This is a genomic window from Marinomonas sp. TW1 (assembly GCF_001625355.1).
Lineage (GTDB): Bacteria > Pseudomonadota > Gammaproteobacteria > Pseudomonadales > Marinomonadaceae > Marinomonas.
Genome location: NZ_JSEE01000006.1, coordinates 173,015 through 216,180, shown reverse-complemented (window position 1 = coordinate 216,180; position 43,166 = coordinate 173,015). Strand labels below are relative to the sequence as shown.

Annotated in this window: 39 protein-coding genes and 1 tRNA gene (1 of these 40 cut by a window edge); 20 read left to right on the top strand and 20 right to left on the bottom strand. The window is 45.6% G+C overall.

Features of this window, described 5'->3' with window-relative positions:
- Positions 1-167 precede the first annotated feature (167 nt).
- The gene (locus OA79_RS07475) at positions 168-3,296 is read right to left on the bottom strand and encodes an efflux RND transporter permease subunit (protein WP_063332599.1); all 3,129 of its coding nucleotides are present in this window, start codon (positions 3,294-3,296) and stop codon (positions 168-170) included.
- A gap of 3 nt (positions 3,297-3,299) precedes the next feature.
- A complete protein-coding gene (locus OA79_RS07470; RefSeq protein ID WP_063332598.1) occupies positions 3,300-4,490 on the bottom strand; it encodes an efflux RND transporter periplasmic adaptor subunit in 1,191 nt (396 codons plus the stop codon).
- Positions 4,491-4,583: 93 nt separating this feature from the next.
- Here OA79_RS07470 and OA79_RS07465 point away from each other — a divergent pair, with 93 nt between their 5' ends.
- Positions 4,584-5,156, top strand: coding sequence for a TetR/AcrR family transcriptional regulator (locus tag OA79_RS07465; RefSeq protein WP_063332597.1), 573 nt, complete (start codon positions 4,584-4,586; stop codon positions 5,154-5,156).
- Here the strand turns inward: OA79_RS07465 and OA79_RS07460 are convergent.
- The 3 genes from OA79_RS07460 to OA79_RS07450 all read right to left on the bottom strand — a co-directional run bounded on the left by OA79_RS07460 (position 5,153) and on the right by OA79_RS07450 (position 8,872).
- Positions 5,153-6,043, bottom strand: coding sequence for a DMT family transporter (locus tag OA79_RS07460; protein ID WP_063332596.1), 891 nt, complete (start codon positions 6,041-6,043; stop codon positions 5,153-5,155). The genes OA79_RS07465 and OA79_RS07460 overlap by 4 nt on opposite strands.
- Positions 6,044-6,193: 150 nt before the next feature.
- Entirely contained in the window at positions 6,194-7,507 is a 1,314-nt protein-coding gene (locus OA79_RS07455) for a Na+/H+ antiporter NhaC family protein (RefSeq protein ID WP_063332595.1), read from the bottom strand.
- Between the two features lie 180 nt (positions 7,508-7,687).
- On the bottom strand, positions 7,688-8,872 hold the full coding sequence (locus tag OA79_RS07450; protein ID WP_063332594.1) for an FAD-dependent monooxygenase: 1,185 nt from the start codon (positions 8,870-8,872) through the stop codon (positions 7,688-7,690).
- 185 nt (positions 8,873-9,057) lie between these two features.
- Here OA79_RS07450 and OA79_RS07445 point away from each other — a divergent pair, with 185 nt between their 5' ends.
- Positions 9,058-10,422: a DEAD/DEAH box helicase gene (locus OA79_RS07445; protein ID WP_063332593.1), complete on the top strand. Its 1,365-nt coding sequence runs from the start codon at positions 9,058-9,060 to the stop codon at positions 10,420-10,422.
- A gap of 109 nt (positions 10,423-10,531) precedes the next feature.
- Here the strand turns inward: OA79_RS07445 and OA79_RS07440 are convergent, their stop codons facing one another.
- A complete protein-coding gene (locus tag OA79_RS07440) occupies positions 10,532-11,923 on the bottom strand; it encodes an L-cystine transporter (protein ID WP_063332592.1) in 1,392 nt (463 codons plus the stop codon).
- A gap of 368 nt (positions 11,924-12,291) precedes the next feature.
- Between OA79_RS07440 and OA79_RS07435 the strand changes: the two genes are divergently transcribed.
- Entirely contained in the window at positions 12,292-12,993 is a 702-nt protein-coding gene (locus OA79_RS07435) for a lipoate--protein ligase family protein (protein ID WP_063332591.1), read from the top strand.
- A 176-nt stretch (positions 12,994-13,169) separates the two neighbouring features.
- Here OA79_RS07435 and OA79_RS07430 read toward each other — a convergent pair.
- Together OA79_RS07430 and OA79_RS07425 are read right to left on the bottom strand one after the other, a co-directional pair.
- Positions 13,170-13,246, bottom strand: a tRNA-Ile gene (locus OA79_RS07430).
- Positions 13,247-13,348: 102 nt separating this feature from the next.
- Positions 13,349-14,194 (bottom strand): helix-turn-helix domain-containing protein, encoded by an 846-nt coding sequence (locus tag OA79_RS07425; RefSeq protein ID WP_063332590.1) that lies wholly within the window; start codon positions 14,192-14,194, stop codon positions 13,349-13,351.
- A gap of 116 nt (positions 14,195-14,310) precedes the next feature.
- On the opposite strand from OA79_RS07425, the gene OA79_RS07420 reads away from it, so the two are divergent.
- Entirely contained in the window at positions 14,311-14,856 is a 546-nt protein-coding gene (locus tag OA79_RS07420; protein WP_063332589.1) for a peroxiredoxin-like family protein, read from the top strand.
- Between the two features lie 67 nt (positions 14,857-14,923).
- On the opposite strand, the gene OA79_RS07415 is transcribed toward OA79_RS07420, so the two are convergent.
- On the bottom strand, positions 14,924-15,382 hold the full coding sequence (locus tag OA79_RS07415; protein ID WP_063332588.1) for an HPP family protein: 459 nt from the start codon (positions 15,380-15,382) through the stop codon (positions 14,924-14,926).
- Between the two features lie 93 nt (positions 15,383-15,475).
- Here OA79_RS07415 and OA79_RS07410 point away from each other — a divergent pair, with 93 nt between their 5' ends.
- Complete coding sequence (locus OA79_RS07410) at positions 15,476-16,036, top strand: TetR/AcrR family transcriptional regulator (RefSeq protein WP_063332587.1); 561 nt, start codon at positions 15,476-15,478, stop codon at positions 16,034-16,036.
- Positions 16,037-16,074: 38 nt separating this feature from the next.
- On the opposite strand, the gene OA79_RS07405 is transcribed toward OA79_RS07410, so the two are convergent.
- Positions 16,075-16,542, bottom strand: a complete 468-nt coding sequence (locus tag OA79_RS07405; RefSeq protein WP_063332586.1) for a GNAT family N-acetyltransferase — start codon at positions 16,540-16,542, stop codon at positions 16,075-16,077.
- A gap of 132 nt (positions 16,543-16,674) precedes the next feature.
- A complete protein-coding gene (locus tag OA79_RS07400; protein ID WP_063332585.1) occupies positions 16,675-17,601 on the bottom strand; it encodes a LysR family transcriptional regulator in 927 nt (308 codons plus the stop codon).
- Between the two features lie 92 nt (positions 17,602-17,693).
- On the opposite strand from OA79_RS07400, the gene OA79_RS07395 reads away from it, so the two are divergent.
- The 3 genes from OA79_RS07395 (at position 17,694) to OA79_RS07385 (ending at position 19,643) form a co-directional block, all read left to right on the top strand.
- Positions 17,694-17,969 carry a DUF1330 domain-containing protein gene (locus OA79_RS07395; protein WP_063332584.1) on the top strand — a complete coding sequence of 92 codons (276 nt, stop codon included), beginning with the start codon at positions 17,694-17,696 and terminating at the stop codon, positions 17,967-17,969.
- Between the two features lie 88 nt (positions 17,970-18,057).
- Positions 18,058-18,432, top strand: coding sequence for a DUF2867 domain-containing protein (locus tag OA79_RS07390; RefSeq protein ID WP_231908827.1), 375 nt, complete (start codon positions 18,058-18,060; stop codon positions 18,430-18,432).
- A 272-nt stretch (positions 18,433-18,704) separates the two neighbouring features.
- A complete protein-coding gene (locus OA79_RS07385) occupies positions 18,705-19,643 on the top strand; it encodes a homocysteine S-methyltransferase family protein (protein ID WP_063332583.1) in 939 nt (312 codons plus the stop codon).
- A gap of 66 nt (positions 19,644-19,709) precedes the next feature.
- Here the strand turns inward: OA79_RS07385 and OA79_RS07380 are convergent, their stop codons facing one another.
- Positions 19,710-21,086, bottom strand: coding sequence for a glycine--tRNA ligase (locus OA79_RS07380; RefSeq protein WP_063332582.1), 1,377 nt, complete (start codon positions 21,084-21,086; stop codon positions 19,710-19,712).
- A 240-nt stretch (positions 21,087-21,326) separates the two neighbouring features.
- Here OA79_RS07380 and OA79_RS07375 point away from each other — a divergent pair, with 240 nt between their 5' ends.
- The 3 genes from OA79_RS07375 to OA79_RS07365 all read left to right on the top strand — a co-directional run bounded on the left by OA79_RS07375 (position 21,327) and on the right by OA79_RS07365 (position 22,977).
- The gene (locus OA79_RS07375; RefSeq protein WP_063332581.1) at positions 21,327-21,773 is read left to right on the top strand and encodes a DUF3429 domain-containing protein; all 447 of its coding nucleotides are present in this window, start codon (positions 21,327-21,329) and stop codon (positions 21,771-21,773) included.
- Between the two features lie 71 nt (positions 21,774-21,844).
- Positions 21,845-22,237 carry a thiol-disulfide oxidoreductase DCC family protein gene (locus tag OA79_RS07370; RefSeq protein ID WP_063332580.1) on the top strand — a complete coding sequence of 131 codons (393 nt, stop codon included), beginning with the start codon at positions 21,845-21,847 and terminating at the stop codon, positions 22,235-22,237.
- A 14-nt stretch (positions 22,238-22,251) separates the two neighbouring features.
- Positions 22,252-22,977: an SDR family NAD(P)-dependent oxidoreductase gene (locus tag OA79_RS07365; RefSeq protein WP_063332579.1), complete on the top strand. Its 726-nt coding sequence runs from the start codon at positions 22,252-22,254 to the stop codon at positions 22,975-22,977.
- Position 22,978: 1 nt separating this feature from the next.
- On the opposite strand, the gene OA79_RS07360 is transcribed toward OA79_RS07365, so the two are convergent.
- Positions 22,979-23,713, bottom strand: a complete 735-nt coding sequence (locus OA79_RS07360; RefSeq protein WP_082825407.1) for a DUF1826 domain-containing protein — start codon at positions 23,711-23,713, stop codon at positions 22,979-22,981.
- Between the two features lie 137 nt (positions 23,714-23,850).
- Positions 23,851-24,111 carry a DUF5062 family protein gene (locus OA79_RS07355; RefSeq protein WP_013797384.1) on the bottom strand — a complete coding sequence of 87 codons (261 nt, stop codon included), beginning with the start codon at positions 24,109-24,111 and terminating at the stop codon, positions 23,851-23,853.
- Between the two features lie 275 nt (positions 24,112-24,386).
- Between OA79_RS07355 and OA79_RS07350 the strand changes: the two genes are divergently transcribed.
- From OA79_RS07350 to OA79_RS07310, 9 genes are all read left to right on the top strand, one after another.
- On the top strand, positions 24,387-25,073 hold the full coding sequence (locus OA79_RS07350; RefSeq protein ID WP_063332578.1) for a GntR family transcriptional regulator: 687 nt from the start codon (positions 24,387-24,389) through the stop codon (positions 25,071-25,073).
- A 20-nt stretch (positions 25,074-25,093) separates the two neighbouring features.
- Positions 25,094-25,972 (top strand): methylisocitrate lyase, encoded by an 879-nt coding sequence (gene prpB / locus OA79_RS07345; protein WP_063332577.1) that lies wholly within the window; start codon positions 25,094-25,096, stop codon positions 25,970-25,972.
- Between the two features lie 121 nt (positions 25,973-26,093).
- The gene (prpC, locus tag OA79_RS07340) at positions 26,094-27,221 is read left to right on the top strand and encodes a bifunctional 2-methylcitrate synthase/citrate synthase (RefSeq protein ID WP_063332576.1); all 1,128 of its coding nucleotides are present in this window, start codon (positions 26,094-26,096) and stop codon (positions 27,219-27,221) included.
- 30 nt (positions 27,222-27,251) lie between these two features.
- A complete protein-coding gene (gene prpD, locus OA79_RS07335; protein WP_063332575.1) occupies positions 27,252-28,736 on the top strand; it encodes a 2-methylcitrate dehydratase in 1,485 nt (494 codons plus the stop codon).
- 467 nt (positions 28,737-29,203) lie between these two features.
- Complete coding sequence (locus OA79_RS07330; RefSeq protein ID WP_063332574.1) at positions 29,204-31,222, top strand: methyl-accepting chemotaxis protein; 2,019 nt, start codon at positions 29,204-29,206, stop codon at positions 31,220-31,222.
- Positions 31,223-31,275: 53 nt separating this feature from the next.
- Positions 31,276-33,348 carry a GNAT family N-acetyltransferase gene (locus OA79_RS07325; protein ID WP_063332573.1) on the top strand — a complete coding sequence of 691 codons (2,073 nt, stop codon included), beginning with the start codon at positions 31,276-31,278 and terminating at the stop codon, positions 33,346-33,348.
- A 238-nt stretch (positions 33,349-33,586) separates the two neighbouring features.
- Positions 33,587-34,579 (top strand): TRAP transporter substrate-binding protein, encoded by a 993-nt coding sequence (locus OA79_RS07320; protein WP_063332572.1) that lies wholly within the window; start codon positions 33,587-33,589, stop codon positions 34,577-34,579.
- Between the two features lie 150 nt (positions 34,580-34,729).
- Entirely contained in the window at positions 34,730-35,407 is a 678-nt protein-coding gene (locus OA79_RS07315) for a TRAP transporter small permease (RefSeq protein WP_063332571.1), read from the top strand.
- Between the two features lie 15 nt (positions 35,408-35,422).
- Positions 35,423-37,036 carry a TRAP transporter large permease gene (locus OA79_RS07310; RefSeq protein WP_063332570.1) on the top strand — a complete coding sequence of 538 codons (1,614 nt, stop codon included), beginning with the start codon at positions 35,423-35,425 and terminating at the stop codon, positions 37,034-37,036.
- A 108-nt stretch (positions 37,037-37,144) separates the two neighbouring features.
- Here OA79_RS07310 and kduD read toward each other — a convergent pair whose 3' ends face one another.
- The 6 genes from kduD to OA79_RS07280 form a co-directional block, all read right to left on the bottom strand.
- Positions 37,145-37,903: a 2-dehydro-3-deoxy-D-gluconate 5-dehydrogenase KduD gene (gene kduD / locus OA79_RS07305; protein WP_063332569.1), complete on the bottom strand. Its 759-nt coding sequence runs from the start codon at positions 37,901-37,903 to the stop codon at positions 37,145-37,147.
- Positions 37,904-38,163: 260 nt separating this feature from the next.
- Positions 38,164-39,450, bottom strand: coding sequence for an ABC transporter substrate-binding protein (locus OA79_RS07300; RefSeq protein ID WP_063332568.1), 1,287 nt, complete (start codon positions 39,448-39,450; stop codon positions 38,164-38,166).
- Between the two features lie 81 nt (positions 39,451-39,531).
- Positions 39,532-40,671, bottom strand: a complete 1,140-nt coding sequence (locus tag OA79_RS07295) for an ABC transporter ATP-binding protein (RefSeq protein ID WP_063332567.1) — start codon at positions 40,669-40,671, stop codon at positions 39,532-39,534.
- A gap of 9 nt (positions 40,672-40,680) precedes the next feature.
- Entirely contained in the window at positions 40,681-41,589 is a 909-nt protein-coding gene (locus tag OA79_RS07290; protein WP_063332566.1) for a carbohydrate ABC transporter permease, read from the bottom strand.
- Positions 41,590-41,591: 2 nt separating this feature from the next.
- A complete protein-coding gene (locus OA79_RS07285) occupies positions 41,592-42,593 on the bottom strand; it encodes a carbohydrate ABC transporter permease (RefSeq protein WP_231908826.1) in 1,002 nt (333 codons plus the stop codon).
- A gap of 156 nt (positions 42,594-42,749) precedes the next feature.
- Positions 42,750-43,166, bottom strand: partial view of an aldehyde dehydrogenase (NADP(+)) gene (locus OA79_RS07280; RefSeq protein ID WP_063332565.1) — the 3' portion only. The gene runs 1,164 nt beyond the window's last position; only the last 417 of its 1,581 coding nucleotides appear in the window; its start codon lies beyond the right edge, outside the window; its stop codon occupies positions 42,750-42,752.

Below are 43,166 nucleotides of genomic sequence, written 5' to 3'. Positions count from 1 at the left end.
TGGGGTGTGTAATTTGTTTTTAGAGCGAAAGAAAGCGAGGCCTAGTCGGCCTCGCATGGTAAAGCAATCAAAGACGAGATATCCGGTATCTCGTAATACTGTTCCGCTTAAGTGAACAGCGTTAGCCCATCGGCTCCTTTTTTATTGCGTCTTTAAATGACGATGTCTTAACCGTCATGCTCTGTTGAGGACAACCCATCAGGGCGTTTCGGGAAAATACGACGGACAATCACGAAGAATAGCGGTACGAAGAAGATCGCCAAAACGGTCGCCGTTAATGTACCACCCACAATGCCCGAACCAATCGAAATACGACTGTTGGCACCGGCACCACTGGACAAAGCCAAAGGCAAGGTACCCACGATGAACGCCATGGACGTCATAATGATTGGACGTAAACGAAGACGCGCGGCTTGTGCAGCAGCTTCCCACACATTTACCCCTCGTCGGTAAGCTGCTTCCGCAAACTCAACAATCAAGATCGCATTTTTGGAGGACAAACCAATGGTCGTCAACAAGGCCACCTGGAAATATACGTCGTTTTCCAGACCACGCAAATGGGCAGCGGCAGCGGCACCAATTACCCCTAACGGGATCACTAAAATCACCGATAATGGCACAGTCCAGCTTTCATAAAGTGCCGCCAAACATAGGAAGACGACCAAAATGGAGATGGAGTACAAGATGAGTGTTTGTCCACTAGACAAACGCTCTTGATAAGACAAACCACTCCAAGCACTGGTGGTACCAGCAGGCAAATTATCAGCCAAACGCTGTAACTCATCCATCGCCTCACCAGAACTCACCCCATTGGCACCAGAACCTTCGATTTGATATGACGCTGAACCGTTGAAACGACTCAAGGTTTTTGGTCCGTAAGTCCAATCACTTTCAGAAAACGCGGAGAAAGGTGTCATGGTGTTGTCATTACCACGTACATACCAATGCTGCAGATCCTCTGGAGAAGAGCGATATCCCGCTTCACCTTGTATGTAAACGGTTTTCACACGACCACGATCCACGAAGTCATTCACATAGCTGCCTGCCCAAGCACTGCTTAGAGTCGAACTAATGTCTGACATCGACAACCCCAAGGCTGACGCTTTTTCTTGGTCAATATCAATGTGTAACTGAGGCGCTTCCGACTGCGCACCCAAACGCACCCCTGTTAATAGAGGACTGGCATTAGCATCTTGCAACAAGGAGTCACGCATCGACATCAAAGTATCGCGGTCAGTATTACCTGACGCTAACAATTGAAAAGTAAAGCCGTTACTTTGTCCTAGACCTTGAATAGATGGCGGTATCAAAGAGAAAATCATTGCATCTTTGATACCAGCAAAGGCCCCATAAGAACGACCAACAATCGCCCCTGCACTGTTAGCAGGACCAACACGCTCACTCCAATCTTTAAGAGCAATAAAGGCCATACCTGCGTTTTGCCCTGTGCCCATAAAGTTAAAGCCAGAGATAGTGAAAATGGCTTTTACATTGTCTTTTTCAGCGCCCATAAAGTGCTGTTCCACCTGACGCATCACTTTATCCGTACGCGACATCGATGCCCCTTCAGGTAAAGACACCATCACCATCACTCGCCCTTGGTCTTCCGTCGGCAAGAAACCAGACGGCAAATTCATCATTAAACCGCTTAAACCGGCAACAATGGCACCATAAACAACCATCCAACGAATCGGACGCTTGATGATGCTACTCACACCACCAAAATATTTATCGGTTGCACGATCAAAGTTTCGGTTAAACCAACCACCTAAGCCTTTTTTAGGTGCATGATGATTAGGCTTAAGCATGGTGGCACACAAAGCGGGGGTGAGCGTCAGCGCGACGACTACAGACAGGGTCATCGCCGCCACAATGGTGACCGAGAACTGACGATAAATCACCCCAGTTGAACCGCTGAAAAACGCCATAGGTAAGAAAACCGCCGATAACACGACAGCAATACCGATCAAGGCACTGGTGATCTCTTTCATCGACTTGATTGTGGCTTCTTTCGGTGACAACTTCTCTTCTTCCATCACCCGCTCGACGTTTTCCACCACGACGATGGCGTCATCCACCAGCAGACCAATTGAAAGCACGATGCCAAACATGGTCAAGGTATTAATCGAGAAGCCAAATAACTCCAACACCCCAAACGTACCCAGCAAAACAACCGGTACGGCAATCGCAGGAATTAGGGTCGCACGCCAGTTCTGTAGAAACACAAACATCACGATTACCACCAGTGCAATCGCTTCGAATAGGGTTTTCACCACCTCTTCAATCGAAATTTTGATGAAACTAGTGTTGTCTACTGGGAAAGATAACTTGTAACCATCAGGCAGATTTTTTTCTACCCCTGCCAATAGCGTTTTAACCGCCTCGGAAGTCGATAAGGCATTCGCACCTGGCGCCAACATAACCGCCATACCGGACGCTGGGTGACCATTCAAACGAGGAATGAAAGCATAACTTTCACTGCCCAATTCGACTTTTGCCACATCGCTCAAACGCACTGTGGCCCCACTGTCATCGTAGGCCAAAATAATGTTTTCGAACTGTTCGACTGTTTGCAGTTTAGACTGCGCGGTGACTGTCACATTCAACTCTTGGCCGTCAACCACGGGATACGCCCCAAGGCTGCCCGCCGCGACTTGCGTATTTTGTGCGGTAATAGCAGACGAAATATCCGACGGCATTAACTTATAAGATGCCAACTTTAGAGGGTCAAGCCAGATACGCATCGCATATTCAGCACCAAAAACCTGAATACTACCGATGCCATCAACACGGGATACTGGATCTTGAATACTCGACACCAAATAGTCTGAAATATCGTTTGCTGTATCGGTATCCGTTTCATCATAGATCGCCGCCACTAACAAGAAATCCGTGTTGGATTTCTCAACAGTCACCCCATTCTGTTGCACCGAGTTAGGTAGACTGGAAGTCACTTGCTGAATTTTATTCTGTACTTGAACTTGTGCGATGTCCGCATCCGTTCCTTGCTCAAAGGTCACATTGATACTGGTTTTGCCTGAAGAGCTGCTTGATGAAGAAAAGTACAGTAAGCCATCCAGCCCAGTGAGCTGTTGCTCCAGAACTTGAGTCACACTGTTTTCTACAGTTTCCGCAGAGGCACCAGAATAGGTGGCCGAAATACTCACCGTTGGCGGCGCAACGTTAGGGTATTGTCCAACTGGCAAGGTATTAATGGATGCCAGACCGACCAACATGATCGCAATGGAAAGCACCCATGCGAACACCGGACGATTGATAAAAAATTGCGCTAACATAGATTAATTCCCTTGTGCTGCTGAAGCCTGTTTACTGTCAACGATCTCACCAGTCTTCTCATCAAGGACCATTGGTGAGGCGATGACTTCGCTGCCCGAACGAATTTTCAACGACCCTTCGACCACCACTTTGTCACCAGTATTAATTCCAGATAACACCAACCATTGATTATCAATCGCGCGTTCTACGGTCAAAATACGCTTCTCGATGATGTTCTGATCATTCACCACATAGGCAATTGGATTACCTTTCACATCACGAAACACACCTTGCTGTGGCACTAATAACGCTTGTGTGTGTGTGGCTTCATGAATTAAGCCTCGGACAAACATCCCTGGTAACAAAAGATCGTCTGGATTGGGAAACTCTGCACGTAACGTCACACTGCCAGTATTTTCATCCACACTGACTTCACGCGCTTTTAATTGCCCTTCATATTCGTATTGTGTGCCATCTTCAAGAATCAAAGACACTTTGTTCGAGCCTTTTTCAACGCCATCCTGCTTTAGCAAAGTACGTTGTTTTAACTGATCCAAGCTGGTTTGCGCTAAGTCAACGAAAATTGGATCCAAAGAACGTATGGTGGTCATGACCGTTGATTGGCTACCGGTTACCAGAGCACCAACCGTCACTTGCGAAATACCAATGCGTCCGTCGATCGGCGCACGAATTTTGGTATAACCTAAATTGATTTTAGTCGACTCTAGTGCCGCTTCAGAACCTTTTTGCTTAGCTTTCGCCTCTAAAAAAGCCACCTGAGCGTCGTCTAAATCTTGTTGCGAGACGTTATTTTGCTTACGCAACTCTTTGTAGCGGTTATATTTTAATTGCGCGGATTTTAGACTGGCGTTACTCGATTCTAAGTCCGCTTGCGCTTGTTTATAAGAGGAAACATAAGTGGAATCATCTAACTCATATAAGACATCGCCAGTTTTAACGTCTTGCCCTTCTTCAAAGAAGCGCTTCTCAACGATACCACCGACTTGTGGTCGAATTTCTGCCACCAAACTGGATGTGGTACGGCCCGGTAGCTCAGCAATTAACTCCGTTGATTGTGGTTCGATCGTGACCACACCGACTGGCACTTTTTGAGCCTTTGGTGCTGCAGATTCAGACTTAGAAGCCTCTTCCTGACAACCAGCAAGTAACAAAACAAGCAATAAACTTGAAGCATATTTAAATTTAGACAACATTGAGGAGACTTCCTTTCGAAACATTGAGAATGATCATTCACAAAACTATAATCTAAGCCAAATCCCAAATACATGACCTAAACGTGCAAATAAATGAGAAGTAGTAAAGAACCCAGTCTTAAAGACCAACGCATACAATGCATTATTGATGCCACGGAACAGCATGTGCTCACCAAAGGCTTTCACAAAGCCAGCATGAGCGAAATTGCCAAATCAGCTGGTTTAAGTGTTGGTCAAATCTATCGCTACTTTGCCCACAAAGATGACATTATTCGCGCCTTAGTTGAGCAGTCTACACAGAAAAAATTACAATTCATGTCATCTTTTCTAGATAAAGAAAAATGGTTAGATCGACATTTCTTAGACGACAGTGAAGAAATTCAAAATATCCGTGTGATGCACGCCGAGATCCAAGCAGAAGCGGCTCGCAATCCAGTGGTCTTTGAAATATGCCAAGACTCTCAACAACGTTTACAACAGCATGCTGTCGTCCTATTGCAAGACAAAGTCCCCAACATGAGCGAAGCCGAAGCAACCGCAAGAATCCAAATGCTGGTCACCCTAACCGAAGGGTTACTGGCTCGTTGGGAGTTTCAACAGCGTCCTCTCAGCCCAGAAATGGTGCGACTCTATAATCAGGTAATTGATCAGATATTGCCAGATTAAGCGGCTCTAGCACGACGTAATATCGAACGAATTTGCGGCCAGCGGCTGACCAACATAGCAACAAAAATCAACACACAACCAAACACTTGCCCAGCGCTCATGATCTCATTGAACCAAAATACTGCAAAAATGGCGGTCCATACTGGTTCAAGGTTCATAATTACAGCCGCGTGGCTTACCGGTGTAAGACTCATGCCGTAGGTTTGCAGTAAAAAACGTAAGCTACTGGCAATCAAAGTACTGGCTAAAAACCAGCCCGCCACACTGATACTAATACTGTGAGGCAAAGGTTCGAACAACAAAGACAGACCCAGCAACACAGCACCAGCGACAAACAACTGAATCGCGGTCAGCACCAAAACATGCATCCGAACGGAAAAACGCGACAAAAGATTTAACTGCAACGCTGACCCTAACGCCGCCCCTAAGAAATAAAAATGCGCGACTTCAAAGTTAAATCCATGGTTTAAGGCCAAAAAGCCTAACCCCACGATAGCAAAAGGCAGGGCGACCCAAATACTCATTGGCGGCCGTTCAGCAAACATAAAACGCGCGACCAGAGGCGCTAACACCACGCCTAAACTGGTGATAAAAGCACCGACCCCCAAGTTGGACCCCTGATCCAGTCCAGTGACCCAAAACATCATGGTCACACCAAACAATACGCCAACCAAACAGGCTTGACGAATTCCCTGCCAATTCAAGCCCCGAAAGAACTTTTGCCCGACAAGGAATAACACGAATCCGGCCACCAGAAAGCGCACCCCCATAAAAAATAAAGGCGGTAATCCAACCAAGGCTTCTTTCGAGAAAATCCAACCAAGAGCAGCAATAATGGTGACTAAGACTAAAATCAATTCAGCTTTGAGATGACTGGTGTGTTTCAAGTGATGTCCTTATTACCCGTTGATGTGCAATGACGCAAAAAGCCTGAATCCCTATCATCAGGCATTCAGGCTTTTCATAATCTGCTCTATCCACCAAGGAATGAACTCAGCCATTCCTTGGTGTCATAACATTAAGCTTGTCCCAAAAGACTAAGCTTTCGCTTTCGGCCAACCAAATAAGATCGACAACAAGGCCACCGCAGCAAGCAACCAAGAGTACTGCACATAGCCAACCAGTGCCAGTGGCGACACTTTAGCTAATGAGGAAGCTAAGAGGATTTGCGCGCCGTAAGGTAAAACACCTTGCGCCACACACGAGAAAATATCCAACAAACTCGCACTGCGTTTAGGGTCAACGTTGTAACGCTCTGCTATGTTTTTTGCAACCGAGCCGTTAATCAGAATAGAAACTGTGTTGTTGGCCGTACATAGGTTTGTCAAAGCGACTGAAGCACTGATGCTCAACTCGCCCGCACGGGTTGAACCTTGTTTGGCACCAAATACGCCACTGATGCGCTCAATGGCCCCAACCAACCAATCAAGACCGCCTTGCGATTTCATCAGCGCCGCTAGACCGCCAATCAACAGAGACAAGATCAAGATTTCCTGCATGCCAGTATAACCAGCATAAATGTCCTTAGACCAAGTTGCCACAGTGTAATCCGCCTGCATAAACAAGCCGATACCACCAGCTAAAACAATGCCGCTGAACAATACTAAGATCACATTCACACCGGCAACAGCTAACCCTAATACCGCGACATAAGGCAAAATACGAATCAACTCATAGTCGCCAATATCGGTAATTTGCGCATTAGAGCTTTGGAAAAACAGCCAAACCAAAGCGATGATGGCAGCGGGCAAAGCAATTTTGAAGTTCATGCGGAATTTATCGCGCATGTCACAACCTTGAGTTCGTGTCGCGGCAATCGTGGTATCGGAAATGATCGATAAATTATCACCGAACATAGCACCACCAATGACCGTACCGACGGTGAGTAACAGCGGTAGATCCGCCGCTTCTGCCACACCAATGGCAATGGGAGCAATGGCGGCAATGGTACCCATTGAGGTGCCCATAGAAGTCGCAACAAACGCCGTAATTACAAACAATCCGGGCAAAAGCAAAGAAGCCGGTATCACGCTCAGACCAAAGTTTACCGTCGCATCCACACCACCAACGCTTTTCGCCACACTCGCAAAGGCACCGGCCAGTAGGTAGATCAGAATCATGGTGATGATGGTGTTATCACCCACCCCATTGATGAAGGTTTCAATCCGTTGATTGAATTGCCCTTTCGCTAACAAAATGGCCAAGGCAATCGCCGGCAAAATCGCTACCGGTGCTGAAATTTGGTAGAAAGCGAAGTCAACGTCTTGGGATTGATACCACAAGCCACTGCCAACAAAAAGCACAAGAAAAAGAATGAGTGGCAGTAACGCCAAAGGAGATTTAGAAGTCATATCGTCTGTTGAGTTCCAGATTAATTAGGTCACAAGACTTTTGGTCTTTAAATAAGGTGGCACATAATAGTGAAAAGCAAATGGCTAAGCTAATAATAAATCGCCATGTTCTTGGCACGATTCGTTATAACAAAACGATTAAATTGAAACAGAAAATATTCGATTTGGCTATATAACCTCCTAGCCGATCACATCATGACCATAAACAAAGTCTAGTTTCGATTGCACAATCTTCGGCGCAATAGACGTAGCCAGTTGCATGGCTTTGAGTTTGGCTTTACCTAATACACCACCATGCATGTGATACAAACCAGCATTGGCCGCAGACATTTGTTGGATTTTAGTGGCTCGGGGTTTACGAATGGCCTCATAATTCATTAGAGCTGTAGACATATCACACCGACTTAACTGATCTGCTAATACATAAGCGTCTTCAATTGACATGGCCGCGCCTTGCGCCATAAAAGGCAACATTGGATGACAAGCGTCTCCCAACAGCACCACTCGCTTATCATGCCAAGTCGGCAGCTCAGCACGTCCGTTCAGTGACCACAAGAAACTACTTTTCGCGGCTTCCAACAATCCTGTTACCTGTGGATGCCAATCTGCAAAGGCTCGACGTAATTGCTGAATATCGCCCTCTTCTCGCCAGGACTCAGAGCGCCAATCAGACCGTTCCTCGACGGCAACAAAATTCACCTCCTGACCACCCCGTAAATAATAAGTCACCAAATGTTTACCAGGGCCTGCCCAAACACAAGCCTCAGGCTCAATCTTGATCGCCAAATCGTCTACTGAGATCACCCCGCGCCATGCTACTTGCCCCATAAAGCTTGGCTTTTCTGGCCCCAATAGCTGAGTCCGAACGGCAGAGCGAATGCCATCCGCACCAATTAACAGATCCCCAGTAACCGATTGCCCATCAGTAAGCAGCAACACCACTTTATCCTGCTCTTGCTGATAACCAGACACCTCAGCATTTAACTGAATTTGCACTCCCGCTGACCGACAAGCCTCGACCAACACCACATGCAAATCTGCGCGGTGCAAATGCCAATAAGGTGCGCGATAGCGAAACTCCGCTTCGTTTCCCAGCGGCGCTCGCAAATAATATTCCCCCGAACGATAGTCTCGAATGCTGGCATAAGCCGGCTCAAATACTTTCGACTTTAAAGCATCAGCCAAGCCCAATTTAATCAGCACCCTACTGGCGTTTGGACTAATTTGCAGTCCAGCACCCACCTCGCCCAGTTGTGAAGACTGCTCACACATCACCACCTGGATACCTTGCCTAGCCAAGGCTAAGGCCGCCGTTAGTCCGCCGATTCCGGCACCAGCAATCACTACTCGCTTTACTTGATTCAATCTCGTTGTCCCTTTAGCTCTCGACCAATGAGGTCACTTCTGTTCATCATGGTAGCGAATTTAAGGTTAAAAAAAAGCGACTTACATCATCTTTAATGGCGACATAGAAGAATATAGGGTAAGCTTCGCGCAAATCTTGTACAGTCAATCTGTACACCTGCCTTTGTCATTACACGAGTACATCTATGAGTTTCACCAAACTGGGTCTGTCCGCACCTATTCTTAAAGCCATTGAAGAACAAGGTTACACAGAGCCTTCACCGATTCAAGCACAAGCCATCCCAGCCGTTCTCGAAGGTCAGGATGTCATGGCAGCAGCACAAACGGGGACAGGTAAAACTGCTGGTTTCACCCTGCCATTGTTAGAAAAGCTCAGCGCGGGGCCATTAGCAAAAAGCAATCAAGTTCGCGCCTTAGTATTAACTCCGACTCGTGAACTGGCGGCTCAAGTGGCTGAAAGTGTGAAAAACTACGGTCAGCATCTACCGCTGAAATCGACCGTTGTCTTTGGTGGTGTCAAAATCAACCCACAGATGATGGCGCTGCGTCGCGGCGCGGATGTGCTTATCGCCACACCAGGTCGCTTATTAGATCTATACAACCAAAAGGCGCTGAAATTCGACCAACTGGAAGTGTTGATTCTCGACGAAGCCGACCGCATGCTCGACATGGGCTTTATTCACGACATTAAAAAAGTCTTGGCCATTTTGCCGAAGAAACGTCAGAACCTTTTATTTTCAGCGACCTTCTCGCCAGAGATTCGTGACCTAGCCAAAGGCCTAGTAAACAACCCAGTAGAAATCTCGGTCACACCACGTAACGCTACTGCCAAATCTGTTGAACAATGGCTGCACCCAGTCGATAAAAAACAGAAAATTGATTTACTGATTGATCTGATTGCTGACGGTCAATGGCAACAAGCTTTGGTGTTTTCACGTACCAAACACGGTGCCAATAAAATCACCAAACAGCTGGAAGCCGCGGGCATACGCGCCAGCGCCATTCATGGCAATAAAAGCCAAGGGGCTAGAACTCGTGCTCTTGCAGACTTTAAAGAAGGTCGCATTCGCATTCTCGTGGCAACCGACATTGCTGCACGCGGCATTGATATCGAAGAACTACCACACGTAGTGAACTTTGATTTACCTGACGTAGCAGAAGACTATGTGCACCGTATTGGCCGAACAGGTCGAGCCAATGCCACAGGACAAGCTATTTCCTTGGTATCAGCAGACGAGCTAGACCAACTCAAAGCCATCGAACGTTTGACTCAAAAGTTGATTGAGCGCCGTTATATGGATGATTTTTTCCCAACTCACATGCTGCCAGACACCACATTAGATACGCGTCCAATCAAGCCTAAGAAGCCAAAGAAACCTAAGGTCAATAGGGCGCCAGCCAAACAAGGCAACAGTAACAATAAAGCGAAAAAGCCAGCACCAAAAGCCGATGTCACTCAGGGACAAGGGCTACGCAGCAAACCTTTGGCACCAGCAAGACGCAACCGCAAACCGAACGGCGGTGCGCAAAAAACCAGTGGCGATCAATAAACGTCTGACGCGAATCTATATTTGATACGCAAACGCACCACCAATTGATCAAAAAACAAACACAAAAAAACCACCCTAAGGTGGTTTTTTTTGTGATTAACACACTCAATTAGCCGTTTTTGAACTCGCCACTGGCTTCATTATCACTGGCAAACGTCTCGCCATCAGTATGACCCAGCCACTTAGACGTGATCGTTCCCGATGTCATTGCGCCATTCACATTAACCGCCGTTCGGCCCATATCAATCAAAGGCTCAATCGAAATCAACAAACCCGCTAGCGCCACTGGCATATCTAACGCCGACAACACGATTAGAGCGGCAAAGGTCGCACCGCCACCAATACCTGCAATACCGAATGAGCTAATGGTGACAATGGCCACCAAAGACAAGATGAAAGAAGGATCCAATGGATTGATTCCAATCGTTGGCGCAATCATCACCGCCAACATAGCCGGATACAAACCAGCACAGCCATTTTGTCCCATGGTGGCACCAAAGGAAGCAGAGAAGTTCGCTTCACCGTCACCGTTACCTAAGCTCTTGGTTTGCGTTTCAATGTTCAGTGGAATCGTACCGGCACTAGAACGCGACGTGAAGGCAAACAGAAGCACAGGAGACACCTTCTTCAAATAACGAATCGGCGAAATGCCATTAAACGCCAACAGACACAAATGCATCACCAAGATCAAGGCCAAACCGACATAAGACGCCACAACGAAGTTCAACAAAGTCAAAATGTCAGACACATTAGAACCTGCCACGACCTTAGTCATCAGCGCCAAAATACCGTAAGGCGTTAGGCTCAACACCATGCGCACTAAAGTACGAACAATGGCTTGTGACACATCAACAAAGCGTTCGAAAATTTCACCAATTTCCGGCTGAGTATTTGCTACTTTTACACCAGCCACACCAATAAAGGCCGCAAAAATCACCACCGCAATGGTAGAAGTAGGACGACTACCGGCCAGATCAGCAAACGGATTACCAGGGAAGAAAGAGCGAATCATATCCGCAAAAGACACATTGGCTAAACCATCTAGACGTGTTTCTAAGACTTCACCGCGCGCCATCTCACGAGCGCCCTGTACAATGCCGTCAGCAGACAAACCGAAAAGATTGCTCACAAACACACCGATCAAAGCCGATACCGCCGTGGTGGCCAACAAAATACCAATGATGGAACCAGACATCTTACCCAAAGAGCCAGTGTCTTTTACCTTGACGATGGCACCAATAATTGACACCAGAATCAAAGGCATAATGATCATCTTCAGCAAGCTGACGTAACCAGAGCCAACAATGTTCACATACTCCAGCGTATCAGTAATTGGGCCACTACCCACGCCATAAATGAACTGCAAAGACGCACCGAACAAGACCCCTAAACCCAAACCGGTAAACACACGCACAGACAAGGATTTTTCTGATTTTTGTTGACGAAATAACACCACCAACAACACCACAAACACCGCCAAATTGAGAACGGAATACAACATAATGACACCTTAAACTTTCATCCTAGACATCGACATTAAATCCGCTTTACTCCATGCAAAACGGCACAGGTCGACCAAATCCGCGCCATGGTAACAAAATGTTAACCAAATAGATAAGATCGAATATCAGTAACTCTTATAAGAAAAAGTAATATAGAAAGCACAGAATTGTGTAAAAAGATGTCACTTTAAAGGATAGCAATTCAACACCATGAACATCGCTTAGTTCGTGTCTCAAAGCCTAAATATCACACGTAGAAATGACGTATCAGCCCCTCAGCCTGCTACCTTTTCAAACAATTCATAGTCAATCAAGATAGGCACTGTTAGATTATCCACCGACAAAGCAACAAAAGACATTAGGGTCTATGGATAAAAATAAACATCGTATTGTTCAACTCACCAACTCATCCGTCGAACAAGCATTTGAGAAAGAAGCCGAGTTAATCGGCAAAATTCAGTCGGGTGATTTAAGTGAATGCTTGCTCCTATGGCAAACATCCACTCAAACGGTTGTTTTTCCAGCCAGTAAGAAATGGCAAAACACACCGGAATTACTGACTCAACTTAAGTTGGATAATTGGCACATCGTTTCTCGACGCACAGGTGGTGCCCCTGTGCCTCAGGTAGCTGGGGTTATTAACTTATCCCATATATACCTCTGGACGTCAGAAGACCCTTACTCAATTCAAGATGGCTACCAAAAGCTGTGTAATAACCTACAAAAGTTTTTAAATCGATATGGTTTAACCGCGCAAATACACGCTACGCCCTATTCATATTGCGATGGTGATTACAATATGAATATTGAAGAACGAAAATTAGTAGGAACGGCACAACGAATCATCACTGCAAAAAGCACACATAAAGTCATCCTCGCGCAAGCTTGCATACTCGTTAACGCGTCCCTTGAACAACTGATTAAGCCCATCAATTTGAGTAATAAAATGAATCAGATCGATGATCCAATCAAAGCAGATGCCCATACCTGTTTAGCGGATCACCTTGATCCCCTACCAAGTATTCAAGAACTCTATCAAGGTCTCATTCAAGCATTTGTTTATAAATAGCCACGTTGGTGATAAGGCATGATCGATTGCTCAACTCATCACGAGAACATTTATACGGAAACTTATGCGATCAAAAGATCGATGAGATATCTAAGCAATCCGGTTAGGTGAAAGCACAGAATTCATATTGAAAAAAAAGCCCTAGCAAGTACTAACCTGCTAGGGCTTATTTTATATGGTGGGCCTGCCCCGACTTGAACGGGGGACCTGCCGATTATGAGTCGGATGCTCTAACCAACTGAGCTACAGGCCCGAAAAGCGAAACGAATTATAGCGACAAGCGATCTTGATGCCAAGCTGGTTATGACAATTTTGTAAGTTAATTCACACCATTAGACAAAAAGCCCCTTTCAACTCAATGAGGCGCTGACGATGCTCGGACTACGGCCCCTGGTGCGACGCCCATGATTCTTTTGAAAGTGCGACGAAAAGCCGCTTCGCTCTGATAACCCAGTTCATCACTTAAAATGGCGAGATTTTTATCACCGCTCTTCAGTCTTTGTGCTGCCACACGCATACGCCATAAGGTCAGATAAGCCATGGGGGTCATGGCCAAAGTTTCTCGAAACAATCGACTAAAACTGGATCGAGACATACCGGCCAATGCCGCCAATTCATGTACCTGCCAAGCCTGATGTGGTTGTTCATGCATCGCGACAATAGCACGAGCCAACTTAGTATCACTTAAACCTGCCAATAACCCTGATGGTATACGATTAGTTTGCATGAAGAGCCGTAACAATTGCACTAATAAGGCTTCGGCCAATCGCTCCAGCACGACTTGCGAACCACATCTGTCCTGAGTGAATTCTTGTATCAAAATGCAATGCAGAGGTTGGAGTTGCTGTCCTATGGTTTCGCTCTCAGTGACTTTTACCCAATGCAAACCATCATCCAACAAAGGGTTTAAAGCTTTGCTGGCAAAGTCATATTCGCAGATTAATAGTTGTGAAGCTTGCTTATTTAATGATGCCATTAGACTAAAGCTCATGCCTGATGCGAGCCAAACGCCCTCCCCCTGACAAAGCGCTAATCGCTTGCCATGCGGATCCGTTAAGCGAAGCTCCCCCGACAGACAATAAAGCCAGTAACAAGCCCCGCTTTTCAATGCCAATGGTTGTTCTGAAGGTTGAGCAAACACCCCTGTAACCGCGGTCGTTCTAGGCCGAAAAGCACTTAGTACGGAAGACAATCTGTCCATAATACACACTCATGATAAATACGATCTGCAACATTTATGATATTTTAAGACACCTATCGTATCATTCATTCTTCTATGATGTCTCCATTGTTAAATCATCAACAAGAGGATGAATTATGTCTACACTGACCACAAACGTATTGAAACCAAGACAAGCCACGCCAGAACTCAATCTCGACACGTTACAAGGTAAATGGAGCCTTACCGACCAAACACCAGACTATTTTACGATGGTGGTGGTTTATCGAGGTCTGCATTGCCCAATCTGCAAAACCTATTTGAAAGAACTCAGTCGTTTATTGGAAGACTTTCAAGCCAAAGGTGTGAACGTATTAGCACTCAGTTCAGATACGAAAGAACGTGCTCAACAAGCTTCAACAGAATGGGACATTGAAAACCTACCCTTAGCGTACGGCTTAACGGCAGAGCAGTCTCAGAATTGGGGATTACATCGCAGTGCAGGCCGAGGTCTCACCAGTATTGGTATTGAAGAACCTGCAGAGTTTACCGAACCTGGGTTATTCTTAGTGCGTCCAGATGGCACATTATATTGGAGTAACATCAGCACCATGCCGTTTGCTCGCCCACATTTTAGAGAAGTGCTTGGCGCAATCGATTTTGCCATTAATAAAGATTACCCAGCACGCGGTGAATTGGTGTAATTCTTGTAGAAAAATACAACAATAGCCAGACGCACAGCTGGCTATTGTTTGTTCCGTCACTCACCAACTAATTCAACTCAGCAGAGAGCCTAGTTTGAGCCTCTCGTACCACCTTCCCTAGTAAAACAATAATGATGCTACCAGCCAATACTGGCGTCAGCAGAAACAGCCAACTTTGTCCAGATAACATGATAAGTATCGGGTTGGCACCAGCTGGCGGATGAGTGGTTTTAGTAAACAGCATGCTTGTCACACCGAGACCACTTGCTAAGGCCAATTGCCAAACACCCACGCCAACGTATTGAACAAAAAAGACACCAATAAAGGCGGTTATCAAGTGCCCGAGAATCACATTTTTGGCTTGCGCCAGCGGGCTTTTAGGCAGACCAAACACCAACACGGCGGTTGCACCAAAGGGGGCCATCAAAAGTGTTGCATTCCAAACACTGTGATCAAAATACGCCAGACACAGGATGCCGGTAAAGGCACCGATACCCGCTAAAAGCGAGGCTAAAAAATGCTTCATTAAATTTCCCCTTAAAAGTAGACCGATCTGTCTACTCTTAAATGGTAGACAAATCGGTCTACCTTTGTCAATATGGCATTAAGGAGACAGATTATGAACACCAAACGTCAGTTACTGATCAATACTGCATTGGAGCTTTTTTACCAACAGGGCATTCATGTTATCGGCATTAATGAGGTTTTAAAGCAATCTGGTATCGCTAAGAAGACCCTTTATCATCATTTCGACAGCAAAGACGCCTTGATTTTAGCCGCACTGCAACAACGCCATGAGGTGTTTTACCAGTGGTTAGAAAGTAAGCTTAATCAAGCAGACTCGGATGAGAGTATGATAGAAGCACTCTTTTATGCTTTGGAGTCTTGGGTAAGCGGAAAAGAATCCGTTCTTGGGCATTTTCGTGGCTGTTTTTTTGTCAACAGTGCCGTGGAGTTCAGTGCGGCAGATAGCCAAATTGCGCAATACTGCCAGTATCATAAAGCGCAAGTGAAAAAATTAATTGGTCAAGGTTTGCAAAAGCAGTCGATTTATTTACTCGACATGGTTTGCTTATTAAAAGAGGGGTTTATCAGTCAGTCTCATGTAAACCAACAGGCGGCAGATGCGCAAGCTTGCATTAACACGGCAAAGCTTGCACTGAAGACTTTGTCAGAGTGAGATTGGCACCTTATCAGCAAAACAAAACACGCTTCAATTCAAAGAGACTTAACCATAATGTGCTGAGGGCCTGATGGACCACCTTCGTATAAGGTTTGAGTGTCTTTGAAGCCCGCCTTTTCATAACAAGCCTTAGCGGCTATGTTGAGGCAGTTCACGGTTAAAAAAATGCGTTTATATCTAGGGTATGCTTCTTCAAGATGATCATCTAGGGCTCGTAAAGCCTGACCTGCAAAGCCTTTACCTTGATAAGCTTGATCAATAAAGAATTTTCTCAACCCAAGATCATGACTGTCGGCAAAATCATGGGATTGGCTGAACACAGTATCGACTATGAAAAAGCCAACAATGTCTTCTTGATCACAGATGATGTAGGGGCGAACTTGCGCATTAGCCAGCGCCAAACTATCGGTCATTGGTCCCACAAACCGTTGTTGATCTGGCAACACATTGAGATCAATGACTCGACCCACATGTTTAGTGGTCATCTTTTCAATATGAATCAAAGAGCTATTCCTCTATTTTATATTCCCTTATGTCTTGTTTTATGAGCTCTATTTCTGTCTCTCACAGGTAAAAATATAACGCTATTTAAAGACATCGAAAAGTCAATTTTATGACGAACACTTTGTTATGGGTTAAATCGATGCGGAAGGCTCAAAAGAGGCAATGCCTTTGTTAAAAAAGTGTCGATAGAGCTGATAAAAACGCGTCACGTGAACCGGCTTTTCCCCTTTGTACTGATGCAAAAAATAAAAATGCCAGCTTCGGCCTCTTAGCTCAGGCAGCACCCTCACTAGATCATCTTTGTTTAGATGCGTTTGCACGAGAAACTCAGGCAGCAAAGCAACTCCCATGTCATTCAGTACCGCCTCTAAAGCGGTCGTTAGTGTATTGACCTTAGCACTGTGTTGCACAGCAACGCGCTGCTCATGACGATAGTCGTCAGAAAAAATCTGCAACTTCTCACGATGCCAAGCCGTGCCTATGTACTTGTGTTTTGACAAATTCTCGATGGACGTCACGGCACCGTATTGTTTCAGATAGCGTGGTGAGGCACAGAACACCTCGGAGACTGTGCCTATAGATAAGGCACGATAATCGCAATTTTTGATGTCGCCCCCGAAAATGGCGGCATCCAAATTGTGCTCTATCAAGTCTTGCCATTTCTCAGTCACCACCACTTCTGGGGTTAATTTGGGAAACTCCAAACACAGTTGCTTTAAGGCTGGTATGACAATGCCTTTTTCAAAAAAAGGCGGCACAGAGACTTTAAAATGCCCGCTAGGCTGGTCTTTTTCACTGTCCAGTTCCGTCAAAGTTAAACTGATTTGCTCGCTCAATAATTCGCTGCGTGCCAATAAGCTCTCGCCTGCCGACGTTAAGACAACCCCTCTGGTATTGCGGATTAACAACTGATGACCGATCGATTCTTCTAGACGCTTGATCTGCTGGCTAATGGCCGATTTGCTCATGCCTAGCTTTTTCGCCGCGGCGGTAAAAGAACGTTTGTTTGCCACTTCGACAAAAATTAACAGCAAGGGAGCCAATTTCACAGTGTTCATATATTTAAACAACACGTTAATTTAATGGGTATTGTCTACTATCTTTTACAAACCTAAGCTGTGTCAACACAATACAGTAAGGAGATAACACCATGCCAAATTATGTCATTGTTGACCTAACCCCATTAAATAAAGAAAAACTCGCAGAATACAGTGCTCTTGCCGCACAAACCTTTACGCCCTTCAACGGCCATTTCATAGCCAAAGGTGAAACGGAATTATTAGATGGTGAAAAACCACATCCGATGAAAGCCGTGATTGAGTTTCCGGATAAAGAAAGTGCGAGAAATTGGTATCACAGTGACGCTTACCAAGCCCTTATTCCGTTGCGGGAACAAGGCATGGAATGCCACTTTCATTTAATTTAACTCGGCGTTTTCTGTTAAGTGAACAAACAAAGCCTCTAGACGGCACCCGTCTAGAGGCTTTACATCAACATATAAAGAGGTAAGCAGAATGATGAAAGTCACCTCAACCGATCTTCCCTTACAAAGTTCACTCTATCAACGAATGGCCGTCACGGACTTCCTTGACTGCTACTCAGTTGAAGCCAATCTTTCACCTCGCCAAGCCGCGAACATCATTACAGATTTTCCTGGGTGGGCTCAATTTCTGGTGAGTATACGCAACCTAGTGACCATACCATTTGGATTGTTAAAAGAAGGTCCTGAAGCGGAAGATAAGGTTGGCTTTTTTCCGGTTGAATCAGACACACCAACGGAGCTGATCGCCGGCTTCAACGACAAGCATTTGGACTTTCGAGTCTCCGTTATGGCATTAGATGGCCGTATTTTCTTAGCGACGTGGGTTCACCCCAATAACCGCTTATGACAACTGTATTTAAAAACCATTTTGCCCTTTCATATACTGATCGTGCGCAATGCCTTGGCCCGCGTCAAAACAGCGAGCAAAATAACGCCCATTTAGACAACAAAGCAACGTACCGCTTTAGAAAACAATCACGATTACGCTCGATAACATAATATTGCCCCCTAGAACGCATGATGATCTGAATTATCCTGATCATGACCAAGTTTCATTACTTTTTCTCTGTCTTTATGGTTGAATGGCGCCAATAAAATTTAGACCGATGAAAAACAGTAATGAGCGATTTAACTAAACGAAAATTAACCCTACTCGATGGCGGCATCGGCCGCGAACTGAAGCGCATTGGCGCGCCCTTCTCACAACCACTGTGGAGCGCACAAGCATTATTAGAAGCGCCTCATTATGTTACCCAAGCACATGAGAACTTTATTCAAGCGGGTGCCGAGATCATCACAGTAAACAGCTATGCCTGTGTGCCGTTTCACCTTGGTGAATCAGGTTATCAACAGCAAGGGGGCGAGCTTGCGCGACAAGCGGCCATCATTGCCAGAGACGTCGCAAACAAAGCGTCTCATCCAGTCCAAGTGGCAGGTTCACTGCCACCACCTCTTGGTTCTTACCGACCAGACTTATTTGAACAACAGCAAGCCTTGGATATTTTAACAACGCTGTTTACGGCACAAGATGAGCATGTGGACTTATGGCTTGCCGAGACCATTGCCAGTATTGAAGAGGCCCATGCTGTTGCTGACGTGTTAAAAGATTCAACAAAACCTTGTTATTACGCCTTTACCTTGAGCGATGAGCTGGGAGAAACGGCAAGATTGCGTTCTGGGGAATCCGTCTCTGCTGCAATAGACGCTATGCTGACCCAAACAAACCAGACCAACGCACTGCACATAAAAGACAGTGACGGCATTTTCTTTAACTGTTCCGTACCGGAAGTCATGGAACAAGCCATACGCGTTACCACCAGCTTGCTAGAAAAACACCATAGACCACTCAACGTAGGCGCTTACGCTAACAGTTTTGTCCCTATAACACAGGGTCATGAGGCGAATTTAACAACACAAGGGTCTCGTCATCTGTCGCCAGAAGAATACCTTGTCTTCGCAAAAAAGTGGCAGGAACTCGGGGCGAATATCATCGGCGGTTGCTGCGGCATTGAACCCAGCCACATTCAGGCTCTGGCGGAATGGAAACAAACCCGTTAAAAACAAAAATGCCGTTACGATCCAAATCGTAACGGCATTGTATTTTCGTTTTATGAACCGACTAATTTAATCTTGGTTAATAAAGTAGTTGATCACATAAGCAGGCAATTCCGCTGCAGGCACGACGACTTGTTCCATCGTGTCACGGTCACGAACTGTTACAGGTGCGCCTTCTTTTTCGATTGAATCGAAATCCACTGTCACACAGATTGGTGTACCTACCTCGTCATGACGACGGTAGCCTTTACCCACGTTGCCTGTGTTTTCATAAAGGATACGACCCAAGCCTAATTTTTGCAGCTTGTTCTTCAGCTCTTTCGCCAACGCTACAATTTCAGGCTTGTTCTTCTTCAGCGGCAAAATAGCGACTTTGATCGGCGCTAGATGCGGCTTAAATTTAAGCACAGTACGAGTCGAACCGTTTTCTAACTCTTCTTCAGTGTAAGCTTCCGTCATCACCGCCAATAAACCACGATCTAGACCCGCAGAAGGCTCGATGCAGAATGGTACTTCCCACTTATTGGCTTCCAAATCACGAACCGCCAATTTCGCAGTAGAGTGTTCGTTCTTCTTCACTTTCGCAGAAAGACCGAACTCGTCTTGTGCTTTGGTGTGCGAACCTAGATCATAGTCCGTACGGTTTGCCACCCCTTCTAATTCTTCAAAACCATGTGGAAACTTGTACAAGATATCCACAGTCGATTTCGAATAGTGTGCCAAATCATCACCCGTTACGTATTCAAACTGGATGTTCTCTTCTGTTAGACCTTGATCCAACCACCACTGCTTACGAGTTTCTACCCAGAATTCGTGCCATTTTTCATCTTCACCTGGCTTACAGAAAAATTCCAATTCCATTTGTTCGAACTCGCGAACACGGAAGATGAAATTACGTGGTGTAATTTCGTTACGGAAGGATTTACCGATTTGCGCAATACCAAATGGCAACGCACGTGACGTCGAATCCACCACGTTTTTGAAGTTTGTGAAGATACCTTGTGCCGTTTCAGGGCGCAGGTAAGTGTAAGACTCTTCGTTCACCATAGGGCCGACATTGGTTTTAAACATCAAGTTAAAATCACGAGGCTCTGTGACATCAGAAGAACCACAGTTGTCACAAACTTTGATGTCTTTCATGTGGTCAGCACGCATGCGTGATTTACACTCATGACAATCCACCATAGGATCGGTGAACGTGTCTTCATGGCCCGAGTACTTGTAGACGTGTTTGTTTTGGATAATCGCCGCATCCAAACCTTCTACGTCATCGCGCTCGTAAACCATAGAACGCCACCAGGCCGCTTTTAGGTTGTTTTTCAATTCAATACCTAACGGACCGTAATCGTAAGCGCCCTGCATACCACCGTAGATTTCACTGCCTTGGAAAATAAATCCGCGACGTTTACAAAGGGAGACGAGTTCATCCATCGTTTTAGCTGGCATTTCTAAACACACCTTAAGCAATATTCGTTAAATAATAGACACTCAAGCATTAAGCGAGCGTCAAAGAAGAGTAATCGCCGCCCATTGTACTCTTTGACCGTAATTCGCTCAATGCCGATGTAAAGCCGATTAAAGGAATGTAAAATCTTGGTTGCATGAGTTATATAACTGGAAATTGAACGCACAATAGGATAGAAATACACTTTATTTGCACATTTATACCATAAGGCAGTCTTAACGATGCGAACTTCCGCTTCACCTTATACTTTTATCCTAGGCGCGATGGGGCTCATTCCCTTTTTGTGTGCGACTTATTTAAGCTGGACCAATCAAACCTTTTTCGATCGTTCGGGCTTATATTTGTTCATTACGTATGGCGCCATCATCTTAAGTTTTTTATCGGGTACCTTGTGGGGACAATTTGTTCATCGCGAGTCCAGCCCATTAAGCATCTATCTGCTTATCTCCAGTAATGTTGTTGCCGTCGCCGCTTGGTTCTCTTTACTGCTGGACATTCAAGTGTTGTCGATCGCCTTATTGTTCCTAGGGTTCATTAGCACCTTTTGGGGCGAAGCCAGATTTGCCAAACAAACCCATTCTGAAAATTCACCTTACCTGACCATGCGTTTTGTGCTGACGCTGATTGTCTGCGTGCTGCATCTATTGGTTTTTTACCCAAGTTACTAATCTGATTTTCGTTTTCCTGCGTAATAGGTTATAAGGTCGAAAACCACGGCCTCCCCCTGCAAGGAGACAAGATGTTAACCATATTCTATGATGGCAAATGCCCTTTGTGTGCCGCCGAAATGAAGAGCTTGGCCAAGTTCGACACAAACAGCCAGCTTATTCTAGAAGACTTACACGGCGATGACTTCCAACAACGCTTTCCTCATATTGATCCCATCGCGGCGGACCAAGTGCTACACGGCCAACTTGATGATGGCCGTATCATTAAAGGTTTAGATGTGACTTGTACCGCATGGAAACTGGTTAATAAGCACCCATGGTTGCAATTATTAAGATGGCCAGTGATTCGTTTTTTGGCCGATAAAGCCTATCTATTTTTTGCCCGTTATCGTCACCCTATTTCCGCTTTTGTAAGTGGTAAAAAGCGCTGTGAAAGCTGTCACACAGATCGTTGTGATCTTTAAAAAGGAACGTTTCCATGTCAGGTTTTCACGCTTTAGTAATCGGTGCCAGCAGTGCAATAGCTCAAGCCATCATCCAAACCTTAGAGCAAGACCCAACATGCAGCGGCATCACGGCAGTATCTCGATCAGACAATAGTCATCGAAACTCGGACAAAGTCCACTTTGTGGTATGCGATTACCAACAAGAAAGCATTGAGCAGGTGTGCCAAGAACTGATGCCTTGGCAAGGCAAAATTCATAAGGTCTTCATCTGTAATGGCATACTGCACGACAAAACGATGCAACCGGAAAGAAAAATAGAGAGTGTGAATGCCGCTCAAATGGCCGCCTGCTTTCAAGCCAACAGCATCACCCCCATGTTGTGGTTAAAATCACTGTTACCTGTGTTAAAAGGCACATCCGCGACGCAAGTGGCGGTTTTTAGTGCTCGTGTTGGCAGCATTTCTGACAACAAAATGGGCGGTTGGTACAGTTATCGCGCCTCCAAAGCGGCGCTGAACATGCTGATTCAAACATCCGCGGTTGAATACGCTAGACGTGCGAAAAACGTCAAATTAATTGCTTTTCACCCAGGCACGACAGACACACCTTTATCACAACCTTTCCAACGTTCCGTGCCAGAAGGCAAGTTGTTTACACCAAGCTTTGTGGCGCAACAGTTACTGCTCTTGATGAACAACATTGCGATGAACAATCAAGCGGCCTATAGGGATTGGAACCATCAAGAGATTGAGTGGTAACCTAGACCATGTCCAAACTCAGAAAAAGTCGCGGCGCCTCACTGCTGGCAGAAGGGGATCTGTGCACCATACCGCGGCCTAAAGAAGTCGGCCATTCTTCCCCCTTCATTAGTGCGACGTCCCCAATGTTTAAGTGGTTAACACGGCCTTCTCTAAGCAAACCAGAGTTGTGGTCTTTGACATCACCGCCACGCCCTAATCGTTTTCGTTGCACATGAGCTTCGTGTAACCATTCACTGCCTGCTCCGGCATAAGTGGTAATCAAGCGACAGGGAATTTTGTCCACATGAAAACGTGGACACATGGCTTTTGATAACACATCCAAACGCAACCCCACCTCTTGCAGGTCAAACAGACAAGCAAACATTTCCATCAATAAGGTCACATCTTCAATGAAAACCTGTTTGCCTTTCGCCTCTGGCAGAAGTCTCCCTAATAAATTGGCTGCCAGCTGTGGCGTCTGTTGCCCTTTAAAACAGAAATGCGGTGCCTTGGTCATTAGACTCTGTGCATATTCAAAGGCTTCATCCAAAGGTCGTTGCCATACCGCCATACCAATTTGCCGGTGATAAACATCCCCTAGCACTTCTCTGTGCACTGACTTCACCACACTCAAAGGCATTGGTTCAGATAAGATGGCGGTTGATTGCTCCTCTTGCCTTTCACCTTGGTCATGAGGAACGCTATTGTTCTCAATCGTCAACTCGGCTTCAGATATTGGAATACAGGCTTGCATGGATAGACTTCCTTTATGAATACATCACAAAAGAAATGTTATATCATAACAAAATAGAATTAAAGCACTATTAAACGGCCTAACACCGTATCAAGCAACACCGATCTCGGCGTCACTCAATACAATGTACCAAGTCTTTATTGCAATAATGGGTCGTCTTTAGGTAGGTTTTTCTGTATCCACAAAGCCAATTTATGCTTCATGTTTGGCAGGTCTTCTTTATCCGCAGGTAAGGCAACGACTAATTTATCCAACACAAGCAGTCGGTAAATTGCTTCTACTTTTTCATTAGCCGACATTGTTGCCGAGAAACCAGCATAACCACGCTTCAGAGCATATTTTTCTCCTACTTGAATGGCTTTTTTGCTCAGCGCGGCCTCATTTTTCATTTTTTTCATTTGGCGTATCCTCTTTTTCTGCTGGTAATAGTGTTACATCAGATTGTCGACACTTACTGAGTAAGCGGATGAAGTACAACTGTCGACATATAAACATAAAACCCAGTAAAACCAATAGAATATTGTGAAAAAACCAGCATTTCATCCCCAAACAAAGCCCTAACAGAAAGAACAAAAACACACTAAAAAACAAACATTGTCGACAATATAGCTTGATAAATGGCAAAAACACGACTATAAAGAAACACATTGTCAACAATTAAGACGTTTTACCTATGAGCCAAATCGTTCCGATAAAGTCTGCCACACTGTCTGAAGACATCGCCCAACAATTGATCAATGCAATTGTGACAGGTGACATTCCCCAGGGAAGCAAGATCTCAGAACCAGAGCTGGCGAAACGATATGGCATTTCGCGAGGACCATTACGTGAAGCCATCGTCAAGTTAGAAGGATTGGGCTTGGTTACGCGCACCGCCAACGTAGGCGCTCGGGTCATTGAACTCAATTTAGCAGACATGCTAGATACGTTTACCATACGCGAGGCATTAGAAGGGATGGCCGCTAGATTAGCCGCCAGTCATATGCCAACAACAGAAGTAGACAGCTTGTATGCACTGCTCGATAAACATCAAGCTTTCTTAGATGATAATCAAGATGAACATTACGCCCAACAGGGCGGCAATGATGACTTCCACTTACGCATTATACAGGCCAGTGGCAGCCAGAAACTTATCCGCTTATTAAGCCACGAATTGTATGCCGTGATCCGCATGTATCGTCATCACACGGCCGACCAACGTAGCGACCCGCGTCAAGCGTTACGAGAACACAAAGCCATTCTCGATGCGATTGCCAATCAAGAAGGTGATTTAGCCGAATTGCTAATGCGTCGGCATATCAGCCGAGCTTGCCGTTTATTACAACAAGCCATGGAGCAATCCACTCACTCAACCCAGTAAACAATAAAAAGGAAAACACCATGAGCCGACTCTCTGCTGGAGCCAAATTTCGACAGGCCGTGACAGACCATTCGCCATTACAAGTGGTGGGCACCGTCAACGCATATTGCGCCATGATGGCTGAACAAACTGGCCACCATGCCATTTACCTTTCTGGAGGCGGTGTCGCCAACGCTTCTTATGGTCTACCGGATTTAGGAATGACGGATTTGCACGACGTTTTGGAAGATGTTCGTCGAATTACTGCGGCCTCAGAGCTGCCATTACTGGTCGACATCGACACCGGATTTGGCGGTGCATTTAACATTGCTCGTACCATAGAACAAATGGAAAAAGCAGGTGCGGCGGCGGTTCACATTGAAGACCAAGTTCAACAAAAACGCTGTGGTCATCGTCCAAACAAAGCCATTGTGAGCCAAGCCGAAATGGTTGATCGCATCAAGGCCTGTGTCGACGCTCGCAGCGATGACAACTTTGTCGTAATGGCGAGAACTGACGCTTTGGCGGTCGAAGGCATGGAGTCTGCCATTGAACGCGCCATCGCTTGCGTCGAAGCAGGGGCTGACATGATCTTCCCGGAAGCCATGCTGACTTTAGAACAGTACCAAGAGTTTGTCGGTGCCGTTAACGTCCCAGTGCTCGCCAACATTACAGAATTTGGTGCTACACCGCTATTTAGCAAGGAACAACTGGCCAGCGCAGGCGTCGATCTGGTGTTGTACCCGCTAAGCGCCTTTCGAGCCATGAATAAAGCCGCGCTGAATGTGTATCAGCATTTATTACAAGATGGTCACCAACAAGCCGTGGTTGATCAAATGCAAACACGTAACGAACTGTATGAGTTCCTTAACTATCACGATTATGAGGACAAGTTGGACCAACTTTTCGCAGAAAAGTAATGACACTGTTATCAACATTAAAAACAAACCAATAAAAAAACAAAACGCTAGACACGATTCTCAGATAACACCGGCTCATTCCTGGAATGCAGCTTGGTCAAAATAAAAAAGGAGATAGGCAATGGCAAAGGTACTAACAGGCGCAGGATTAAGAGGTCAAAGCGCTGGTGAAACCGCACTCTGTACTGTCGGTAAAGCGGCGGCAGGGCTCACTTATCGTGGCTATGACATTGATGTATTAGCTGATAAAGCCAGCTTTGAAGAAGTGGCGTATTTATTACTCTATGGCAAGTTACCCAATGCTTCAGAGTTATACGCTTACCAGCAACAATTGATTGCTTTACGGCCCTTACCAGATGCCTTGAAAGCCGTACTTGAACTGGTCCCTAAAGACGCCCACCCCATGGATGTGATGCGCACAGGCTGCTCATTTCTGGGTAACCTTGAACCAGAACGGACATTAGAAGAACAACAAACAACGGCCGATCGATTAGTCGCTACCCTACCCGCGATGGTGTTGTACTGGTATCGTTTTTCACACGATGGTGTACGCATTGATACTCATAATGCCCATGAGCCCTCTTTGGCCGGGCATTTCTTAACCATGCTGCACGATGATACGCCGGACCCTCTGCATACTCAGGTGATGAATGCGTCACTGATTCTGTATGCGGAACACGAATTCAATGCCTCGACCTTTACCGCTCGAGTGTGTGCTTCTACCTTATCGGACATGCATTCTTGCATTACGGGTGGCATAGGCAGTTTACGAGGCCCCTTACATGGCGGTGCCAATGAAGCCGCCATGGACATGATCGAAGATTGGCAATCACCAGATGAAGCGGAAGCCGCTTTATTAAAGATGCTCGCTAATAAAGACAAGATCATGGGCTTTGGACACGCCATTTACAGCGAACGCGACCCCCGTAATGACATCATTAAAAAATGGTCAAAACAGTTAAGCGACGCCGTCGGCGACACATACCTTTATGCAGTATCGGAACGTTGTGAAGACGTCATGTGGCGCGAAAAGAAACTCTTTTGTAATGCGGATTTCTTCCACGCCAGCGCGTACCGTTTTATGGAAATCCCAACCAAACTGTTCACCCCGATTTTTGTCTGCTCTCGCGTCACAGGTTGGGCAGCACATGTCATGGAACAAAGAGCCAACAATCGTATTATTCGGCCAAGTGCCGACTACACAGGGCCAGATCACGCAGAGTGGATCAATCTAGAAGATCGCCCATAAAGAATACATTTTGAAAAATAAGGATAAGATATGAGTGCTAACGTCGATTTAAACAATCGCCCAGATTATGACAAAGTGATTCAAGACATCGCTGACTATGTGCTGAACTACCAAGTCAGCAGTCAAGAAGCCCTAGATACGGCTCGTAATTGTCTGATGGACACCTTGGGCTGTGGCTTATTAGCATTACGCTTCCCTGAATGTACTAAGCATCTGGGACCGATTGTACAAGGCACCATCGTCCCGAATGGTGCCCGTGTGCCAGGCACCTCATTACAACTTGACCCAGTCAAAGCGGCTTGGGACATAGGCTGCATCATTCGCTGGCTAGACTACAACGACACCTGGTTAGCCGCAGAATGGGGACACCCTTCAGACAATTTGGGGGGAATATTAGCGGTCGCAGACTTTATTTCTCAGCAAAAGGTTACGCAAGGAGAAGCCCCTCTCACCATGCGAGAAGTACTGGAAGCCATGGTGATGGCACACGAAATCCAAGGTGTTCTGGCATTAGAAAATTCCTTTAACCGAGTAGGCTTATGTCATGTATTGCTAGTTCGAGTAGCGTCCAGTGCCGTTGTCACAAAAATGATGGGCGGTAACCGTGAGCAAATCATGGCGGCCATTTCGCAGGCTTGGGTTGATGGTTCTGCGCTGCGCACTTATCGCCATGCACCAAATGCAGGTTCTCGCAAATCTTGGGCCGCTGGCGATGCCACTTCTCGAGCAGTGCGCTTGGCGGACATGTCAATGCGTGGCGAAATGGGCATTCCAAGCGTACTAACGGCCCCACAATGGGGGTTTTATGATGTGTCTTTTAGCAAAACAAACAAAGATCAAGCCATCAAGCCAGTTGAACAAAGACACTTTTCACTCTCACAAGACTATGATGCCTATGTGATGGAAAACATCCTGTTTAAAATCTCCTTTCCCGCCGAGTTCCACGCTCAAACGGCGGCCGAAGCGGCTGTGACCTTGCACCCTAAAGTAAAAGATCGACTAGCTGACATTGAGAAAATCGTCATTCGCACCCATGAATCAGCAATTCGTATCATTTCCAAGGTAGGGCCACTTGCTAATGCGGCGGATCGTGACCACTGCTTACAGTACATGACAGCAGTACCCTTGGCGTTTGGCAACTTGATCGCCGAACATTATGAAGACGACTTCCATCAGGCCAATCCCATTATTGATGAACTCCGAGATAAAATGGAGATTGTTGAAGACCCACGTTTCAGCGAGGAATACCTTGAAGCGGATAAACGCTCCATTGCGAATGCGATCCAAGTGTTTTTCAAGGACGGCTCACACACAGACGAGGTGGTTGTAGAATACCCTATTGGTCATCGCCGCCGCCGTGCCGAAGGCATTCCCTTACTTGAGCAAAAATTCCAAAACAATTTAGCAACACGCTTCCCTAGCGGTCGTTGCCAAACTATTTTCGCTCTTTGTAAGGATCAGCAATCCCTCGAAAGCACGCCAGTAAATCGCTTTATGGATTTATTTGTCATCTGATGTCACTGGCATCCTTTAGATAAATAAGTAAAAGAGAACAAATAGGATTTGTTCTCTTTTACTACATTTGCCCTTCTCCACCTTATTCATTGCCGCACAGTCATCGGCAAATAGGCCGTATTGTCAGTAAAAACTCGATTTAAATAACGACCTTTCCCTACCTTTCTATCGGCTTTCTAGAAGCCTTTTTTTCACACTAGATGACATCGAAAAAAGTTTACAAATATTTACGTAAACTTTTCTTAAAATAAAATACACACACAAATAATGAGTTTATTTTCTCAACCGGTTAATTTTTATGGATTTAATTCTATGTATAACAACATTTTAAATAGTTATATCAAAAAACTTAATATTACTTATATTAAGAAGCATTAAGTAAATATTTGTAAACTTTTTATGGATCTGTATATTTACTCCTTTCTTAGATTGCAATGCACTTTAAACACAATGAGGACGTAACCTGCATGATCTCAACCTTTAAAAGAGCGTCACTGCCTAAACAGCTAGGCATAGGAACATTACTGGCCGTATTAATCTGTTTCACCATTTTGGTGTTGGTCATAGGCCAACTGTTCAATCGTGAGATCAGCGGCATTGTGACTGAGCACCAGAAGAAAGAAGTCGAACTGGTCGTTGAACGCCTTAATAGCCGCTACGATAGCTTTGTTCGTATCGCAAGTTTCAACCACAATCTGATTAATATGAATCTACAAAACTTGCGCGTAACCTCTTCTAACAGTACGCAAGTTAAGGGCATGGCTCTTCCCCGCCTGCAATTAAACGATAAACAAATAAACGGCAACAGCCAGGTTATTCGGGATATTGCCAACGCCGCAGGAGCAGACATTAGCTTAGTGGTGGCGAAACAAGGTAAATTTTATCGTGCCGCCAGCTCGGATCTAAATTTACCGGTCGAGATCCAGTCCAATTCCAAAGCCACAATAGGCTTGCGCACTGCGAAACCCTACGTTGGCCGAACCATTATTGGTAACAAAGAATACTTTGCGTCTTACCAACCGATGCCATATCAAAACAACGTCTTCATTGAACAATTATACCCTTTTGACAGCATCGTCCAGCCACTGCGTAATTCTCTAAACAAAATGGTGTTTGGTAAAACGGGGTACATTTATGTGGTTGAGGCCAGCAAGGAAAAAGAAGGTTTGTTGGTCATTCACCCTACTGAAGAAGGCAAAACACTCTACCAACTGAGCAGTGAATTGACCGATACTTTCAAAAAGCTATTCCAATCTGAGAAAGGCTTGATTCACTACACCTTAAAAATAACGGACAAAGGAGAAACACCCCGTCCGTCCAAGGTGGTGTTCCAAGAAGCGTCTAAATGGGGCTGGGTCGTGGCGTTAAAGTCTTACGATGACGAATACGCAGAAGTGGTCAATCATGTGTTATTCATTGTTACTATTATTGCTTTCATTGCCGCCCTGATATTGACCCTAATTTTAATCCTATTTATCCGTAAAGCCTTGACTCCGCTAAAAGAAATGTCTTCTGCTATGTCTGAATTAGGCCAAGGAAATCTGACCTTCCGATTCCAGAAAAATGCCAGCAAAAACAGTCAAAATGAAATCGATGCTCTGCAAAATGACGCCATCAAAATGCGCGACAATTTAATTAAATTGGTATCGAACATTCAGACCTCAAGTGAAGCGCTATTGGCATCGACATCCGGTATTACTAAGGCCAACAGCGATTTAGTACAAAGCGCCGATTCTAGCCAAGACGCGAGTACGCAAGTCAGCTCCGCCATCACTCAAATAGCCTCTTCAATCGAAGAAGTGGCGCAAAGCTCTAACCAGGTATCGGAACAATCGGCCAAGGTGTCACACCTAACCACACAAGGTCACCATGCCGTTAAACAAGTAGAAGAAACGGTCAGCATGTTGTCGTCAGCCTTCACGCAAGCCTCCAACACCATCAAAACAGTCGAACATAGCTCGAAAGACATTGGTGAGGTGGTGACGGTCATCAACAACATTGCCGAACAAACCAACCTTTTGGCGCTAAATGCCGCCATTGAAGCCGCCCGAGCAGGGGAGCAAGGACGTGGTTTTGCCGTGGTTGCCGATGAGGTTCGCGTATTAGCACAGCGCACACAAAGCTCAACAGAAGAAATTCGCAATGTGGTTGATCGGCTTCAAAACAATAGTCAGTCGGCCGTGATAGACATGGAGCAAGGGTCTGAGCAAGTACTAAATAGTATTGAGCAAACTCGTGTGGCAGACCAACTTTTAGACGACATTCTAACGTCCATTCAAGAAGTGGAAATGGGCATAAGTAATGTCGCCGCCGCAACGGAAGAGCAAAGTGTCGCGTCCACTCAAATTCGCCAGAACGCGGAAGACTTGCAACAGGCAGCCATGCAAACCCAAGCGATGGCCAATACCTCACAAGGTCACAGTCAAAATATTGAACAGCTGGCCAACACCCTACAAAAAGACTTGTCTAGTTTTACGATAAAATAACGTTGGCGTGCTCCTATAGCCACAGTATCATACTGTGGCTATAGGAGACTTTTATGACCCATTCTGACCATCATCGACATTGCCTCATTTTAAGAGGGACTCGCCAGCAACTGTTGTCAGAATTCCTGTACCTAAGTCGAGCACTTAAAACGCCTCTCATTTGTAGCCAACATTTAGATCAATACGATCAACTCAATCAAGGCAGGTATAAGACCTGCAACTTCAAACAGGCTCGCCAGCTACTTGGTAGTACTCAAGAAGCCGTGTTAATTGACTTAACACAAGGTGTTTCTGCCAGCGCTCTAGCCATTCTTGCTGGCACTGTTCGTGGCGGCGGCCTATTCGCCTTGGGACTTCCCAACGGCAACTGGCACGATTATCTCGATCAAGATTTGTCTCGCTACTTACCTTGGCCACATCAACACGAACAAGTTCATTCCTATTTTAAAGACTATTTATGGTCACGTTTGCAGGACGCGTCTAGCCCATTTAACGAAAGTGTAGAACCGCAAGCACCACTCATAGCCTTACCAGTTTGGCCACCCAACATCACACTTACCTCGCAACAGCAGCAAGCCCAAAACCAGCTTTTTAAACTAGACGCAGACCATTACATCCTCACGGCCGCTCGGGGGCGAGGTAAGTCCACCATGCTGGGCGACACGTTGGCGAAACTGTCTCAATCGTCACTCAACCTTGCTTTAGTGGCGCCAAATCAAGACGCCATCGGAACCTTAAAAGCACAATTCGAACAAAGCTTAAAACAACAAGAAAGCTCGGCGAAATGGCCTTTTTATGCCGCTGATGCCTTACTTGCCGACCCACAACATTGGGATGTTTTAATCGTCGATGAAGCCGCTATGTTCCCTATCCCCATGCTCATTGAGCTGGCCAAACGAGCAAAACATTGCGTCTTTAGTACCACCAATTATGGTTATGAAGGGATAGGAAAAGGCTTTGGCATGCGTTTTACTAAGCATTTAAAACAGCTGAAAAGCCGATCTCAACAAGGCGTTGTCTACCTCACATTGGAGCAGCCCATTCGATGGGGGAAAAATGACCCACTGGAAGCTTGGCTAAACAATACCTTTTTCTTAGGCGGCGATATGGCCAACGAATCACCTTCTGAAACAGCGATTGAATCTCTTCAATATCAAACTTTGTCAGCAAAAGACTGGTTACAGCACCCAAGTCAGCTAAGCCAAGCTTTTCAATTGTTGGCCAATGCTCATTACCAAACCTCAGCAGATAATTTACGCTGGATGCTAGACGACCCTTCCCTTTCAATTCACACACTGAACCATGAATCAGGATTACTGTCTCTGGCCATTGTGTCCGCTGAAGGCGGCTTACCCGATAGCTTAAGTCAAGCGGTTATGGAAGGTAAACGCCGGCCCAGAGGCCACTTAATGCCACAGTCTTTACTCGCACACGAGGGCTTTGCGGAAGCGGGACAACTGAACTTTTGGCGCATTAGTCGGATTGCCACTCAACCCAGCCAGCATAACCTTGGCTACGGCAGTCAACTGCTTGAAAACGTCGAACAGTCAGCCCCGCCAGAGTGCGATTTTCTGTGCACCAGTTTTGCGGCAACACCAGACGTACTGCATTTTTGGCTAAAAAATGGCTATCGTATTGTACGTTTAGGCACATCTAAAGATCATGCTAGTGGTAGCTATTCCATCATGCTGGTGAAACCACTTAACCAGTCTGCGAATACCATAAGCACAAGCTGGCAAACACGTTTTATTGAAAAATTTACCGTGAATTTGATGTTGCAATACCATGACCTACCGAGTGACTTGGTACTGCAGATCCTTGCTGGTAATCATGGCGAGATTGGTTTGCCCAGCTTGGCTCTCCTCAACCCCCAAGAAAAAAGCGAATTAGCCTTATTTATCGATCATCACAAACCTTTCGACAGCATACGCCCAACGTTTTTAAAAGCATGCTATCAACTGGCCATTAGTCAGCAACTTGATGCCAAGAATCCGAGCCATCTACTCATGTTAGAAGCCGCATTAGGCCGAAACCTGTCCGACAATCAGAAAAAGGCTCAGTTGGATGGTAAAAAAGCCATTTACCAAACTTTCAAAAGCCTTTTAAAAGTTAAAATAGGCGGTTAACCACCCATTAACGAATGCGGCATGTGCCAAGTCTCCCCCACAAACAACAGCGTTCGATTTTTGATAACACACGCATAAAACTGAAAAATCATTTAATTTCAATCACTTAACAATAAACATAAAGATTTGGCACGAAATGTGTAAACAATTCTGCCTAGCAATCTTTTTTTGCGCAGCCCATTTTAGGGCTAAAAAATCCGGCAACAATAATAAATACGCTTTTTGGAGTTTTATAAAAATGAAAAAAATCAGTCTTGCTCTTACTTCTCTTGCTCTTGCGTTTTCTGCAAACACAGCCCTAGCAAACTGTGACGCTGGTGAACGTGTTGTGAAATTCAGCCACGTAACGGGCGGTACAACTCACCCTAAAGTGGTTGCTGCGAATAGTTTTGCAGATCGCGTTAACCAAGAGATGAATGGAAAACTATGTGTTGAAGTCTTCCCTAACTCAACGCTTTTCGGCGATTCAAAAGAGCTTGAAGCTCTGTTGTTAGGTGACGTTCAGCTATTGGCGCCTTCTTTATCTAAGTTCGGTTCTTACACTGACAAATACGGCGTGTTCGATCTACCCTTCATTTTTAAAGATATGGATCACGCGATTCGTTTTACAAAAACGCCAGAAGGCAAAAAACTTCTTCTTGAAATGGACGAGTACGCAGGCTTTGTTGGTCTAGGTTACTGGATGTCTGGTATGAAATACTTCTCTGCCAACAAACCACTAATCCAGCCAAGCGATGCGTCTGGTTTGAAATTCCGTGTCCAAACGTCTGACGTTGCTAAGCAAATGATTGCGGCAATGGACGCTTCGCCACAAGCAATGGCTTTCTCTGAAGTGTACGGCGCATTGCAAACAGGTGTTGTAGACGGTCAAGAAAACACTTGGTCTAACATCTACACGAAAAAATTCTACGAAGTTCAAGACAGCATCACAGAAACTAACCACCAGTTGTTGGCTTACTTGTTCATGACGTCTTCTGAATTCCTAGACAGCTTATCTTCTGAAGATCGCGCGCAATTCCTTCAAATTGCTGACGACGTGACTCAAGAGGCTAACTTGTCCGTTAAAGCCAAAGAAGCGGCAAACCGTGCCAACATTCTTAAGGCTGGCGGTAAAATCAATTCCTTAACACCAGAGCAATTGAATGTTTGGGTTGATACGATGAAGCCTGTTTGGAAACAATTTGAAAACTACATTGGTAAAGACTTAATTAACGCTGCCGCTGGCGCGTAAGTTAGCTCTATCCTGCAGTGAGCTGGCTCTCGGGCCAGCTCTTTGTGGTTTTAATGTGACCCCTGTCTCCTTCTGTTGACCCAATAGTTTCACAATCTTGCCACACACTGCTGTTTTATCGTTTTGCTCCACAAGCCCTAGGAGAACCCCATGGCATATTGGCCACATTTGTATTTACTCTTTTTTATCCTCGTTATTTGGGGATTAGAAAAGCGCTTTCCAAAGGTGATGGAAAGAGCAGAAGAAAATCTGCTAATCATTGTTATTTCGTCCATCATGGCCGTGTCTTTCGGTCAAGTCATCGCACGATATGGCTTTAACACTGGCTGGGATGCCGCTCTAGAATTCAACACGATTGCTTTCTCTTGGTTGATCTTGCTGGGCATGAGTTACGGTATCAAAACAGGCCTTCACCTAGGTGTCGACATTGTTCTTAACGCTGTGCCAAAACGAATTGCGAAAGGCTTATCCTTATTTGGTGCGGCTGCCGCCATGTTATACGGTTTAATATTATTGGATTCCACTTGGTTAGCCATGCTTGGTGTTGATGTGCGCGGTGGCGCGATTGAATACTGGTCTAAAATGTTCCGTATCGGCATTGGCTCTGAAGAACTTCGTTACCCTGAATTCATTCAAGAAATGTTTGGTGTACGTCCACGCATTCAGCGTTGGATCGTTTTGGTCATTCTTCCAATCAGTTTGGCACTTCTGTCTTATCGCTCTCTACAAGCCTTTATTAATATTGCCCGCGGCAAACGCGACATGTTAATCAGTGGCCATGAAGCACAAGACCTTGTCAAAGAAAACCAAAACATCTTGAAAGACTAGCTCAGGAGCTTAATTGTGGAATCTCTTATTCTATTTTCTATGGTACTAGTCTTGCTGTTTATCGGCTTGCCTGTTGGTATCTCCTTGGGCTTATCGTCCATTTTGTTTATTACTTTTTTCTCACACGACTCTTTGTCGTCTGTTGCCATTTCCTTATTTGGAGCGGGTCAGCACTATACCTTGCTGGCTATCCCATTTTTCATCATCGCGTCGTCTTACATGTCGACTGGTGGTGTGGCAAAACGTCTGATTAACTTCGCCATTGCCAGTGTGGGTCACTTCCGTGGTGGTTTGGCCATGGCGTCTGTTTTGGCATGTATGATGTTCGCGGCCTTGTCGGGCTCCTCGCCAGCCACAGTGGTGGCCATCGGTACGATTGCCATTGCAGGTATGACGCAAGTAGGTTACTCCAAAGAGTTTGCCGCTGGCATCATCGCCAACGCTGGTACTTTGGGTATCTTGATTCCACCTTCTATCGTAATGGTCGTGTACGCGGCATCGGTTGATGTTTCGGTTGGTCGTATGTTCTTGGCTGGGGTGATCCCAGGCTTGATGGCCGGCGGTATGTTAATGTTGGCGATCTATGTGGTAGCACGCATCAAAAAACTGCCTGCTGAAGAGTGGAAAGGGTTTGGCAATCTGATCCGTGGTGGTAAAGACGCAGGTTGGGGCTTGTTCCTCGTCGTCATCATCATGGGCGGCATTTACGGCGGTGTGTTCACGCCAACGGAAGCCGCTGTGGTCGCTGCTGTCTATTCTATGTTCATTGCCTTGTTTGTTTACCGTGATATGGGACCTTTGAAAGGCAAAACTTGGACCAATGACAATGATGCACCGCATGCTCGCGTGGGTTTCAATGGCCTAGTTTATGGCGTGTCTTTCTTCCTTGTGTGGGAAATCATGTCATTCTTCGCTTTATCAGACAGTGACACCATCACGGGTGGTGATCGTGCCCTTTGGGGATTGATCATGTCTGTGTTGTTGGCGGTTTTCTATGTGTATAAGCGCTCCGCCAAACTGGATGAATCCATCGGTGCTTGTTTAGCCGCTGGTTTGCCTATTTGGGGTCGCAACCTAAGCCTAATGTTGCGTGGCTTCTTCCCATCTTTGTTTGGCGATGAGTCTCGCAAAGTCATGTTGGAAGGCACCAAAACCACTGTTATGTTGATGTTCATCATCGCCAATGCCTTGTTGTTCGCCCACACCTTGTCGGCGGAACGTATTCCACAAGCGATTACAGAGTGGATGTTGGGCGTTGGTTTCAACTGGTTTACCTTCTTGATCGCAGTCAACATCCTACTGTTGATCGGTGGTCAGTTCATGGAACCGTCAGGTCTGCTGGTTATCGTTGCACCAGTGGTGTTCCCAATCGCTATGGAACTGGGTGTTGACCCAATTCACTTGGGTATCATCATGGTGGTTAACATGGAAATCGGTATGATTACGCCGCCGATAGGCTTAAACCTGTTCGTCACCTCGGGGATTACCGGCATGAGTTTGGCCCGCGTGGTAAAAGCTGCGATGCCATTCGTATTGGTATTGATGGTGTTCCTCGTATTGGTCACTTACATTCCAGCTCTGTCTACTGCGCTGCCTTACAGCATCATGGGACCAGAGATCGTTCAGTAATGACGTTCAGGAAAGGCTTTTTTCGGAAGCCTTTCCTTAATAAAAAAGAGCCGCTACCTCATAAAGGTGCGGCTCTTTTTTATGTCTATATAAAATACAGTTTCTGATTTAACGAGCCAACCATCCACCGTCCACGGCAATAGTGTAGCCATTCACGTAGCGAGAGGCATCAGAGGCTAAGAAAACAACCGGTCCCGCCATGTCTTCTGGTAAGCCCCATCGACCGGCAGGAATACGTCCTAAGATCTCACTTGAACGCGCTTCGTCAGCACGCAAGGCTTGCGTGTTATTGGTCGACATATAACCCGGTGCGATGGCATTCACATTGATGCCATGCTGTGCCCATTCATTGGCAAGTAAACGGGTAACGCCCATCACACCACTTTTCGATGCAGTATAAGACGGCACTCGAATACCACCTTGGAAAGACAACATAGAAGCAATATTAATGATGTTGCCAGCCGTACCTTGTTTGATCACTTGTCGAGCGAAGCCTTGCGACATAAAGAACACAGACTTGATATTCACATCCATGACGTCATCCCAGTCTTTTTCGCTGAAATCAATCGCATCATTACGACGGATGATTCCGGCATTGTTGACTAAAATGTCCACTTGACCAAAGGCTGAGACGGCCTCTTTGATCACTAAGTCGACAGAGTCCACTTTACTCATGTCTGCAATCACACTGTGAAACTTGCGACCCGTTGCCGCCATAAGCTCAATGGTTTCTGATGGCACATCACGATTAACACCAACAATATCGGCTCCCGCTTTCGCGAGCGCCAATGCCATACCTTGGCCTAAGCCTGTATTACAACCAGTAACGATGGCAACCTTGTTGCTGAGATCAAACATTTCTTTCATAAAATCACCTAATCAATTTTCACTGCGTAGATTAGTCAAACAGTGATAAAGCCGTTCGTGCGTCCCTTCAGAATAACATAATAAAATACATCTTTAAATTTAATGAAACATAATTTCAATTAATTAAATAACAAAAAAATTCACGACTATGGCTATGAATCAATCACCATAAGAATGAAAAGCAGCGCCCTAAAAATTCAAACAAGCGTCCAGGCTTGCTGAACAGCAGCGCGACCTATTTAAGCCGCACTGCCCTATGATTAGCGCATCGCTCGACGCAAGATACGATTACCTTGCTTGATGAAGTCCTCAGCCGCTTCTTCCACGGTAATTTGTCCTTGGTCCATTTTCTCAATGAGCTCTTGAAACAAACTGACAAATTGTGGGTTCTCGAAGTAAGCCGAGGTTTGCAATTGCTTCGGTAAGTCGTTGATTTGTGCCAAACCAGCAACAGAAAGATCTGACTCTTTAATGGTGCCATCTAACATCAAGGCACGACGAGCTGCCAAACTCAAAGGCACACCTCGTGCTAAGCCCATGGCTTTGTAACCAGCTGGCTCATTAAGGATGAAATTCAGTAATTTTGCCGCCACTTCTGGCTGGTCGCTGTTTTTACCAATAGAGAACATTTGCGCGGGTTTATAAAACAAACCCGCATCGGTCGCCCCTTTCATTTGTGGGTAGAAACCTAACTCAAGTGACATCGGCGGTTTAAGGTTATCGTTGTACTTGTTAATCGCCGAGTTCCACATGTACAAACCAGCCCATTCACCATTAATCCAAGGCTTATGTTCATAAAGGTTAGCGGCACCAAAACCGGCAATGTATTTGCTGCTCGGCGCGACATGGTTTTTCACCATGTCTTCATACAATTTGAAGAACTCCAACATTTGCTCATCTGAATAGGCAATCTTTTTCTTTTCTTCGTCGATCATTGGAATGCCATATTTTTGGACCATATAAGATCGATTCATGGCAATCACATCACGACCTTCAAGCACGAGTGGATAAAACTTTTCGCCGAGCTTTTGTTTGAAAACGGGACCGGCTTTCATAAAATCATCCCAAGTCACAGGGTAAGGCAAACCGGCTTTATCCCAAATGTCCTTGTTGAAATAGAAAATACGAGCCGCCATAGAGATTGGAATGCCATTTAACTTACCGTTATTGGTACCCGCCGCTAACGCAGCTTCATCAAACTGGCTCAGATCTAGAATGTCGCTGTAATCACGTAGATCTTTGAACCCATCACCACGACGGGAAAAAATAGGCATCCAGTTCCAGTTAGTCTGCATCAGATCTGGCTCAGTATTACCGGCGATTTGTGTCGTCAAACGCTCCAAGTGACCGCCCCAACCTGTGTATTCTGTTTTGACACTGATGTTGGGATTCACTTTTTCGAACTCTTTCACGGCGGCATTCGTCGCCGCATGTCGGGAATTCCCTCCCCACCACGACATACGCAGATCTTCTGCATTGGCATGGGTGCTGACCATTGAACCAGCAGACGCCAGTCCAACTAACATCGCTATTGTTTTTATTTTCATGCTTGCTTTCCTCGTTTTATAACATCATGTTAAAACTTTTTAGCACCGCTCAAGCCCAGCTATAACGGCACATAAAAGCCGTTAGAGAGAAATATTTTCCTCAGTTTGCTTATCAAAAATATGGGCATTACTCATTTCAAAATGAAACAATTGCGCCTTACCTTTTGAATTCCAAAGCTGTGCTTCTACGATGTCAGATGGAATGCGCGCGCACATTTCTTTCTTCTCACCGTCTACAGAGAAATGCACATAAAATTCTGCGCCCATGTTCTCCATACGAACCACTATCCCTTTAACCACCTCACCTTGTGGTGAGTTCTCATCGGCCAACTTAATAAACTCAGGACGAATACCAAACACCACATCAGAGGTGAATTTATTCGCCACTTCCTGTGCTTTTTCAGCGGGCAAAGTCAGCCCTTGTTCATTCAAAGACAGGTGATAATCATCCTGATCATTGCGTGACAAATCCGCGTCCACCATGTTCATTTCTGGCGCACCAATAAAACCAGCAACAAATAGATTTTGTGGGTATTTATACAAATTGGCAGGGGTATCTACTTGCATGATATGACCATCTTTCATGACACAAATACGATCCCCCATGGTCATGGCTTCGGTCTGATCATGAGTAACATACACACTCGTTGCAGAGCGGTTGGTTTTCTTGAGCGTGTTATGCAAATCCGAAATACGCACTCGCATGGAAGCGCGTAACTTTGCATCCAAGTTAGACAAGGGTTCATCGAACAAGAACACCTGTGGACGTTTCACAATGGCTCGCCCCACCGCCACACGTTGCGCCTGACCACCAGACAATTGGCGAGGTAAACGATCCAACAAAGGCGTTAACTCCAGCAACTCAGCGGCTTCATTCACTTGTTTCTCAATGTCTTCCTTGCTGACTTTAGCCAGTTTCAAACCGAAGCCTAAGTTTTCACGCACACTCATGTGTGGATACAAGGCGTAGTTTTGGAACACCATAGCAATGCCACGGTCTTTTGGAGGTAAGTTATTCACGGTACGACCACCAATATTAATGGTGCCGCCAGAGATGGATTCCAAACCCGCCAACATACGTAACGTGGTGGATTTAGCACAGCCCGAAGGACCGATCACCACCAAGAACTCACCGTCCTCAATTTCCAGATTAATCCCATGAACCGCTTTAAAACCGTTCGAATACACTTTCGTTAAATTTTCTAATACAACTTTAGACATAATAACTACCTAACCTTTAACTCCACCGGAGGTAATTCCTTCCACAAAATAGTTTTGCGCGATCAGGAAGACGACAATTGACGGAACGATGGCAATCGATGCCATGGCAAGAATTTCATTCCATTGAGTCCCTTCAGTGACATCAATGGAGAGTTTTAACGCGAGTGCGATAGGGTATTTTTCAACACTTGAGATGTAGATCAATGGACCTAAAAAGTCGTTCACGGACCACATAAACTGGAACAAGGCCACGGAAATAATCGCCGGTTTTAGCATCGGCACCACTATGTACCAAAGCAGTTGGAAAGAGTTGCACCCGTCAATCATTGCGGCTTCTTCCATGTCCGTTGGTAAGCCCCGTAGGAATTGAATCAACATAAAGACAAAGAAACCTTGCGTCGCAAAGGCCATCGGCAGATACAAAGGCATATAGCTGTCCAACATGCCCATTTCACGGAACATCAAGTATTGCGGAATCAATAACACAGACGTCGGCAGCAAAATGGTGGCGACCAAGGTAACGAACCAAAATTTCTTAAAGGGAATATCAAAGCGGGCAAAACCGTACGCCACAATGACGGACGAAATCACCGTTAAGATGACTTTCGGCACCACGTAATAGAGAGTGTTTATAAAGAAACGCCCGAAGGTGTATTCGGTTCCCGTATTCCAACCATTAATGAAACCGTCCAATGAAAATTCATTAGGCCATAAGCTCAACGAACTGAAGATTTCATGATTGGGTTTGAACGAGGCTGAAAACATCCAAAACAAGGGATACAGCATCACCAAACCACAAAACAAAAGAACAAAGTAGCGAATGCCAGCGCCAATCTTTTGCTTGCGCATTTGCACACGTAAGAAACGATCGTTATCAATCACGCCCGTGGTGGATTTATCTATGAATAATTTAGTCATGTTTATTTACCACCCTTATCACCAGAGTAGAACACCCAGTATTTCGAAGACTTAAAGGAAATCGCAGTAAAAATCGCCACTGCCACAAACAACACCCATGCCAAGGCACTGCCGTAGCCTAAATCAAAATACTTAAAGGCAGTTTCGTAAATGTACAAAGAGAACAGATAAGTCGACTTCGCAGGACCACCACCAGTAATCACATAAGGCGCGGTAAATTCTTGGAAAGCCTGAGTCGTCTGCATGATGAAGTTAAAGAAAATCACCGGCGTAATCAGTGGCACCGTGATCTTAGTAAACATTTGCCACTTAGACGCCCCATCAATCATGGCCGCTTCGTATTGTGACTGGGGCACACTTTGCAACGCCGCGAGGAAGATCACCATAGCCGAACCAAACTGCCACACACGCAATAAAGTGACTGAGAACATGGCAAATACCGGCTCACCTAACCAAGAAATCGGCTCAACACCAAAGACCCCTATGAAGCTATTCAGTAAGCCATCGAGAGAGAAAATTGCCCGCCACAAAACGGCAATGGCCACACTGCTGCCCAAAATGGACGGAATGTAATAAGCCGTTCGGAAAAATTTAATGCCACGTAATTTAAAGTTCAGCACGAAGGCAATAAACAAGGCGAACGCCAATTTGAGGGGAATCGTTAGAAAGACATAAGCGAAGGTCACGCCCATCGACTTATAAAAAGTATCGTCATCCAGCATATAGCGGTAGTTATCCAAACCGATGTATTCCGGCGGATTAATCAGATCATAGTCGGTGAAACTAATGATCAAAGACGACAAAAATGGAAAAGCGGTAAACACCAGCAATCCAATTATGTAGGGGCTGATATAGGCCAAGCCTAACCGTCGGTTTTCATACATATCGATCAACTCTATTTTGTTGTTATTAAGGTTGCATTTTCGATAGTAGTGTAGGTATTTCATTTTTTCAATGACTTTAATCATTTTTTTGAAATGCTTTTTCAAAAAAATGATTGGCACTTTTCAGCACCACCTTTCTCCTCTCTCTAGAAGCCTGCCATCACCTGACCTAGCGTCGTTTTCTGAGCAAAAACGAAGCAAAAAAAAGCGAGGCCGAAGCCTCGCTGATGTGACACCTAACCAAATGTCACTTTTATTCGATTGCTGTCGATGTCATTAAGCCAACGTCAATTTACTGTCGACCAATTGTGGAATCGCCAACGGGTTATCGTCTCGCACGCTGTTTGGTAACAAACTCGCAGGGAAATCCTGATAGCACACAGGACGTAAGAAGCGCTCAATGGCAGCACTGCCCACCGAGGTAGAGCGACTGTCTGATGTGGCAGGGAAAGGCCCACCGTGCACCATGGCCTGACACACCTCAACCCCAGTTGGGTAACCGTTACACAATAAACGTCCAGCTTTGCGCTCAAACACGGGCAACAACGCCCTTACCGCATCGCTGTCCGCATCATCCATCTGAATGGTGATGGTCAGTTGACCTTCAAAGTGCTCAGCTAATTGACGATATTCATCAAGGCTCTGGCACTTAATCACCAAAGAAGTCGAACCAAATACCTCACCTTCCAAACG

What these genes read in the sequence shown, in the direction of transcription:
- OA79_RS07475 (WP_063332599.1), bottom strand. Translation starts at nt 3,296, where the DNA reads ATGTTAGCGCAATTTTTTATCAATCGTCCGGTGTTCGCATGGGTGCTT.
- OA79_RS07470 (WP_063332598.1), bottom strand. Translation starts at nt 4,490, where the DNA reads ATGTTGTCTAAATTTAAATATGCTTCAAGTTTATTGCTTGTTTTGTTA.
- OA79_RS07465 (WP_063332597.1), top strand. Translation starts at nt 4,584, where the DNA reads ATGAGAAGTAGTAAAGAACCCAGTCTTAAAGACCAACGCATACAATGC.
- OA79_RS07455 (WP_063332595.1), bottom strand. Translation starts at nt 7,507, where the DNA reads ATGACTTCTAAATCTCCTTTGGCGTTACTGCCACTCATTCTTTTTCTT.
- OA79_RS07445 (WP_063332593.1), top strand. Translation starts at nt 9,058, where the DNA reads ATGAGTTTCACCAAACTGGGTCTGTCCGCACCTATTCTTAAAGCCATT.
- OA79_RS07440 (WP_063332592.1), bottom strand. Translation starts at nt 11,923, where the DNA reads ATGTTGTATTCCGTTCTCAATTTGGCGGTGTTTGTGGTGTTGTTGGTG.
- OA79_RS07435 (WP_063332591.1), top strand. Translation starts at nt 12,292, where the DNA reads ATGGATAAAAATAAACATCGTATTGTTCAACTCACCAACTCATCCGTC.
- OA79_RS07425 (WP_063332590.1), bottom strand. Translation starts at nt 14,194, where the DNA reads ATGGACAGATTGTCTTCCGTACTAAGTGCTTTTCGGCCTAGAACGACC.
- OA79_RS07420 (WP_063332589.1), top strand. Translation starts at nt 14,311, where the DNA reads ATGTCTACACTGACCACAAACGTATTGAAACCAAGACAAGCCACGCCA.
- OA79_RS07415 (WP_063332588.1), bottom strand. Translation starts at nt 15,382, where the DNA reads ATGAAGCATTTTTTAGCCTCGCTTTTAGCGGGTATCGGTGCCTTTACC.
- OA79_RS07410 (WP_063332587.1), top strand. Translation starts at nt 15,476, where the DNA reads ATGAACACCAAACGTCAGTTACTGATCAATACTGCATTGGAGCTTTTT.
- OA79_RS07400 (WP_063332585.1), bottom strand. Translation starts at nt 17,601, where the DNA reads ATGAACACTGTGAAATTGGCTCCCTTGCTGTTAATTTTTGTCGAAGTG.
- OA79_RS07395 (WP_063332584.1), top strand. Translation starts at nt 17,694, where the DNA reads ATGCCAAATTATGTCATTGTTGACCTAACCCCATTAAATAAAGAAAAA.
- OA79_RS07390 (WP_231908827.1), top strand. Translation starts at nt 18,058, where the DNA reads ATGATGAAAGTCACCTCAACCGATCTTCCCTTACAAAGTTCACTCTAT.
- OA79_RS07385 (WP_063332583.1), top strand. Translation starts at nt 18,705, where the DNA reads ATGAGCGATTTAACTAAACGAAAATTAACCCTACTCGATGGCGGCATC.
- OA79_RS07380 (WP_063332582.1), bottom strand. Translation starts at nt 21,086, where the DNA reads ATGCCAGCTAAAACGATGGATGAACTCGTCTCCCTTTGTAAACGTCGC.
- OA79_RS07375 (WP_063332581.1), top strand. Translation starts at nt 21,327, where the DNA reads ATGCGAACTTCCGCTTCACCTTATACTTTTATCCTAGGCGCGATGGGG.
- OA79_RS07370 (WP_063332580.1), top strand. Translation starts at nt 21,845, where the DNA reads ATGTTAACCATATTCTATGATGGCAAATGCCCTTTGTGTGCCGCCGAA.
- OA79_RS07365 (WP_063332579.1), top strand. Translation starts at nt 22,252, where the DNA reads ATGTCAGGTTTTCACGCTTTAGTAATCGGTGCCAGCAGTGCAATAGCT.
- OA79_RS07360 (WP_082825407.1), bottom strand. Translation starts at nt 23,713, where the DNA reads ATGCAAGCCTGTATTCCAATATCTGAAGCCGAGTTGACGATTGAGAAC.
- OA79_RS07355 (WP_013797384.1), bottom strand. Translation starts at nt 24,111, where the DNA reads ATGAAAAAAATGAAAAATGAGGCCGCGCTGAGCAAAAAAGCCATTCAA.
- OA79_RS07350 (WP_063332578.1), top strand. Translation starts at nt 24,387, where the DNA reads ATGAGCCAAATCGTTCCGATAAAGTCTGCCACACTGTCTGAAGACATC.
- prpB (WP_063332577.1), top strand. Translation starts at nt 25,094, where the DNA reads ATGAGCCGACTCTCTGCTGGAGCCAAATTTCGACAGGCCGTGACAGAC.
- prpC (WP_063332576.1), top strand. Translation starts at nt 26,094, where the DNA reads ATGGCAAAGGTACTAACAGGCGCAGGATTAAGAGGTCAAAGCGCTGGT.
- prpD (WP_063332575.1), top strand. Translation starts at nt 27,252, where the DNA reads ATGAGTGCTAACGTCGATTTAAACAATCGCCCAGATTATGACAAAGTG.
- OA79_RS07330 (WP_063332574.1), top strand. Translation starts at nt 29,204, where the DNA reads ATGATCTCAACCTTTAAAAGAGCGTCACTGCCTAAACAGCTAGGCATA.
- OA79_RS07325 (WP_063332573.1), top strand. Translation starts at nt 31,276, where the DNA reads ATGACCCATTCTGACCATCATCGACATTGCCTCATTTTAAGAGGGACT.
- OA79_RS07320 (WP_063332572.1), top strand. Translation starts at nt 33,587, where the DNA reads ATGAAAAAAATCAGTCTTGCTCTTACTTCTCTTGCTCTTGCGTTTTCT.
- OA79_RS07315 (WP_063332571.1), top strand. Translation starts at nt 34,730, where the DNA reads ATGGCATATTGGCCACATTTGTATTTACTCTTTTTTATCCTCGTTATT.
- kduD (WP_063332569.1), bottom strand. Translation starts at nt 37,903, where the DNA reads ATGAAAGAAATGTTTGATCTCAGCAACAAGGTTGCCATCGTTACTGGT.
- OA79_RS07300 (WP_063332568.1), bottom strand. Translation starts at nt 39,450, where the DNA reads ATGAAAATAAAAACAATAGCGATGTTAGTTGGACTGGCGTCTGCTGGT.
- OA79_RS07295 (WP_063332567.1), bottom strand. Translation starts at nt 40,671, where the DNA reads ATGTCTAAAGTTGTATTAGAAAATTTAACGAAAGTGTATTCGAACGGT.
- OA79_RS07290 (WP_063332566.1), bottom strand. Translation starts at nt 41,589, where the DNA reads ATGACTAAATTATTCATAGATAAATCCACCACGGGCGTGATTGATAAC.